Here is a 42,448-nt window from a genome sequence, read left to right as displayed (position 1 = left end):
TCCACCACCGCCACCTTCACGGTTTTGGTATCCTCCGCCTTGACCACCCTGGCCTCCGCGATATCCACCACCGCCACCTTCACGGTTTTGGTATCCGCCGCCTTGGCCACCCTGGCCTCCGCGATATCCACCACCGCCGCCTTCACGGTTTTGGTATCCGCCGCCTTGATTTCCATCAGAACGATTTCCGCGGTAATTGCCGCCACCGGACTCTCCTCCTTCCCTGTTTTGGTTGGAGTAAGTCGGTCTTTGATTAGGACGAGATACTATAATATTATTGTCTTCTCTCTGGAATGGAGGTCTACCTTCTCCCAAAATATGTTCAGGAGGAGCAGATCTTGGAACCGGAGGCTCTTGGCGAGTGCTTGGTTCCGGAAAGAGAGGTTCTTTTTTAGGAGGAGTAGAACTTTTAGGAGTGCTTGGAGAGGAAGAAGCTGCAGCAGCCGGTTTACTTGGAGCTGGATCTGTAGGGGCCTCTTTCTTTGCAGAAGTAGAAGGCGTTTTTTCGTCCGGCTTCTTTTTGATAACCAGCTTCTTCTTCTTGCTTGCGTCAGCAGAAGCAGAGCCCTGGAGCTTTTCCTTGATTGATTTATTCTTTTCTTCCATATAATGTCCTGGTCAAGTACGCGATGTACTGAAAACGGGTCCTAAGCCCAACCTCTCAAATTGAGAGATTAGCTCTCCTCCACCCACTCTACTGATTCCGCCAATATCCTAAGAATTTGTGCGGCAGTAGTCTGTCCTATGCCGGAGAGTTTTGCCAAGTCGTCCTGGCTGATCTCGATCAATGTCTCGACGTTATTGATCCCTGCGCTCCTTAATAGGCCAATCAAGCGGGTAGAAAGTCCAGGTAAATCTTCTAGAGCTGTTGCTCCATCGTCTTCGTCTTCTTCGGCAACTGGTGCAGGAGGACTGAATAGTTTATCCAATCTCTCTCTTGCTTCCGGAGAAGAGAACTCTTCGTTATACTGGGCTATTGTTTTGATATCGATCCTAAATCCGGTTAACTGTGAAGCCAACTTTACATTGGAACCGTTAATTCCGATTGCAAGAGATAATTGTTCCTCTGGAACGATTACCATTGCTTCTCTACCTACGGAATCCGCCTTTACATCGTAAGGTTTTGCCGGAGAGATCGCGTTTGCGATAAACTCTGTCGGGTCCGAAGAGTATTGAACGATATCTATTCTTTCGTTTCCTAATTCCCTAACGATGGACTGGATACGAACCCCTTTCATACCAACGCAGGCTCCCACAGGATCAATATCTCCTCTGGTAGCATAAACCACTACTTTAGTACGAATGGAAGGTTGACGAGCCACGTTTACGATCTCTACGAGTCCATCGTAGATCTCTGGGATTTCCATTTCGAAAAGTTTACGAACAAAGTCAGCAGATGCTCTAGAGAGAGTGATTACTGGGATCGGTTCTCTTGGACGAAGTTCAACTTTTTGTATGATTGCTTTTAGACGATCCCCGCTATGATATTTTTCACCAGGGTTTTGCTCACGCTTAGGCATAACTCCCTCGACCTTACCAAGATCAATGGACATAGCGTCTTTTTTCCAACGTTGGAAATATCCGTGAGTCAGTTCGCCTTCTTTTGCTTTGTATTCCTGATACAGAAGTTCTTTTTCCATATCTCTCAAACGTTGGAATACCATTTGTTTTGCTTGAGATGAAATAATCCTGGAAAGCTCCATCGGCTTTTCTCTAAAATCCAGGACTTCTCCCTCAGTTGCGTTAGGATAAACTGCCTTAGCGTCTTCTAAGGAAATTTCCAAACCGTTTGCAGGTGCAGACTCCACAACTTTGCGGGATACAATTATAACTACGTTTTCTCCCTCTCCGGAGGAAGCAAATTCTACCTTGATCGGACTTTCCTCTTCTTCAAGAGTTTCGATGCCCGACTTCTTTTTGTACGCGGTAATCAAAGAGTCACGAATGACTCCCATCACGGCTTCCCTGTCTAGGGACTTGTCGGCACAAAATTGTTGGATCGCTTCCAACAGATTGACTTCGACTTCTTTTTTCTTAACTGCCATAATCAAATACTTACGTACAAATTTCCTTTCAGTATATCCTTCAATTCCAGAATGACTTCCTTTTTTTTAGAACCTTTTGTTTTCCTTTTGGAAAACAGTTCTAAAAAGATCTTGTCTTCTTTCCTATCCAGAATCTTAAAGATTCCTTCTTTATCGCCCGAACCTTCTAACTTATAGACGAGTCGGACCGGTATTCCACGGAATCTATCCAGATCCTCGGGAATCACCAGTTTTCTTTCCGCACCAGCGGAAGAAACCTTGAGAGTATAGTTCAGATCGGCTGAGATCTGCTCCAACTCTTCATTCAGTTTTCTGGAAACTTGCTCACATTCCAGAAGGCTGACGGAACCGTACGGGTGTTCGAGGTGATCCAACTCTACCTCGATCAGCGTATGGTTTGGCCTTTGGCTAACCATGAGTGCATACAGCTTGACGGGAGTGAGAAGGATTCGATCTAAGATCGTTTCGATAACTTCTTTACTGACTGTCAATGCCGGCCTTACAGAGAGTCTCTGAACCGCTTCGTTTTGCCTCAAAAAAGAGGAAAAAACAACCTACAAAAACGGATTATCTCCGAAATTTTTAGGTTTTCCCATACATTCATTGGGTGGTTCCCGATACCTATTCAAAATATTTTTGGCTACCCCTAGTGTAAAGTAAAAAATACGCTCAGTTCCGAGCCATCCTCTTGATACGAGCGAAATTGCTTGTTTTCATATACTAAAAAGAAGGATGGTAACGAAATGTCCCGGGCAAACCAAAAATACCTTCCTTTTTTCTTATGTTTTATATTGGCGATAGGCGCTTGTTCTAAATTCCGAGTAGATGATTATAATCCCTATTTATACGGAAGAGTTAAATTAGGAAAAGATTTAAAAGAATTACAAGTTAGTATAGTCAATCGGGTTCCTACAAATGTTCCAAACCAAGTTGCAGTTGCTTCCGGAGTGATTTACGTTCCTGACTTTGAACAATCATTGATCAAAGCATTCAACTCTGACGGAGATCTTAAGTTTGTGATCGGAAACTCCAAAGAAAAACAGGACAAAGTCAAAACTTATAATATTAAATTAGGAAGAATAGGACTCGTTACCGTCTCGGACGGAGATGATATATTTGTTCAGTCCAGAATTTCCAGAGAAGATGCTAAGTCAGACAAAGTAGCTGAAAACATTTATACAAAAAAATCCGGAGAATTTCGTACGGAAGCAGAAGAAGCAGTTCCTTCTGTGATCTTAAAAATAAATGATTCCGGAAAACTTTCCCAAACAATCTACGCCGATGGTGTGGGAGGTTCCATTCCATTCGGTTATGTAGAAAGAATGGAAGCGGGGAACAACGATCTATTATTCGTTTTCCATAGACAAAATGGAGTGATGAGACTTAGCATTTTTGACGAGTCCGGAAAATTAAAACAAAAGGTAGAAGGTTCCGACTTCAAAGATTCTTTGAACCAGGGAGAAGCCTACACTTGGTATGTGGATTCTTTCATCTCTCATCCAGATGGAGAATATGTGCTCGGATCCTTTAGTTTTTACGAAACCAAATCCGGAAGATTTAAAAATAGAAAGATCTTAAAATACGAACTTAAAGATAAAAGGATCACTCCGATCAAAGAGATCCAAGATCCTTCTGAAACAATATATTGGGTCCTAAACAATGATAACTTTTTCATCTGGGAAACGGAAGTAGAAGAAGGGAATTCAATCAGACTACAGGTTCACGACGAAGATGGAAATCATGTGAATAATATCCGGCTCAACTACCCTCCTCCTCGCGGACTTTGGAGAGAAACTTGGATGGATACAAATGATGAAATCTATTCCATGAAGATCAGATCCGGCTATTTAGAGATCCATAAATGGAAATAAAATGAGCCAAGCTCCTAATTTCCAGGTTTTATTTAGCGAAGAAGAAGCAAAAACCCTAGACGAGCAAACCATCCGAGATAGAAAAATTTCGGGGACCTTACTCATGGGATTCGCTGCACTTTCTATCTTCAAAACCTGGGAAGATATTTTCAAATCTGCAAAAAAAGTAATCATACTCTGCGGTTCCGGAAATAACGGAGGCGATGGATATGCCTTAGCCCAATTTTTAAGGGCGGAAGGTACGCAGGTGGAGATATATTCCAAAGAAGGAAATTTTTCCGAAGAAACAAAATATTATAAAAATCTAACAGAAGAACTAAAGATCCTAAATTTACCTTTGGAAAAATTTAAGAGCGATCTTATAAATCCAGGAGAAGTGTTGGTAGATTCTCTTTTAGGAACTGGATTTAAAAATCCATTATCTGGAGAAATTTCAAAGGCTGTTACAGAGATCCATACAACCAAAGAAAGACTAAAAAATTCTTTATTGGTTCTGAGCATTGATGCAGTTTCAGGCTATTCCCCTGACGAAAAGATACCATTCTCTACAGATATTTTGGCAGAAATTGGATCTCCAAAGATCAAGAATGTATTCTATCCCATATCTAAAGACAGAAAATCATTTCATCCAATTGGATTTTTGCGCCAAGAATCCAAAACTTCTAAATATCTTTTACCAAGAGCAAATAAAGAAGAATTAATTTCCAAACTTACCAGAGAAAAAGATTCACATAAATACAAAAACGGTTCTGCAGTATTCGTGGGTGGATCAGAAGGAATGTCTGGTGCAATTCTATCTTCTGCACTTGCGTTCCAAGAATTAGGTGGAGGAATTTCACAAATACTCACTCCTTCCGCAAACACACTCGCGAAAGTTCTGAAAAAAGATCCTTCTTTCATGATTTCCCAATTGGAAACTTCTAAAAAATCTGCTGATTATCCTTTTTTGAAAAAGGCAAGTGTTGTATGTGTCGGACCCGGACTTGTTACCAGCGATCTTCCTTCTCTAACATTTTCTAAAGAAACAACTCTGATCTTTGATGCAGGTGCACTCAAGTATTTAGATGAAAAATATATAGGCCCCCGTACAATTCTCACTCCTCATTTAGGAGAATGGTCTTCAATCACTGGTAAAAAATATATAAGCCAATATTCCGCATTAGAAGATGCGAATATTTGGGCAAAAGAGAAACAAACATACTTACTTTTAAAAGGACCGGTTTCCATTTTATTTACCCCTGAAGGAAATTCATATTTTTGGGAATTCCAAGAACCTAAACTAGCAGTAATGGGGACAGGTGATCTACTTGTAGGAATTCTAACATTCTTCTTATCCAGAGGAGAAAATATAATAGAATCAGTCAGACTTTCTCAAAGTGTTCTTCTTTATTGTGCAGAATTATGTAAAGGATATCCTACAGCAGGTAGAATTCGAAAGAAGATCAGAACATTGATCGAATCTTATAATTTTTAGCAGAAAGATTCTCTCGCCAAGTCGCTAAGATAAGAAGATATTTGTTTTAGTTTTTGCAAACCTTCATTCTCTTCTTTGCGGCTTCTCGTGAAAAAATATCATAAAATTAAGCTTCATTAAACCACTTCTCATATGAATAATTGCCACATAACAATAGTTATATGAAATTTGAATAAAGATTTCATTCTTATAACGAGCGCTATAAGATCCAAGGCGAATCAACAAAAGCCAGGAGAAAAATTTATGGGCTCGATGAAAAGAATGGCACTTGCTCTTCTTCTTTTCTTTTTTGCATGCCAAGGAAGTAAAAAGAATGATGTTAGCGGTTATCTGGGATTTGCGGTCGCACAAGCTTTAAGCGATCATTGCGCAGAGGCCACTTACAAAAGTGATGTGAATAGATACGAAGTAACTCTTAACGGAGTTCCGAGTATTGGATGTAACCAAGCGAACCAAGAAGGAAGCACTCATGCAGAATACGCTGCTATACAAAGAGCAGATTTCGTGAGAGCTAAAGCGATCACGGATGCAGTAGGATCAGGAACTGGAGAGGCCTGCGAAAAAACATCCGCGTTATTCGCCAGTTGGATACAAGCAATAGATGATCAGAATTGGGACGCATTACCTGATGTGGACTCACCGGACGAATTCACCGCAAGAATGGCGAATACTAGATTCTATCCGATTACTAGTTTTCTTACAGAAAGCCAAACATTTCTTACGAATGGTTTAGGAGCAGGTGATCCGTTTGCCGGAGATGCTTGGGTCGTCATAGATGCACCTTTAGGTTTTGGAGGACCGGTCAAAGCAACTGTTTATAGCCAGGCTCATATTAATGCCTCCACAGTAGCAGATCTTGAGCTTTACCAAAACGGTGATCTAACTGCACATCTATTAGCAATGGGTAATGCATTTAGTCCGTTAGTTGGAGGAGGAGTGGAAAATCCTTGTGTCCAAGCAGTATTTGTTCTGATCAAACAAAAATACCCGGGAGCATTCGGCGCAATTAGAAGAAATTCTCAAACAGGGAATATACTCACTGTGAGCGCTGCTTACCAAGATCCGACCGTTTTTGATACCAGCTTAAGCGTGAATCCTTTTATGTATCTAGGCTATTGTGAATATGGCACAGATGCGGAAGCGACCCATTTATGTGCTACCTTAAACGATAGATTTGCTGAATAAGTTACTCAGTCTTAAATTTGATCTTGCGATGAGTTCCATCACAATAGGGTTTATTAGAAGAACCACCACAACGACAGAGGTAAGTTTCGGTGGTTCTATTTGTTACCTTTCCTGTCCCAGAACAAATTTCTAAATTTCCACTCACCTTCAATGGACCGTTTTTAGTAGGATCAATATTTAGAATTCCATTTCGAACAGGCAAAGCCTTAGATTCTTGGACCTGCGGTTCTCCGGTTGCGGTAAATCCAATACTTACATGGGTCGCATCACAAAACGGTTTATGTGTAGAAGCTCCACATCTACAAAGTGTAAGCCTATATTGTTTTTCTTCACCTTCTAACTCAATATCCGCATGGATCGCAAGAGGCCCATTCTCTCTCACTCTCAAAACATTTACAGGAGGAGCTTTTTCTTTAAAAGAAGGATCATTCGATTCAAAGCGGATCGCACCAGAAGGACAATTCAAAGCCAAAGATTTAATTTCTTCTACACTTGCTTTGTCAGGATAGATCCATTCTCCTTCTACATTCGGAACGAATACATCTGGTCTACTCAACACACAATTTCTGGAATGAATACACTTCTTGCCATCGAAAAGAATGGTGGCATCTTTTCCTTTTACGATTTCCATGTTATTTGCCTCGGGCCTTAAAGTATGCACGATTTTTAAAATCAATGCAACCAAATGATTTAGGAACATACTTGGATCAAAAAATTCGATCAATCCATTTACAGTGGAATGCTTGCAATCTTTTCTAAGAGAAAGTAATGTATGGAAAAAGGGCCTAGGAAAATCTATAATGAGTAAAGGTTACCATTCCCGCTCTCCGGAAGAATTCCAGGATTTCCTCCGTAAGAGCAAGGACTCAGGCAAATCAAATAACCGTTCCAAATTGATCCTGTTTTTTGATGTTATACTATTACTGTTTATCTTCTCTGTAGTGGCTAAACTTTTGAATCCTCTCGCCTTTTCAGGTCAGACTGAGTCCAAGGAAATTTCCTCTCATTTAGTGAGCTATCGCCTTTCTTCCAGCAAAGAAAATTCTAAGGATTTTCCGATCTTCTTTCTTTTTTTGAAAAATAAAGGAAACGAAAATTTGTCTTTTCCAAATGTAGAAGATAAGATCAAAGTTTTTATAAAAAGTGGAGATCTAAATTGTTTGGAGGATTCTTGGACTCTGGCTTCTAAAAATTTAGAACCAGGAAGTACAAATTTTTTCAGGTATGAAATTTCTTCAAAACTTCTTTCGAATCTTCCTCCTGAATGTAAAACTCAGGAAAAATCAATTTTAAATAATATTACCAATGTTTTCCAAGGCGGAAAAAAAAGATCATTTCATGCTGAAATTCTAAGAAAAGACGAAAACATTTCTTTAGAAATTCCTAATTTTTGAGATATTATGAACGAAGAGATCCAAGCATTAAACAAGATAGTCGCAATCGTAGACGAAAAAGCTTCCTTATTCAAAAAGGATTGGAGTCATATGCCTAAGATCAGGGCTATAACTGAGAAAAAACTGATCTTAGATCTGATTGAAAATGCTCTACAATTAGCGAAAAATATTCGCCCAGCACCGAATGATCTTTTGGGCGATTTGCAGAAACTAAAGGCTGAGTTTTCCAGACTTCCACTTTGATAAATATCGTGTTGGAATTCCTACAAAGGCATTCTTTCAGTTATAATTTTTCATAACCTTCTTCCATTTCTTTTCCGTATCTTCCAGATAATCTTCGATTTCTGTGTAGGATCTTTTTCCATCCAGATAATCCAGAAGAAATTGATCTCCCACCAAAAGTTGGATCGCAGGAAGATCTGATCTGAATTCATAAGGTCCTTGTAGGAATTCAAACTTGTCCGGATAAAATTCTCTCAATGTGCGAATAAGCAATAATCCGAATAATAAGCTATGGAATTTTTTAGGTTTATCTAATAAGATTTGATAACCTCCACAAACTTTTCCTGCATATTTATGAAAGGTTGGAATAAACTTTAACGGCCTGAGTCTAAAAATTCCTTTCTGTTTCTCTTGTAATTTTTCCAGAAGAGATTTGTCCAGATCATTGATATATGGCGCACCGAATGTTTCGAATGGTCGAGTAGTTCCTCTTCCTTCTGAAAGATTTGTTCCTTCTAAAAGACAAAGTCCGGCATATACGTAACATGTTGTTTGAGCAGGAATATTAGGAGAAGGCGGGACCCACAAAAATTCAGAGCTCTTTTTTGGATATAGATCCAATCTATAAAGCTCCAGATCCAAATTAAATTTGTCTTTATAATATTCTAAAAGTCCCGCTGCAGAGAGGCCATGTCGGTGCAGTGTACCTTCTACCCCAACGAATGATGAAAACTTTTTTTCTAAGGGAGATCCTTCTAACTTAGAGCCTGCTGGATTTTTTGCATTGGATACTAATATGCGAGGTCTTGGTTTTCCTTTTTTGGCTAATCGATCCGCGGCTTGCATCGCATATAAAGCGGTAGTCAAGAATGTATAATAACGAGCGCCTACATCTCTGATGTCTATAACCAGAGTGTCCAGGTCGGATAGAATATCTTCCGCGGGAGCGAGACTTTCTTCGTTGTCTCCATATAAATTCAGAACTTGAGTTTCTCCCAAATCGTAGATAAGTCCGCTTCCTGAGACCTGGTCTTGTAGCTCTGCAAAAAGTCCATGTTCAGGCAAAAATAGTTTTTTAAGTCCGTATTCTTTTTGGATGGTTCGGAAATGATAGTCACCTTTCCAACCGTATGCGCTCTGATTGGTAAGCATTCCGATGGATTTTGCGTTGGAGAGGATTTTACTTTTTTTCATTTTCTAAAGAGGTTATTTCCCGGAAACTGCAGGAGTCAAGCAGGACTATAGGCAGCTTAGCTTTGGAAATCTTTTGCCTTACCCACAAGGCCCTTTTTAGAGAATCCTTTAAAAAAGAGTTTCCATTCTTAGGGAAGGATAGTTTTCTTCTTAATTTGCCCCAACAGCGATCGTATGGCATTAGATACAAGCGTACCAAATCAAAAAGTAACAATCAAAGCCGGGACGGTTTTATTTCCGGAAGGAAGCGCCGCAAATTCTCTCAACGTATTACATAGCGGAGCCTTACGCTATTTAGTAGAAGCTCCCGGTGGCAGAAAATTGGAGTTATTCAAAATTTCAGGAGCTAATTTAACTCCTGGCGCATCCGCACTTTTCGGCAGCGGCCGTTATCCTTTTACGATTGTCGCAGAACAAGACTGTGTGCTCTCCACTTATGTTATGTCCCCGTCTACTGTGGGTCGTTCTCTCGCGGCCAGAAGTTCTTTAGGGATTATGGTGGGTCGTTCTCTTTTAAGAGAAATTACTGAATCTTTCAAAAAAGTAAACCAACTCAGAAAGATCGCTTCTGATATGGGAAAGACAAACGATAATCTTTCTCTTCTGTATTATCAATTCAATCCAAGTGTTTTTCCGGATATCAAACCTGGGCAACCAATTGCAGATCCAAGTTCAGAAATCGTGGATCCAGTCTTACGACTGGCTCGTGAGAATTTAAAACATTATTTCGATAACGGCGGGATCCTTCCGGAAAGACCGACCGCAAATTACGTAGAAGAAGATCATTCTCAACTTTTGGTTAAATATTACCCAGAAGAAATAGAATTCCAAGATGGAGAATTCAATTTTGTTCGTAAGGTAATCTTAGCAGATCCAAATCTTCTCGCTCAATTATTCGCTCCTGATCCAAGTATGGTTTCCTATGTCTGCGACAAACTCGGAAGAGTTCAGAACAATATTACGGAAAACGCAAAAAGTATATTAGAAGAATTAGATGAAAACTTCTCTCTTCTATTAGGCGGCGTAGAAAGTCTTACTGAAAAATACTTCCTGATCCTGGACATGGCGGCAAACGGATACGCGACTGCACCTCCAGAGTTCGTGGTTCCTATCTTACAAGTGGTTTCTCAAAAGATAGAAAGAGCACTCGCGGGACATCAAGCAATTTTTGGATCAGCGATCCCAGGCCCTTCTCCCAATATTAAACCGTTTTTGGAAAAGACAGCAGGTCTTGCTAAAAAATTCGAAGCTTCTAATCCTACAGCAAAAGCTGCATCGAATGGAAGCGGAATTTCTGTGGATGGTTCCGCAGACGCGACAGCAATTCGAAAAGAATTGGCGAATTCTGCATCTACGATCATCCAATTTTCCGGCATGGGTGGGGACCCAATCAAAGAGTTTTCCGCTATGATGGTAAAACTCAAATCATTAAAGAACCCATTAGATTCAGATAACGATACTCGTAAATTAAGAAGATCCATTACAAAAACCTACTTCGACATTTACGCTGCCTGCTTCCAAAAATACGTTAACTCAAATAAGAATGTCCCTAAACCAGTAGACCTAATGCTGAAATACGGTTTCTTTGATGAAACAATGTTGGACGATTCTCAGTTAGTGTTCATGTCCACATTCAAGGACGCGATCACTTCCGTTTCTGATATTCCAATTCATTATGGAACAGAATGGTTGGAAAAAATTTATAAAAGAGAATGCCCTACTTCTCTCGACGAGCTCGGTCAGAACTTCTTTGACAAGGTCAAGATGGACAACCGAAACGCAGTTTTCAAAAAAGAATCCGATCTTCCTCCAGATATAGATAATCCGGAAGCAAGATTAAAGTTCGAATTTGGTGCGATGTATGAGGCAAACGTTCGACTCACTACAGGTTCCTTGGCGACTTATCTTCCGATCTTAACCAAATACCATTCTCAGATCCCTCTTGGTAAGGCATATGTTACCAAAAAAATGCTCACTGATACCATCCACGATATCATGGCAGTGGACTTCTCAGTCTTCAATAGAGAGGTGATCTATAATAACCCTGAGATGGGGATCAATAAGGAATTTATCCAAAGAGCCATCATTCCTGATTTCGTAATTGTTCCTTCTATAGGCAGCAAGATCATGATGTGGCAGGAACTTTCTATCCACAGAGGTTCCGGTTCTAAAGAAAGTAGAGGTAGGATCGTTCTCCCTATTTTTGTGCAAGGAGATCTTAAATCTCTATTGATAGATGCATTTGCAGCGTTCCGTTGGGAACTTTGTAAAACAATCTTAGGACCTGAATGGAATAACGTAGGAAATCCATCCATCACTGCTGATTATATGGACTATGTTCAGTTCTATAAAAAGAACAAAGACCTTTCTATAGAGATCAAAGAAAAGTTAGCAGCTGAATTTAAACGTTTCCGGAACGAAAGAGATATTTTTGCAAACGATTACCAGCTTTGGATCAAGTACGAAGCAGAAGGTGTGCAAAGATTAAACCGAGTCGTCCGAGGAATTTTCTATCGTCATATTCCTTTCGCAAGAACGATCCGAGAGAAGGTTTCCAAAATGCCTGCTTTCGGTGAAATCAATAACAGATTTGTTAATATTCGAACTCGTAAATTTACAGAGTTGGAAAACAGATACAAAAAATATATAAACACGTTAGGAAGTCTTCCGGATCAGCTTCGGGAGAATATGGAATTCTATCGAGTATAATAATTGCTGGGCGACTCCTCGCTTTGCGAGGACCGAGCTGCTACGGGCTCGGGCATTCGCCCTCGTCACTTCGTGATTAACACCCTTCGCATCCCTGTCGCGTTTAAACTCTATATACCTAATTACGATTTCATATAATTATATTACGATTCATCAACAATCCAAAGTTTCTATTTCATAATTGGAATTAAGTCTGGAATAGACGATCCAATACAATTTTTCAATTTGGACAACGAATTGGAAAATCGAATGAGTCGAAAAATTAAAGTCTTATTAGTCTTTGTATCTTGCTCTCTTATCTTTTTATTTATAGATCGTTTCTTATTCCAAAGTTTACTCTTTTCAGTTCCGAATGAGATGGAATGGGATACTTCTCCTTGGTATAATTTTTTAAGAAAAAGAAAAGAGATCCGCTTTTCCGAAAAAGAGAATGGAATTCTACTTTTAGGAAGTAGTATCGCTCTATATTCAATATTACCCAACGTATTTTCAAATAAGGTAAACCAAACTGTCCCAGATGCGAAGAAGATCAGAACAGAATTCTATTCCCATCCCTCTCTCACTCCTTCCGACTTCTATTATTATAAGGAAGACATTGTATCTAAAAAACCAAAGGTAGTCGTTTATCTGATCAATCCTGCAGACTTCCAATTAGAATTTCTTAAAGAAACTACTAAAGGAATTGAATACGATGAAAAAGGATTTTTCGAAGAATCAGTAAGGATCAGACACCAGAACAGATTATTATATCCAGATCTTTTTTTAGAAGATCATTGGAAAGAAATCTACGACTTAGATAAATTCCAGCTGGAATCATTTGTATCTAAATTGATCTCTTATGGAGTTCGATACAGAAGTTTCTTTTATGATCCGATGATGGCATGGTATATGCATCGTTTTAGATGGGGGCGTTCTTATCATTATTATACAGGAGTTATCCCAAAAGAAGGAATTTATCTTAGAGGTTGGGCAAAACCTGAATTTGAGATAGATTGTGAAATTTCAGGAAACAAATGGAAAGATAGTATATTTATCCAAAACCCTGAAACAAATCTGAAAATATTCAAAACATCTCCCAAAGAAGAACTCTTATTCGATAAAACTTACAAGAAAAAGGGTTGGTATTATCTAGGCTTAACCTTTTCCGAAAAATTAGAAACACTAAAACTCAAATTCAAATCAGACAAACCAACATCTTCTTCGGAAGTGGATCCCAGAATCTTTGGAACAAAAGAAACTTACGGCATTCGTCTCTCTCAAAACTTCTGCAGGTCAAAGTTTAGAGAAAATATATCTTATATTCGGATACCAGGCTTAGATGATTCTAGATTAGAATCTATGTCTTCTGACCAATATGATAAAGATTATGATCTACGAATTTACAGAGAGAAAGATGAAGAAAATGTTTTGAACAGATTCAAAAAGATCAAGAACGCTAAAGTTTTACTTTCTAAACAGAAATCCTTCGTTTCTTGGTCTCAAATGAAATATCTAAACGAAGGGATCCGTTATCTATCAGAAAGGAATATTCCGGTTTTACTTATTAATTCTCCTGAAAATCCTCAGGAAAAATTAGTTTATTCAAATAGCCCATGGTATTTCGGATACGTAAAATTTTTAGAAAAGATATCAGAAACAAAGTATGGATTTTTAGATGCGAGTGATCTATTTGATCGCAAGCAACAGTTTATGGATCCTCACCATCTGACGTATTCTTCGTCAGTAAAAGCCAGCCAAAAATTTGCAGATTGGTTTATCAGTCATTACAGATCAGGATTTTTCCATAAACCTTAGATACAAATTGTTTCATCGTTCTGTAATTATACTGCGTTCTTTTTGAAATCAAAAAGAAGTAAAGATACACCTATGCTAAATGCTAAGGTCGAGACCAAATGGTTCCAACTCTTTCTTGTATTGGGAATACTGATTAGAGTTGCGACTGGAATTTTGAATAGTGGATATCTCGCTTTAGATGATTATTACATTCTGTTCTTTTCGGTTCCCGCTCAATCAGAGTCATTATCTCTGATTAGCTCAGTACAAGCAGTTCCAGAAATACGTTCTTTACTTCCAGATTCAATTATTCGTTTATTCGCTACTACAGCTTATAAATTTGGATTCGATGATCCGTTATACCAAATTAAATTTGTGTTCTCCTGCTTGGGATTACTCTCCGGGATCTCGATCTGGATCGGTTATAAATTCCTAAAATATCTTTATCCAGAAGAAACAAATCCAAAAAATAACTATCAAGCCTGGGTTCCCTTATCAGGAACATTCTTACTTTCTCTTCATTTTTTAATGCCTTTGGTTTCCACAAGGGCTCTAATCGAATCCATGTCTGCACCTTTTCTTTTAGGAGCAGTATTCTCCGCTTCTATCTATTGGAAATCAGGCGAATGGAAACAATTAGGAATATCTTTAAGTCTTTTGGCAATTGCCTCTCTTTTTAGGTTTCAAGTCGGAGTTTGTGCATTTGCTTTATTCTCATTGGTCATATATAGATCTTGGAAAAGTAAATCTTTCAAAGATATTTATGCATTTTTAATATTCTCGGCCCTTTTAGCTTTGATCACAGGATTGCCAGATCTGATCTTTAGAGGAACATTTCATTCTTCCTTAAGATCTTATATCTCTTATAATCTGCAACATTCTGCTGAATACGGGACTTCTCCATGGTTTGCATATCTACCTGCAATACTTGGAGTTTCTCTTTTTCCGTTTTTGATAGGCAAATACAAAGGATTCGATTGGAAATCTGAATATTCCAAATTTGTTCCTGTTATCATATTCTCAGTACTGTTTTTGGTAGTCCATTCTGCGATCCCTCATAAGGAAGAAAGATTTTTACTCCCTATTCTCCCCCTATTGCTGATCTTGATCTCTCCTCTTTGTGCATATTGGAGAGGAATTGAAAAAGGAAGAATGTCCATAAGAAGACTTTCATTTCTAATCGTTAATTTTCTATTATTAGATCTTCTTTGTTTTTTCACTATCCAGAATAACACAATAGAACTTGTCCGTTATCTAAACTTTCATAAAGATATTAAAGAACTTTATGTTTATAGGGACTCTATCCCTCACCTTCCAGTATCCTACGCCTATAGAGATCCATTAGAAAGATATGAATACATCGAATCTTTGGACCAGAATATGCAGCCAAAGATCCAAAACTTTGATCCATTCAAATCCTGCTCTGCAGTTCTTGCTGTTCGAAAAGATTATGTGATGAATGGAGTGGATCCAGATCCGCCTTGGATCTTAGTAGGAAATTTTAGATCTTCTCCTTTAGAAGAATTGGCCGTGTTCATGAATCCAAATAAGAATAAAAGAAGAGCAAGTTTATATCTATACCAACTCCAATTGTGCAAGGAAAAATGAGACCTAAGATATCTGTATTGTTACCAACATACAACGAAGCCGAAAATATAGAAAAATGTATTTCAGGAGTATCTAAAACCTTTAACGGTTTAGAATATGAAATAATCGTAATAGATGATAATAGCCCCGACAAAACTTGGTCCGTGGTGGAAAACCTAAAAGATCAAAATCCTAAAGTAAAGCTGATCCGAAGAATGACTGAAAAAGGACTCTCTTCTGCAATTATAACTGGGATGAGCGCCGCAGAAGGTGAAAATTTTCTGGTCATGGATTCCGACCTACAACATGACGAATCTGTCCTGCCACAAATGTTAAAAAGTCTGGAAGAGGGTGCAGATGTTGCAGTGGGCACCAGATATGCCAATGGTGGTTCCACAGGAAAATGGAATTTTATACGTAAATTTTTAAGTGTGACGGCGAATGCTTTTACAAAATTTCTTCTTCCGATCAGGATCTCTGATCCTATGAGCGGATTTTTTGCGATCAAAAGAGAAGTGTTTTTTAAATACGGGTACAAGATCAATCCAATCGGTTTCAAGATCCTACTCGAGATCTTAGGCAGAGCAGAGAAAGGCTTAAATATTGCAGAGGTCCCATTCTATTTTCGCACAAGACTTCATGGAGAAACAAAAATCAATAATTCAATCGCCAGAAGTTTTTTAATGACTGTATTAGATCTACGTTTCGGCAAATGGATCTCTTCCACATTTTTATTATACTCTCTTGTAGGAATAAGCGGAGTAATAGTGAATCTTTTAGGTTTTATCTTATTCGAAAACTTAGGTGTAAAAGACCTGGAAACAGGTATCGGGATACTACCGATCTTTCCTAGCTCTGTATTTTTCGGAATAGAACTTTCTATTATCAGTAATTTTATACTGAACAATTACTTTACATTTTACGAAACTAGATACGAAAAATGGGCGGCGATCCGGGGATTTATCATATTCTCAGGAGTAAGCGCACTTGGGATTTTTGTGCAGTTGGGAATATTCCAACTACTATTTTATAAAATTTTACCTCGTTTAGGAATGTCTCAGAATTTCGAGTTAAGACTTTTATGCGACCTGGTCGCGATCTCGATCGCAATGTTTACGAATTATTTTCTGAATTCTAATCTGACTTGGGTGGATCGGGTAAAAAAGAGGCCTTAACATTTGTAGGAGCTCCGACAAAACATTTAAGTATGTTGTTAGAGATCCTACAATTCATTCAAAATCAATTTTTAATATTACGATACCAAAGCTGATTTATTTTCTTTTAGTAATGCTGTTACATCCTGAAGAGCTTCTCCAATAAGATCTTTCAAGGATGTATTCACATCTTTCACATAACCTTCTCTGATAGATACATCAAAAGAAGCGAGAGCATCTGCCATTGGTTTTGGAACTCCCGCTCCGACCAAAACTTTAGATAGTTCTTCAGCGGGAAGATCCACATAGGAAACGGATACACCCGTTAATTCAGAAGTGAATTTTGCAAGTTCTGCGTAGGTCCAAGCCTTTGGTCCGCTAATCTCCAAAATTTTATTTCCTGATTCTTGTGAAAGTAAAGCAGCTGCTGCTGCCTTAGCACAATCCGTTCTAGAAACATAGGCGCAGGAACCTTCTCCACCGGAACCGTAAATAGAGCCGCTCGCAACTGCATGCTGAAGTTTAGGAATTAGATAATCAGAATATAGATTATTACGAAGAATTGTGTATGCAAGCCCGCTTTGTTTGATCTTTTCTTCTGTGCCTTCGTGTTCAAAAGCGAATGTAACTGGAATTTCGTCAGCTTTCGTGAGAGAAGTATAAAGAATTCGTTTTGCTCCTACTTTAACTGCCGCATCGACTGCAGCGCTATGTTCAGGGATCCGATTTCCAATATTATCAGTGCTAATAATCAAGATCCTATCTGCACCCTGGAATGCTGTGACAAGACTTGCAGGATCATCAAAACTTGCCTTTCTTATAGTGACTCCTCTTTTGGCAAAGTTCTCTAAACTTTCTGGCTTACGAGTTGTAGCGATGATCTTGTTATGGCCTTTTTTTAATAATTCTTCTAGGACGATTTTCCCTAGATGTCCGGAAGCTCCGGTCACAAGTACTGTTTCGGAAATATTACTCATTTGGATCCTTAAACCTATTTTGGTCGGTTACGTTTGATTTATATTTTTAGACTACTTGAAACAATAAAAGTTACAAGTTAATTTTCTTAACTCTGTGTGCTCCGCGATCTCGGTGCGAAATTGTTTTTCTTTTTTGGTTCGCGCAAAGAACACTGAGGTCACAGAGGCTTTTCGCTGCGGAAAGGATACGAAGGGCGGTAGTCCGGCTTGCCGGATGAGCGCGAATGCGCGAACCCGTAGTAGCCTGTTCTCGCGAAGCGAGAGCCGCCCTAAACTTCTTCTAATAGATAAGGGCGAGTATATTCTCTTACGATCTCTACAACGAAACGTCCCCAAGATTTAGGATCTTCTTGGGAAATTTCAATCTGACGGATCTTAGGAAAATAAGCCTGAGGTTTAAATGCAGTGTGAGTCAGCTCCATGGCTCTTAGATAGTTATCCACTCGTTTTACTCGAACGAAGTTCAATAACTCGCCTTGGATCTTATCTTGGGGCATGTAACCGATAATGATGAGACGAGGGAATAATGACTTTTTGAGAAGATTGATGAAGTCTCCGAAACTATCCACACGATCTATAAATCCTTCGTAAGCACCGCCACCCAAGTTCATGATCTGAGTAACGATGTCCATCGTGAAGGAAACACCCTCAGCGGAAGTCATGTCGGAGATGATTACGATACCTTCGTCAGGTTGGAAAGTTTTGAATTCGCTAGTTGGTTTAAAATGACGTCTGAGTAATTTTGCAGTGGAGATATCTATCTCTGCTGCCTTCGGAACTAAAATTTTTCCGGATGAATCGGAGATAGGTTCTCTAGTAATAAGGTATCTTTTCTTGGCAGCGTTTTGGTTCATCACCCGGAAGGCTTTCACCTTCTCTTCTAGCTCGTCCAGAGTACAATACCCTATTTTTAAAACGTTTTCTCTCGCGCGTTTTTTGAGATCTATATCTTCCATACGAGTTTTCGGTGGCCCGGAGGAACCAGCTTAAACGAGGTTCCGAATTTCGCGAGAATTTACCGAGTATCCGGGGAGAGTATATAAAAAAAATCCGAGTCTGAAAAGCCCTCTTTTGGCTATGCAAAAAAACCGCTTGTCCCCGGAATGTGCGCTCCTTGAATGGGGAGGAATGCCCATTCTCCCCATTTTAACTCGCTTTAGGACCGGAATAAATGTTCAGCTTAGGAAGGGAATCCTGGCGCTATCCTGTCTAACCTTGGTTTCCTGCTTTTCTGTGGAATTTATCCAAGAAGGAAGCCAGAAAGAAACTGTACTCATTTCTCATAAGCCTGGCTGGGAACAAATAGAGATCCTGAAACATCCGCCCAAGCGTCGAAATTACAAAACTTATGGAAGAGTGATTGTTAGGAACTTCGGAGATGGAAGAATAGAAAAGTTCTATTACGAAAAAATTAAGAAAGAACTTTTTGATAGAGGTATGGACGGAATGTATCTAGCAAACGTAGGACTCGTTCCCGTTCCTCCTACAATTTTCCAAACAGGTACTACAGAAGGTTATACTACAAGTATGGCTGAGATCGCGAAGGACGCAAAAGTTATAGAAGGAGTGGCATTCCGTTACAGAGAAAGGGAAGAAGAATAATGGCAAGACGTTTAGACAGCGAGATCAAGGTTTTGCCTAACGGAGATTGGATCTTCCGAGAAGCTAAGATCGAACAAAAAGATATTCTGGAATATTTCCGTAAAAATTTGAGAGAAGCAGAAGACGGGATCTATATAGACAATCAATACGGAGAATTTTCAGAGAACGGATATTTGGAATTATTCGGTTACCCTTTAAACCTAATAAGAGTTTGGGAGAAGGATGGAGAATTTTATTTTTTAAGCGATTCGGGAGAAGAATTACCACTCTCCTCTTTACAGATCGCAGCAGATTCTGTAGGAGAATTATTTGCCCGCAAAAAGGATCATCTTTTTCTAAAATATAAGATCGCTAGAAATGTTTCTTCTACATTAAGCGAATATTTATCTGAATCTTCGCAAGGCCTCAAACTGGTTTTTTCAAATAGAGAAATCTCAATTTTGGAAACTGGAGAAAATCCAAATGTTTCTCTTCCTAAAGAATTCCAAAAATAGATCAGACCGATTTTCCGGATAATACCAATCTTCCTAATACTTTCCCAGAAGATAGATCATTCAAAGCAGAATCCGCTTCTCTTAAATTCCTGATCTGCACAGGAACAGGACGGATCTTTTTTTCAGACACAAGGTTCAGAAGTTCTTTTAGTTCACTTGGAGAACCTGTATAACTTCCACGAATTGTTAAACTTCTGAGAGAAAGAATTGGAGTGGGGATTTTTAACTCTCCACCAAAAAGCCCAACTCCAATCAGAGTCCCATTCTTTTTCAAAAGAGAAAACCCCAGGGTAGAAGTAGCGCTATTATTCACAAAATCGATAACTGCAGAAACTCCCAATGGACCTGAGATCTTTTTTACTTCAGATGCAGGATCAGGATGAGAAGAAGGAACAGTATAAAATCCAATCTCTTTTAGTTTTTCCAAACGAGATTCATCCAGATCTAAAAAGATCACTTTTGATTCTGTAAGAAGTGGAACTAGTTGAGAAGCAAACATACCAAGTCCGCCTGCTCCAATGATCACCAAAGAATCTGTTTTTTTGAGAGGAAGCGCTTTTTTCAAGGCTCCATAAGCCGTAAGTCCTGCGCATGCGTAAGAGCAAGCGTATTCAGGAGAAAGATCATAAATATCTAAAAGCCATTTTTCATCCGGGACCAAGATACGATCCGAATAACCGCCATCTTGGTAAATCCCCAAGGATTTAGGAGCAGAACAAAGTTGAGGATTTCCCGATCCACATTCTTCGCAAGAACCGCAACCAATCCAAGGATATACTAATTTTGTTTCTCCTACGGAAACAGAACGAACCTTAGATCCTACTTTTAAAACTTTTCCTACAACTTCATGACCAGGAGTCAGTGGGAGTTTAACTCCTCTATCTTTTACAAAAAGTTTTTCTTCTCCGCCAATCTTATAATAACCATCTCTTAAATGAAGGTCCGAATGACAAACCCCACAGGAAATCACTTCTAATAATACTTCAGAATCTTTTGGTTCTGGATCTTGTTTTTCTTCCCATTGTAAAGAGGATCCGAATTCTACTAATCTAACACTTTTCACTAACGTAAAACCTCTTTTCTTTTGAAAACACGATCCATTTCTTCTGAGATCATTTTTAGTCCTTCATCCGGAGCCTTGAGAAGATTTACCTTTGTAAAAAATCCATGAGTATAACCTTTGAATTCTTTGAATAGAACAGAAACTCCTGCTTCCTTTAATTTTTCTGCATATAGTTTTCCATCGTCTCGTAAAGGATCAATGTCAGCGATAAACACAATCGCAGGAGGAAGATCCTTCCAATCTTTTTGGTATAAAGGAGAAGCTAGGCGATCAGATCTTGTATGACGATTAGGAAGATATTGGTCAATAAACCATTCCATATCCTTTTTAGTAAGACCAGGACCTAATTCGAATTCTTTATAAGAATTTGTATCACAGATTGCTTCTGTAACTGGATAAATCAGGATTTGCAGATCGATTTTAGGACCTGATGTTTCTTTAGCTCTTAGAATGGTAGAAGCAGCTAAATTTCCTCCTGCACTATCACCAGCCACAACCAAAGGAAGATTTTTCCAAATATTTTCAGTCTGAGAAGAGATCCATTCCAAAGAAGAATATGCATCTTCTAATGGCAAAGGAAATGGAAACTCAGGAGCTAATCTATAATCTACTAAAGATACAATACTTGAGGTGATCTCTGCAAGTTTGCGAGCGAATGGATCGAAATCTTTTAATCTTCCAACCACCCATCCTCCACCATGAAAATATAAAATTTTGGATTTAGGTTCCGATTTTGGAATATAATTTTTTATGAATACGTTTCCATTTTTGGAAAGGATAGAGATGTCCTGGACTTCTCTCATGAGCGGACCTTCTCCCAAAAGTTCTCCGATCGCTGAATAACCGTCCCTTCTTTCCTGGATACTTCCTTGGGTAAAACCTGTGAGTCCCTTAGAGGAAATCAGCGTTGCGTATTCCAACATCTCCGGAGCAAATTCCATTCTTTTCTCCCTTTAATCAGTAAGGAAGAAAAGTATATTATGAAACTAGCGATTTGTCGTTCCAGTTTATAGATCGGGAAAGAATAAATGAGCTTAGAAGGAGGAGCGATTTGCTTCCATATAATAGTGGTTAGGAACCAAACCTTTTGGTCCTGAAAAATTCCTGGATTCAATGATCTCGAATCCTAATTTTTTATACAGACCTTGGGCGTTTGGATTCTCTTGAGAAACATCCAAAGAAATTTTATCGTAAGCTGGGTAAGTCGAAACAGCAAATTTCATTAACTTCTCCGCTATCCCCTGTCTTCTTTCTTTGGCCGGAACAGCGATATGGCCCAGGTATAATCTTCCGGATTTAGGAGGTTGGATCATTCCTTCCATACTCAATCCGCGGACCGCAACCTTAGGTGCTTTTAGTCCATAAATCCTGAAAATATTTCCAGCAGTAGCAGCATTTTGAAAGAAGAAGTTCTCAGAACGGAATATAACAATACTTCCTACTACCTCGCCCTTCTTCTCAGCCAAATAATGATTCTTATAGCTGAATGTATTCTTGGTTCCTTGGAAAGATTTGATCAGAAAATCCTGAGCAGAAATTTTCCCTTCATTGAACACATAGTCCCAAGCAGCAGGCCCGGAACTATAGATCAAGGGAACAGCGCTGACCGCATCTTCCGGCCTGGCAGGGCGAATTGTAATTTCGTTAGACATTCTTAGATTGCCGAGTTCAGCTCTTCTCTAAGGCGTTTTGCTTCTTCAAAATCAGGCTTCATTACAATTGCCTTATGCAGATACTGCAAAGATCTTTCTGGGCGATTCCAGATCTTGTAAAGTGTAGCCAGGTTAAAAAGAGAAATATGAGGTGCGTCGTTTAAAGTACAACGAAGTGATTTTTTCAGCCAAAAAACGGATTCTCTTTCTCTTCCCATACGAAGTAAAAGGATCCCGATCTCGTTGCAAGGATTCCCGTATTCAGAATTCACTTCTACTGAACGGTAGAAATAGTACAGGCCTTTTTGCCAATTGCTTCTTTGGTTTTCGATTAGACCCAGAAAAAAGTAGGTCTCATGGCTTTCGGTATCTTCTAAAGAGGATTTTAGTAGGAATTCCGCACGATCCAAATCGCCGGTTCTATAAAAAAATTTAGATGCTTCTAGCTTGTCTTCAGGCGTCAGGTTTTCCAATTATCTACCCGTTTTTATTTTTATTTTCGGACGCCTCTTGAATTAGCTTAATTCCGTTTTCCGTGTAGGACTTCCTTCTTTACATTTTCCCGAAGAAACTTGGAGATACTCTGAGCATCCAAACCATACTCGGCGAAAATTTCCTTTCTTTCCCCGTGGTGGATTACCTCGGAAGGGAACGCGAAAGTTTTAATAAAACGTCCCAAATACTCAGGAGAGATCCTGTTCAGAAGATATCCGGATGCCCCTCCGTCTAGATAACTCTCATCCAAGATCACAAAATGGCGAACATGAGAAAGTTCCTCATCTAAAGCCTCTTTACCCAAAGGACGAAGCCATACCAAGTCGATCAATGTGACTGAATATCCGTCTTGTTCTAGTAGGCTTGCAACCTTCTTGGCTTCTTCTAACATGGAGCCAATGGAAAGAAGAGCGATATCAGTTCCTCTTTGCAATACTCTAAAACTTCCAGGTTTTAGATCCTTCCCCGCTCCAAAATCTAAACCGGAAAGTTCCACACTCGCCTTAGGGAATCGGATCGCGATCGGAGACTTATCGTAATTCTCCATATATTTAAGTGAATCCACCAGATCCTGTCCTGAAGATGGTACAAACACATCCATATTCGGCAAGGATAGAAGGTAACTTAGATCGAATAATCCTTGGTGAGTCTCCCCGTCCGGACCAACACAACCAGCTCTATCGATCACGAATCGAACAGGAAGATTCATGAGAGAAACATCTTCCACTAACTGGTCCATCCCTCTGGTTAAGAAGGTAGAATAAATACACATATAAGGGATCACATCCCCATTAGTCATTGCTCCCGCAAAAGCAACTGAGTGTTGTTCCGCGATACCCACGTCGTACACATGGTCCGGGAATTTAGAAACATATTCCCCGAGTCCGGAACCTTCTATCATTGCTGGAGTGATTGCAGCAATTCTTGGATTTTTTTCGGTTAGATTGGAAAGCACCTTACCCACTATCTTAGAGTAAGAAATTTTAGAAGAATCGCCAGAATCCATGGCTCCATCTTCCTTGCGGAATGGAGTTACTCCGTGGTATTTGATTGGGTCCTTTTCGGCTGGAACGTAACCTTTTCCTTTTTGAGTGATCGTATGGAAAAGAACAGGCCCTTTCATTGTTTTGATCTTTCTGAGCATCTTAACTAGACGGATCACATCATGGCCATCTTCAGGTCCTATATAAATAAAGCCCAAATCCTCGAAAAGTCCACCTGGAGTGAAAACGTCTTTAAATCCTTTTTCTACCCTTTTGAAAAAACTCTCCATTGCAGGTCCAACGATCGGGAGCCATTTTAGGAAAGTGTAAAATATCCTTTTCCAGTTCAGATAAAAATGAGAGCTAATGATATTATTCAAGTAGTTGGAAATAGATCCGACGTTCTTGGAGATAGACATATAATTGTCGTTTAGAACAACCAATAGATCTTTTTTAAGATGTCCTGCATGGTTCATCGCCTCCAAGGCCATTCCAGTGGCGATGGATGCATCCCCAATAATTGCAGCGACTGAGTAATCTTTTCCGGTCAGATCCCGAGCTACAGCTTCTCCTAAGCCTTGCGAGATAGAAGTTCCTGCATGACCTGTATTATATAGATCATAAACTGATTCTTCTCTTTTAGGAAATCCAGAAAGTCCTTTGAATTTACGAACTGTAGAAAGTTTTTCTTTTCTACCTGTCAGGATCTTATGTGGGTATGTTTGATGTCCTACATCCCAGATCAGTCTGTCTTTAGGAGTATCGAAAACGTAATGTAAGGCAACTGTGAGTTCTACAACTCCCAGATTACTTGCGAAATGCCCTCCGATCCCGGAGAGAGTATCGATGATATAATTTCGGATCTCGGAACAGAGTTTAGGCAGTTCCTCGAGAGGCAATTTTCTGAGATCCGCCGGAAGGCGGATCCCGTTCAATAACGAATCTTCCTGTTGCATGTATTCCGTCTTTGACGGTCATCGGGACTGCTCTACTGAATGCAAAGGTCTCCTCAGAAGTTTTAGGTCTTCTTCGTTCACTAAGTCGATCAGTTCATAGATCCGGACAGGTTTGGTTTTACCCTTTACCTTAACTAGATCCAGTTCTCTGGCAATTATGCGGTCCTTGACCTTTTCGTATGTATATTCCGAAATAATAATATTTGTGGCATATTCCTTGTTGGATCCTTCCAGACGAGATCCCAGGTTAATGGTATCTCCCATACAAGTATAGTCCATCCGGTGAGAACTTCCCATATTTCCCACGACAGCAGGTCCGGAATTTAATCCAATACCAATGTCCATCACAGGAAGATCTCTTGCTTTCCATTCTTCCTTAAGGACTGCGAGTCTTCTCATCTGAGCGAGAGAAGCCGCGCAAGCGTAGTAAGCATGGTCTTCTAGAGGAACCGGAGCCCCCCAGAAAGCCATGATCGCATCCCCCATGTATTTATCAATCGTTCCCTTGAACTCGATAATGATCTCGGTCATTTCCGAAAGGTACTGATTTAGGAATTGGACCAGTTCTTCCGGGCCCATTTTTTCGGACATAGTAGTAAATCCGCGGATATCCGAGAAGAAAATGGTGATGTCCTTCTTGGATCCTCCTAAGTTTAGATTTTCCGGATTCTTAAGAAGTTCGTCCACAACGTCTTTGGAAACGAATTTGGAGAATGTGGTGCGAATATATTTTACGTTCTCTTCTTCTGTTAAGATCTTATAAACTATGATCCCCACGAATATGAAGAGCTGTTCTATGACTATCGTTGGAAACGCATAAATAAAGCTAAATGTCTCAAAACTGAAAACAACCGCAATTGTATACGTTAGTGCCATTACAATTACGAACAAAAATCCCCAAGAAGTTTTCATTCGAGGAAGTAACAGTCCCATAACAAAGGCCATTGCTAAGAAAATTAAAAAATTCCCGCCTAATGAGAGGTTAGAAAGAAAATCCTGATTTAGAATGGTATTAATCGCATGAGCGTGGTGTTCGATCCCGGACATATCTCCGAATGGAGATAAGTGAGTATCTTTTGCGGCTCCTCTTCCTGTTGCATAGAACATCGCTACGAGGAAGATATTATTGTTCAGCTGGGTAGCGGTGTCATTATCCCAGCCTTCTGAAACTTCGAAAAATTCAGTAGTATTATAGGAATAAACTCCGCCAGGAAAGTTAATTTCCATTTGGCCAAATTCATCTATCGGAATAGTGATAGATCTTTCTTCGTTTGGTTTTGCAAGAATGTCTTCCGTAACATTCTTAAGAGTTATTCTGTCGAAATGGGTAATAGTCTTTGGGGGAATATTTTTGATCTTAATATATTTCCCCATTACAACTTCTAGGTCTTTTTTGAGATCCACTCCGTAATAATTACAAGCGATCACTAGGTCGATAGATGCGTAATATTCATTCTCATTATTAGGACCAGAGCCGATAATTTTCGCAACCAATGGCATCTTACGATTTAAACCAGATTCATCTTTTTTGATATTCGCAAACCCAAGTCCGATTGATTTTTCAGCTATCGGCTCGATTGGACCTTGAGGAAATCTAAGCCAAGCGACCACTCCAGGATCTTCAACGTTCTCTATTTTATATTTTCTAAGGATATCTGTTCTTTTGTCTAAATTTTTGATCGCTTCCCGGCTTTCTAAACGAGTCTCCATAGGGTAGTCAAACATTACCCGAGGATTATGAGTGAGTGCCTTTGACATCAGTTCGGTTTGGCCCGGCTTATAGTCCAAAAAGAAAATATCGAACATCAGGTAATTTGTAGAAGATGCAAATTTATCTATTACCTTTGCATAATATTCCCAAGGAAGGGGCCAGACTCCTCCCAACTCTTCTAAGGTTTTTGTGTTAATTCCGATGATCTGAATATCTCTGCGAGCTTTCTCTGGAGGATTCATCCTAATCTGGGAAACTCTTCCCTTATCAGATTCGATCTCTTTCAGAGCTTCTTTATCGTCACCTTTAGGTCCGCGAAGAAGATTGAATCTCCAAGAAATGGAATCTTCTTCTAAATCGGAAAGAGGAGTAAAAGTAACGTACAGATCAAACCAAACTAAGGATACAATGATCGCTAACCAAAGACTTCCTGCTACCTGAGGATTTTTGGCAACCTTGGTGATGGTTTTATAAAATAAGTAAGAGGGTGCAAATAAGAAGAGAGCACCTAATAGAAGAAGTTGAAGCGAATAATCAGCTTCTGGAAAAAACGCATAATAAAAATGTGCCAGAATTCCGAAGGCTGTGGTAGCCCCGAAAATAATATCCACAACGGTAAATTTCTGGGCTGGTTTGGACTCGCTCATTCTTTCCTCCGATCCGGAAGATTCTCTCTACCGGGACGGTTTCGTCAATTTTCTTCCCAGTTCAGGAAAGAAAATATCGACTATTTCACGCAAGAAGCGCTAAGGCACGGAGGGTTTTAGGCAAAGTAATTCCTAAATAGGATACTTATTTGAGGCTCTTCGAGCCTAACTAATGTAGCGCACTTTTTCCACGCCAAGCCGCGAAGCTAAAAAGAGTCTTTTGTTTAACTAGTTTTGAAAATCTTCTCCTCTTAGCGCCTTTGCGTGAAAATTTAGAAATTTTACGAAATCGAAAGATCAAACTACGAAAGGAAAAAAATTCAAAACACCAAACTAATCCTTATTCTCTGGCTCCATGACTTTGCGTGTGCCGATTCTAATTCTTTCCTCTCAAAGAACCGGAAATAGATTGTGCGTATTCTTCCAATTTTTTTCTGCAAAGACTAGGATTAGAACCATTCTCTTCTATGATCCTTTGCACCGCGGAACCTATGATGATCCCGTCAGCATATTGCGAAATTTCTTTCGCCTGATCTGGGGCTGAGATCCCAAATCCTGCACTCACAGGAAGAGAAAAAACTTCCTTAGTAGTTTTAATCCTGTCTTCCAGATCTGCGGAGATAGATTTTCTTTCTCCAGTTACTCCATAAGAAGTTACGTAATAGATAAATCCGGATGCGAAATCACGAATCCCTTTCATACGATTTAAAGGAGTCGCAGGAGTTACCAAATGGATCAGATCCACTCCTCTTCTTTTTAGAGATTTGAATAATTCGTCAGTCTCAGGGGTATCATATGGAAGATCAGGAATGATCATACCTTGGATACCTGCGATCTTAGCTTCTTGAGCAAACTTTTCAAAACCATAATGAAAGATCGGATTAAAGTATGTTAGATACACAAGAGGCACATGAGGATGTAAAGAATGTATCTTCTCAGTAGTTTCCAAAATTGTTTCCATAGAGAATGGATTTGCAAGAGCACGTTTGAATGCTTTTTGGATTACCGGTCCATCTGCAACTGGATCTGAGAATGGGATCCCGAGTTCTAAAATATCAGCGCCACCTCTGATAAGAGCATCTGCCCAATCTACACATAGATCGTAGTTAGGATCTCCTAATGAAATATAAGGAATGAATGCGCTTTTAGAATCTGAAAAAACGCTCTTAATTGCGCTCAAATCAAATCTCCTTGAGAAAGACCAACAAGTCTTGCTACTTCTGCCACGTCCTTGTCCCCTCTTCCGGAAAGACAGATCAGAATGTCTTTTTTCTTTCCAAGTTCTTTTGCAAGATCCTTAGCAAATCGGAAAGCATGAGCAGTTTCTAATGCAGGTATGATACCTTCTACCCTACATACTTCCATAAATGCGTCCAAGGCTCCCTGATCGGAAACAGTTTCGTATTTTACTCTTCCTGAAGAATGTAAATAAGCGTGCTCAGGTCCTACACCAGGATAATCTAATCCAGCAGAAACAGAATGTGCAGGAACTACTTGTCCACCGTCGTCTTGGATAACCAAAGTTTTGGTCCCGTGTAAAAATCCAGTCTTACCATAAAGCATTGTGGCAGAATGTTCTCCGGGAGAAGATCCCCTTCCCCCAGCCTCTACTCCATACAGTTTTACTTTTTTATCATTTAGAAATGCATAATACATTCCCATAGCGTTGGAACCGCCGCCTACGCAGGCAACCACTGCATCTGGAAGTTTATCGTTTTCTTTTCTGAACTGCTTCTTGGATTCATCTCCCACAACTTTCTGGAAATCACGAACGATCGTTGGAAATGGATGAGGTCCGATCACAGAACCTACAATATAATGAGTATTAGAAACATTTAATGCCCAATCTCTCATTGCCTCAGAAGTCGCATCTTTTAAAGTTGCAGTCCCAGAAGAAACTCCAATCACTTTTGCGCCAAGCATCTGCATACGGATCGCATTCAGTTTTTGACGGCGGAGATCTTCTTCTCCCATAAATATAGCAGTTTCAAATTCGAATAATGCACCTACGGTTGCAGTTGCCACACCATGTTGGCCTGCACCAGTTTCTGCAATGATCCTACGTTTGCCCATTGCCTTCGCAATAAGAGCTTGGCCGATCGTATTATTGATCTTATGAGCGCCTGTATGATTTAGATCTTCACGCTTTAGCCAGATCTTAGCTCCACCCCAGGCCTTGGTCAGTTTCTCTGCGTATGTCAGAGGAGAAGGTCTTCCGATATAATTCCTTCTATAAAACTCCAAATCCTTTTGGAATTTTTTATCCTTACGGAGTTTATTGTAAGTATCTTCCAACTCGATCAATGCTTCGGTCAAAATTTCAGGGGAATATCTTCCTCCAAAATCTCCGAAGTAACCTTCTTTTTCAGTGAAGCTGCGTTCTTTAGCCATGACAGTTTTTGAAGGGATTAATCTCCCAACAACTCCTGGTATAATTCCTGACGTAGATTTTCTACTCTTGTATTCAGATCATCGAAATCTGTGAATTTGAAAGTTTCATCCTTATCGAGTTTACGATTATAGATGGAAATTTCTCCAGACTCGAAAAACTTTTTGCCAACAGTAATTCTGATCGGGAAACCGATCAGTTCTGAATCTTTGAACTTAAATCCAGGTCCGAGATCTCTTTCGTCCCAAAAAACCTCGAATCCTTCGTTCTTTAGATTTTCGTAAAATTCTAATGCTTTTGCATCTTGCTCTTCTCCCTTAGTGAGAGTCACAAGTCCGATCTCAAAAGGTGCAATACTGATTGGCCAGTAAATCCCTTTATCATCATTACATTGTTCTATAACTGTTGCCATGGTGCGATTTACACCAATACCATAACAGCCCATGGTAAGAGTTTTTGCCTTACCTTGCTGGTCTAACACTTGGATCTGGAAAGATTTGGTATATTTATCTCCAAGTTTGAAGATATGACCTACTTCTATTCCCTTCTCTGCTTTTAAAGTTTTTGCACAAGTAGGACAAGGATCCCCTTCTTTTGCTAAAGCCACATCTGCAGTTTCGTATGGAATCTTGATCTCGAAAGAAGGAATATATCCTTGGATATGAAAATCTTCTTTTCCTCCACCAACAATATAGGCTTCATCTTTTTGGATAGAAGAGTCTAAAATTACTTTAAACCCGGCGCCCACATCAGAAGGACCGATAAACCCAGGAACTAAATTAGAATTTTTTAATTCAGGTTCTGGGATCATATCCAGATCGGACCATTTTAAATAAGACTTAAGTTTATGCTCATTCAGCTCCAAGTCTCCGCGCAGGAATACGAGCAGTTTCTCTTTTCCATTATGAAAAGCGACTGCCTTAATAGTATCCTGAGGGCGGACATTTAAGAAAGAAGCAACATCTTCTATAGACTTTTTGCCTGGAGTCGCTACCTCCTTTTTGTCCTTAGGACCTTTAGGAGAATCCTCTGCCTTTGCGATAAAAGGAGTTTTTTCGCTATTAGAATTATAACCACAGTCTCCACAAAGAAGAAGTGTCTCTTCTCCAATTGGAGAAACTACCATAAATTCTTCGGAAGCAGAACCGCCCATTGTTCCAGAATCTGCTTGGACAGGAATCGTTTTCAAACCACAACGTTGGAAAATTTTGCGATACGCAGTTCTCATATCCTGGTAAGTAGCATCTAAAGAAGCCTCGTCCAAATGATAAGAATATGCATCTTTCATAATAAACTCTCTAGAACGGATCACTCCGAATCTAGGGCGGATCTCATCTCTGAACTTAGTGTGGATCTGATACACATTGATAGGCAGATCTTTGTATGATTTCAGTAGAGGTTTTACTAAATAAGAAAAAGATTCCTCATGAGTTGGGCCGAGTGCATACCATTGGTCATGACGATCTTTTACTCTCATCATCTCCGGACCCATTACACTCCATCTTCCTGATTGTTCCCAAAACTCGGAAGGTGTCATGATCGGAAGCTCAAATTCCAATGCACCGGTTGCGTCCATTTCTTCACGAACTATGTTTTCTATTTTTTTAAGGATACGTAACCCTAATGGCAGAAAGAAATAAAATCCAGAGCCTGATTTTCTGACCAGACCAGCTCGTATCATCAGCCTATGGGAAGCGACTACCGCATCCGAAGGATTTTCTTTTTCTGTAGGTACTAAATATTTAGATGCTCTCATGACTCTCGATTATCTTAAGAAATCGTGATAAGTCACATAGAGGCCTAAGGATAAAAGGAAGAAGAATCCTAATCTCAAAACCTGTTCTTGAACAGCCATCGGCAAAGGTCTACCGGCGATCGCCTCGTACGTGAAAAAAACGATATGTCCACCGTCGGCCACTGGAATCGGAAGTAAATTCATTATCATTAAAGCGATCGAAATAAATGCTACGAACTGAAAGTAAGAATAAAAACCATCTTCCAAAAACATTACAGACGCCTTCGCTAATCCAACTGGACCAGAAACGCTGTCCTTGACTTTCAATCTGCCTGAAAAGATCATCCCGAGTCCTCTCAGGTTATCGCTGATCATTTTTCCAACATCTTTGCCGGATTGTAAAAATGCCTCTCCGAAGGAAAGTTTTCGGTCCATACTTTCCTCTTTCACATGCATAGTCGAAACAAATCCCAGAAGCCCTATTTTATAAAAGCCAAGCTCTGCTTCCCAAATATCCCCTTTAGTTTCCAAACGAACTCGTTTGCCAACTTTCGATTCAACTTCCTTTCGAAATTCCTGAGGGTCTGTAATAGACTTTCCGTCTATTTTCAAATTCATTAATATTAGTTTGAATTTAGGATCATGGCTTTCTAAACTTCTTGAGTATTCAGGAATTTCGGGATACTTCAGATCTTTGATATTTTTCAACTCTATAACAAAAGCAGAAAGAGGACTCATTTCAACTTCAGTGTTTTCTCGAGTCCAAGGATTCAAAAGAGGGTAAGTTTTACGATCTACCAAAATTTTTACATTCTGGTTCTCGAATTTTCCCAAAGTTCTGATCAATTCTTCACGGGAATGTATTTCTATATTATTGATAGAAAGAATTCGATCCCCATCATTTAAATAATCTAAAGCTCTAGATTCTCTATATTCTTGGGCAGCTTTAATCTCATTTGCAGCGATTGTTTCGGGAGATAGTTTAGAATCGATAGAGGCAACTCTCTCTCTTTCCTTTCTATATTTCTCAGCTTCTCCACTCGGATCTAATAGAGAAATTTTTTTAGAAAACCAATGCTTCAGTTGAGCCGGGTATTCGAAAGTAGCCTCTACATGTCTTTCGCCTGCAAAATCAAATCCAATTCCTGGATCAGTAAAATGAAATTCTAATTCCTTTCCTTCTCGCTCAACCTTAAGCCTAATATCGTTTCCCTTTGCGAGACCCAATTCAGATAATAATTCGTATTTAGATTCTGTTTTAATACCGTTTACAGAAATTATTTTATCTCCGCTCCTAAGCCCAGCTTGGTAACCAGGTGCGCTGTATCTAGAAGGGTCTATATAAATTTTTGTTCCGGTTGGAGAATAACCAATCGCGTATAAACCGAAAATAATAAAAAATCCAAGGATCAAATTGAATAATGGTCCGCCGAAAACAGGGACCATTCTTTTAAGAGGAGGAGTGGATAAAAATTCTCCTTTCTCTCCTTTTAAGGCTCCGCTCTCGTCTCCTTTGAAAAGAACATAACCGCCTAACGGAATTCCAGTGACTTGAAAAGTGGTCTCGCCAATTTTCTTTTTCCAAATTCCTCTTCCATACCCGATGGAGAAGATCCTGGCCTTCACTCCTACGACCCAGCCCATGACCAAATGACCCAACTCATGAATAAAAATACAAAGGGCCAACATGAATACGATGCCAAGAATATCTGCTAACATAAATGCACTACCTTATCTTTAGAAAAATGAAAGGCCAATTCTCTGGCCTTTCTATCCGCTTCTTCATACCCTTCTAGATCATTCGGAAATGAATTCGGGATCTTTTCCAAAACATTTCGAATGAGAGAAGGTATCTCGGTAAAAAGAATTTTACCTTGTAAGAATAATTCCACAGCTACTTCGTTAGACGCATTAAAGATAGAAGGAGAATTACCTCCTGCTCTTCCGGCCTCGTATGCCAAAGCCAAACCCGGATATCTTTCCATATCAGGTTCTAAAAATTCCAAAGTTCCCCAAGAAGTAGCAGGATGAGATCTCAAAACCGCAGGAACTATTTTAGGATAATATAATGAATGCGCCACAGGAAAGATCATGTCTGGATAAGATGTATATACAAAACTTGCTCCGTCTTTTGTTTCGACTAAACCGTGAGCAATACTTTGAGGATGAATAACAACACCTATCTTATCATAAGAGAACCCAAAAAGAAAATGAGCCTCTATAACTTCTAATCCTTTATTGATCATTCCAGCAGAATCGATAGTTATCTTAGGGCCCATATTCCAAGTAGGATGTTTGAGAGCCTGCTCAATCGTTACTTTTGGAAGATCCTCTACAGGAAGTTTACGAAAAGGTCCACCAGAAGCAGTCAGGACTATTCTTTCTAACGAGTCCTTTCTCATATTTTCCAAAAGTTGGAAGAGTGCATTATGTTCTGAGTCTACAGGAACAAGAGATGATTTAGAATTTTCTAATAAACTTTTGATATAAGGTCCGCAACTTACCAGGGTTTCCTTGTTTGCGATCCCAATCTTTTTACCTGCGCGGATTGCTGCAATAGTAGGACGGATCCCGCTTGCGCCTACAACTGCGGTGACAACGGTTTCTATCTCAGGAGCTGAAACGATCTCTTCTAAACTTTTGGGACCATATAGTATATTTGTATTTCCGATCTTATTTCCGAGTACGGTTCGATCTGCAGTCTCCGAACTAATACATAGAACATCCGGTTGGAATTCCTTCGCGATAGATTCCGCTTTTTGTAAATTGGAATGTACGCTAAAAGATATTAACCGAAACTCTTCCGGAAATTGGCGGAGTATTTTGAGAGTGGACTCTCCTACCGATCCGGAGGCACCCAGTATAGAGACGCCTCTTTTCATATTGTTAGTTAGACCGGAAATCCCAGAGCGACCTTGATCTGAAGATAAAAATAAAGAATAGGAACTGTTAAAAGTAAAGCATCTGCCCTATCCAAAATTCCACCATGGCCTGGGATCAAATTCCCAGAATCTTTTACCTTAGCGTCCCTTTTCATTGCAGATTCCAAAAGGTCTCCGATGATACCAACGAAAGATAAAATTAAAGAAGTTAAAAATACTTCTGCGCCTGAAACTAAAGGTGCTACTCCTGTACTTCTTTCCCATAGAATATTTAAAAGGAAAACAGAACCGATCGCAACTACGATCCCGGAAGCATAACCTTCCCAGGTCTTTTTAGGAGAAATTGCAAGTCCTGCAGGATTTCTTCCGAACCAACGTCCTCCGAAATATCCTCCCACATCAGTCATAAATGTGGCAACGGAAACTAAGAACACATAATAGATACCTTGGTTCATTCCCAAAAGAAGAAGTAAATGTCCAAGCGGAAGTGCCGCGTAAACCACTCCTAAAATTGTGGAACTTACTGAAAAGATCGCTCCATCCAGAGGCCTTCTCAAAATTTGAAGAAGGAAACTGAATAAGAAAAGTAATACAAAGGAGAAGGTCACCGCGTCAAAACTTGGCACAAACAGTTTAAAATGTGTTTGGAAGAATATAGGCGGCTCGAATTTATTCTGAGAAGCAACAAATCTAAAATAATAAATTAATAATATTATAATAAAGAAGAATATTCCAGTTCCTTTGAAAGGTCTTCCGTCCTGGCCTCTATCAGAAAGCCTATAAAATTCTGTCAGACCTATTACTCCTGCTACCAGAAGTATTACCAGGGTTTGTAAATAATAGAAATCCCTGTAAAAGATCATGAACAGGTAGAGGGCTACGAGCACAGCCGCGGAAAGGATCCTTTTTGTAGTTTCACCCATTCTCTAAACCTCCGAATTTTCGGGTCCTTCCCCGGAACCAATCCAGCGCTTCTCTCAGATCCTTGTCTCCGAATTCAGGCCAAAGATTTTCAGTAAAAAAAAGCTCTGCATAAGCAGATTGCCATAGAAGGAAATTGGATAATCTCCTCTCCCCAGCAGTTCTAATCAATAAATCTACTGCCGGAAGGGGGTACGTATACAAATATTTTTCGAGTTCTTTTGTGCTGATCGGTTTTTGGATGGAGATGGACTTCTTCTTTCTTTCTTCCGCTAATCTGGAAAACGCGCTTAAAATCTCTTCCTGTGACCCGTAATTTAAACAAAAGTTCACAGTTAATTTGCGGTTTTTGCGGGTGATCTCCGCCGCATGATCGATTTTAGATAAAACCAAAGAGCTTAGCTTTTTTCTAGAACCTGAATGTAATATTCTGACACCTTTAGCATTGATCTTATCCAGACGGGAATCTATAAATTCCACTAGTAGATTAAATATGGATCTGATCTCTGTGATCGGACGTTTCCAGTTTTCAGTGGAGAATGCGTATAGAGAAACTACTTCTAAACCTAAAGAAAGACTAGAGTCCATGAGACGATCAATTGCGTCTGCACCTGCTCTATGTCCTTCTGATCTGGAAAGTCCTTTAGATGTCGCCCATCTTCCGTTCCCGTCCATGATGACGGCCACGTGACGGGGGATTTTTTTTTTGGAAGAAGCCAAGCTTAGACCGTAGTGATTTCCTTCTCTTTTTCAGCGGTAATTGCGGAAACTTTATCAATATAAGAATCCGTAATTTTTTGCACCTGGTCTTGTAGAGTTTTTAATTCGTCTTGGGAAATTCCTTCGGAATGTTTTTTAAGATCTTCCATAGCATCACGGCGGATGTTTCTAACAGCGACCTTCTTCTCTTCCGATTTGGATTTTACCACTTTTGCCAATTCTTTACGTCTTTCTCCCGTAAGCTCTGGGATAATGATACGAATTACAACCCCGTCGTTCGTAGGTTGTAGTCCTAGTCCAGAAGCTTGGATTGCCTTTTCGATATCTTTCATAGTTCCCTTATCATAAGGAGAAACTACCAGAAGTCTAGGCTCAGGAGCGGAGATATTTCCCAATTGATTGATGGGAGTAGGAGTCCCGTAGTATTCCACTCTAAGATCTTCGATCAATGCAGGGTTTGCCCTGCCTGTCCGGACTCCCGCGAAATCCTTTTTCAGGAGTTCTACGGTTTTATCCATTTTGGACTTCATTGCGTTGATTACTTCTTCATTCGCCATCGATCCGAATATCCTCCGAGTTAGAGATCAGGGTACCTATTTTTTTGTCCCCGAGAACCAAATCTTTTAAATTGCCCCTCTTAAAAATGTCAAATACGATTATTGACATATTGTTTTCCATGCAGAGGCTGAGGGCTGTAGAATCCATAACTTTCAATCTACGTTTGATGGATTCCATAAAGGAGATATGAGTATATCTTTTAGCGCTTGGATCTTTTTTAGGATCCGCTTCGTAAACCCCGTCCACCTTAGTGGCTTTTAGGATCACTTCGCACCCTACTTCTACGGCTCTTAAACTTGCTGCAGTATCAGTAGTAAAATAAGGGTTACCTATTCCACCTGCAAATATTACGATCCTTTTCTTTTCCAAGTGTCGGACCGCTCTGCGGCGGATATAACTTTCTGCGATTGAATGAATATCGATTGCTGATTGAACTCTAGTATAGAGTCCTTTTTTCTCGCAGGCATCTTGAAGTGCCAATGCGTTTTGGATGGTAGCAAGCATCCCCATATAATCTGCGGTTGCTTGGTCCATTCCGACCTTAGCGAGATTTGCTCCTCGGATCAGGTTTCCCCCTCCGACTACCAGAGCAATCTCTACTCCTAAAGAATGAACTTCTTTGATCTCTTCTGCGAGTGAATGGGCTTTATTACTATCAATCCCAAACTCTCCCTCTCCGGCAAGTGCCTCACCGGAGAGTTTTATTAAGATCCGCTTATACTTAGAAGTTTCTTCCGCCAAGGTTTACGCGCCGCCTACCTGGAAACGAGCAAAACGAGCTACGATGATATTTTCACCGAATTTCGCGATGGATTCCTTAACCAGATCGTCAACGGTCTTAGTGTTATCCTTGATGAAGGCTTGGTTCAAAAGGCATACTTCGGAGTAATACTTTTTGATCTTTCCCGGAATGATCTTTTCGATCTGTTCTGGTTTTTTACCTTCTTCTTTTAATTGAGCTTCCAAAACCTTAGTTTCACGCTCGATATCTTCTGCAGGAACTTGTTCTTCGCTTACGTATAGAGGAGCCATAGCTGCGATTTGCAGACAGATCTCTTTTCCGAGAGCTTCGAAAGCCTCGTTACGTGCAACGAAGTCAGTTTCAGAGTTGAGCTCGAGTAGAACTCCGATCTTTCCGTCTCCGTGGATATAGGAAATATTTCTTCCTTCTTTAGTTACGCGTCCTGCTTTTTTAGAAGCCTTCGCGATCCCTTTTTCACGCAACCAGTCTGCAGATTTGTCTAGATCGTTATTATTCTCTGTAAGAGCTTTTTTACAATCCATCAATCCCGCACCGGTGCGGTCTCTTAATTCCTTAATAAGGTCGGTAGTAGATGCTGACATTCTTCCCTCTTACTCGGCTTTGTCGATTTCAATAGCTGCAGGAGCTTCTGGAGCTGGAGTAGCATTAGGATCTTCTTTCTTAGCTCCGACTGGATCCTCGTCCATAATGAACTTACCACTTTCGTCGTATTCACCTTGGTATTCCAGAGCAAGAGCTTCTGAATCCAGATCTTCGCTGAAGCGAGGCTGTTCAACAACTCCACCTGTTCCTTCAATCACCGCGTTAGACATGGTTTCGAGGAATAAGGAGATCGCACGGATCGCATCATCATTACCTGGGATTGGATAGTCGATCAATTCAGGATCACAGTTAGTATCAACCACTGCGAAAATTTTTAGACCAAGTTTACGAGCTTCTTTAACTGCGATCTCTTCTTTTTTAGGATCGATCACGAAAAGGACTTCAGGAATGCTATTCATGTCCTTGATCCCGCCCAGAGTTTTGCGGAGTTTATCTAATTCTCTACGAAGAGATAGAATTTCTTTTTTAGTTTTAACTTCTTTTTCGAAGCTGTTATCCGCTTCCATTCCCTCTAGTTTTTTCAAACGAGCGATGGATTTTTTAACTGTATTCCAGTTAGTTAAAAGTCCGCCCGGCCAGCGGTTATTGATGAAGAACATGCTACAACGGATTGCTTCTCTTTCGATCGCACCTCTCGCTTGTTTTTTAGTTCCAACGAATAGGACTTTTTTTCCTTCGGAAGTTACCTTCTTCAATGCGTCGTAAGCTTCTTTAGCTTTTTGAACCGTCTTTTGAAGGTCGATGATATGAATCCCGTTTCTTGCTGTGAAGACATAGGGAGCCATTTTCGGATTCCATTTTCTAGTCTGGTGACCGAAGTGAACTCCGGTTTCCAGAAGGTTTTTCATGGAAATTACTGACATGAGTTGTTTACCCCTTTTTTAGTACGAAGAACAATGTCGCCACAAGTCCCAAGAGACTTGCAGGGGTAACTTGTGCTTCGACTTTAATTACGTAAAGTTCCAGCCGAACCGGTTCTTGTAAGAGGTAGACGGAGAGGATATGGACCCCAAAAACGTTGTCGACGATTACTCCGACTACGGCTCCGGCCAAGGTTCCTAATAAGATGGCTAATGCGATTTTAGACGCTTTTCCGCCGTCCATAGGTCGTTTCGGGCTGGCAGATACCAATTTTTCAGGTCGGACCGAAGGGTCAATCCTTATTAGGAAGGATCATTTCGCAGTTGCCTTCGAAGATCACTCCATCCGCGATTTGCAGCTTTGCAGTCTTGATGTTTCCGTTTACTTTTCCGCTCGGAAGCATTTCTAACCTTTGGGTAGCAATTACATTGCCTGTGATCTCTCCACCAACGATTACAGTCCCAGCTTTAATATTAGCTCTGACCTTTGCTCCTTCGCTGACTAACAGAAATCCTTCGGATTCTATTTCTCCCTGGAATTCACCTGAGATTTCCAAGGGTTTTTTGAAGTTTAGAATACCTGAGAAATTCGTGCCTCTTCCTAAAACAGTGGAGATAGTCCCGAATTCGGTTACAGTGCGGCTTGGTTTAGATGCGGTTGCGGCTTTTTTTGACATGATACCAGATTTATTTCGTTTTCATCTCGAAAACCCCATCCCAATCTTCAGGAGGAGGATTCGCGATAAATGCTTCGCAGCGTCCTATATATTTTTTAGAAGGCCCGTCGTTCGGAGTGATCTCAACTGCTTTTTTGAATAGTTCCCAAGCTTCCTTGAACTTTCTATTCTTATACAGTGCGAGACCTTCGTCGTACAATTTAAGAGTTTGTTTAAAAGACTCGGTTACCATGGACGCTCACTCCTTATAGAGAACGACAACTGCAGTGGAATAATTTTCCGCATGGCTGATGGATACGGAAACACCGCTATAGCCTTTCTCGAGGAACAATTCTTTCGATTTTCCGTGAAGTACCAATTCTTTTTTTCCAAAATCTTTCCCGAAAAGTTCGATTTCTCTCATATCAAGAATCACCTTGTTTCCGGGCTCTATCGCCTTGATGAATGCTTCCTTTACACAGAATCTTCCGCTAAGATGAGGAACTGGATCTTTTCTGCCTGAGCAATAAGCGATCTCTGTTTCGGAAAATACTCTTTTCAGAAATCTTTCTCCATGTTTATCGAGTAAGTCTCTGATCCTGGAATTTTCTACTATATCATTCCCTATGGTGATCTTCATTCTTCCTCAGGCTCCGGTAGAGGTTCTTCCGAACCCGGATCCGAGTTTCCATCTCCCCCATCTTCACTTCCAGTTCCACCTGATCCAATGTCCGGACGGACTCTGTACAGGATGGAAATTCGATCTGGGAAAACTCCCTGGATATCTACGGATTTTAAACTAGGCGCTTTTTCCAAACGGACTTTTGCGACCACAGGCTTACCATCCGGTGAGATCTTTTTAGTTTTGGGATCATATTTATGAGAACATACTACACTTGCATTCAGACCTTTAATGATCTGGATACTTCTCAAAGGAGTTTTGGATTGCAGTTTTACGGATACTTCCTGCTCTGAAAATTCTGCCTCCAGATTTTTATCCAGGTTCTGGCATTTTACAGGAACACCTAAAACTATACTTTCTCCAGGAGTGGAAGAATCAGCTACGATATTCACTGTTACTGAAACTTCTTTAATATTATCTCTATATCTCAAACCCGCAGGAAGATCTGGGACCTTAAATTTCTGAGTGAATGTTTTGGTTTTATCTTTCAGAGAGATAGATGGTAAATTAACGATCCGCCCAACTTTATCGAATTCAGAAGGATTTCCTACAACTACTAGACTGGTAGGAGAAACAAAATGAGAAGATTTAATATAATCCTTAGGAGGATCTCCTGCAAGCTTAGGCTCAATTATTAGAGTTCTACTTACATTTGATTCAACAATGATCTTAACTTTTTCTTTTCCAGGAATTTTAGAAATTCTTAAACCTGGAGTTGTTCCACCAAATCGGACCACATTTACAGAATTTTCCCCAGGATGAAGATCCGCAGGAGAAATATACGCCTTTAAGGAAGGAGTATAGAAGTTCACGTAGTCGCGGACACCTTCTACCTTAACTGGAAAAGTAGTGTCAGATCCTTTTGCAATGATAAGTCCACCACTTAACTTAGGGTATTCTATTTTGATATTTACTTCTCTAACTAGAATTTTAGAATTTTGTAAATTGATATAGAATAGCGTGGCTAAAATAATAGAGCCAAGTTTTGCCTGCCAGTTATTCAGAAGCGCCTTAATCATGAGACTCCCCTAGTTCTTCCGATTCAAACTTTTTGTCTGAGTTCGGATTTCCGGGTCCTGCTTTTTTCTCGTGGAGGATTGTATTCAAAAGATTTTTTAATTCGATCGGCTTTACTGGATGGATCATTTCTCCATCATGACAGACTGAAATTTCTCCAGTCTCTTCTGACGTTACTACAATAACTGCATCAGATTCTTCTGCAATTCCGAGTGCAGCTCTATGTCTTGCACCCATACGAGCATCATCCAAATTTTGCGCCATTGGTAAGAATGCACCGGCACATGCGATACGGTTTTGTTCTATGATAACAGCTCCATCATGAAGCGCAGTATTCTTTTTGAATATTGTAAGAAGAAGGCTTGTTGAAAGAATTGCATCCAACTGAACCGCTTGCTCTGCGATATCTTTCAGACTATGCTCTCGGACGATCGCGATGAGTGATCCGGTTTTGTTTTTAGCCATGATCTTGGATGCTTCTACAATCTCGTCCAGGTCGGTGGCAGTTTTTAGAAGGAAAGGTCGGAATAATCTAAGCCTCGCCATATCACCCGTGATCTTACGAAGTTCCGGCTGAAGTAAAACTATGATCGCAAACACAAGAGCTGGGCGAATATTATCTATGATCCAATCCAAAAGTTCAAAATTCAAAGTTTGGGCAAAAATACCAAGTACCCAAATTAGTCCGATCCCCAAAAGAAGCTGAACCCCTCTTGTTCTACGGATGGTAGAATAGAATTGATAGATTAAAAAACTAACGATCAGAATATCCAGGATCATTACGATCCCGAACTTATCACTTTGGAATAAACTGATGTTTTTTAAAAAATCCATTCCAGGAACCTTATAACCCTAATACGGAAAACATATCGTAGAGGCCTTTTTCTCTTCCGACCAAAAATTCAGCAGCTTTTACTGAACCAACTGCGAATGTTTTTCTGTCCTGTGCCTTATGGGAAATTTCCACTCTTTCCTCTGGAGTGAAAAAATAGACAGTATGGTCTCCAATCACTTCTCCCGCTCTGAGAGTATGGATCGCTATTTCTTTAGGATCTCTTTCAGGAAGAATTCCATGGCGTCCATGTACAATATTTGACTCTGTTCTAGAAAGAGTCTCCAAAAGGATTGCTTTTAGTTTTTCTGCAGTTCCGGAAGGAGCATCTTTCTTATGACGATGATGAATATCTTGGATCTCGATATCTGCCAGATCTCCCATCACTTTTGCGGCGATCTCAGTCAGTTTAAAAAGAAGATTCACCCCGATGGACATATTAGGAGAATACACGATCGGAATATTTTTAGAAGTTTCTTTTAATAATTCTTTATGAGTTTCCACAAGACCGGTTGTTCCAACCACAACAGGTTTTTTGAATTCCTTGCAGGTAGATAGAACATCGGACAAAACTTCTCTAATAGAAAAATCGATTACAGTATCCGATTCAGAAATGGATTTAGAAAGATCGTCCGAAAACAA

General features: G+C 39.9%; 41 protein-coding genes and 1 pseudogene (1 of these 42 running past the window's edge). 11 read left to right on the top strand and 31 right to left on the bottom strand.

The window, feature by feature from the left end:
• The 3 genes and pseudogenes from EHQ52_RS15255 to rimP form a co-directional block, all read right to left on the bottom strand.
• Nucleotides 1-606 (bottom strand): annotated as a pseudogene (locus EHQ52_RS15255) (translation initiation factor IF-2); the annotation flags it as partial.
• Nucleotides 607-674: 68 nt separating this feature from the next.
• Complete coding sequence (gene nusA, locus EHQ52_RS15250) at nt 675-2,045, bottom strand: transcription termination factor NusA (protein ID WP_135616033.1); 1,371 nt, start codon at nt 2,043-2,045, stop codon at nt 675-677.
• 2 nt (nt 2,046-2,047) lie between these two features.
• Nucleotides 2,048-2,473 carry a ribosome maturation factor RimP gene (rimP, locus tag EHQ52_RS15245; RefSeq protein WP_244244922.1) on the bottom strand — a complete coding sequence of 142 codons (426 nt, stop codon included), beginning with the start codon at nt 2,471-2,473 and terminating at the stop codon, nt 2,048-2,050.
• A gap of 315 nt (nt 2,474-2,788) precedes the next feature.
• Between rimP and EHQ52_RS15240 the strand changes: the two genes are divergently transcribed.
• The 3 genes from EHQ52_RS15240 to EHQ52_RS15230 all read left to right on the top strand — a co-directional run bounded on the left by EHQ52_RS15240 (nt 2,789) and on the right by EHQ52_RS15230 (nt 6,575).
• Nucleotides 2,789-3,916 (top strand): LIC_12708 family protein, encoded by a 1,128-nt coding sequence (locus EHQ52_RS15240; RefSeq protein ID WP_135616031.1) that lies wholly within the window; start codon nt 2,789-2,791, stop codon nt 3,914-3,916.
• A 1-nt stretch (nt 3,917) separates the two neighbouring features.
• Complete coding sequence (locus EHQ52_RS15235) at nt 3,918-5,390, top strand: bifunctional ADP-dependent NAD(P)H-hydrate dehydratase/NAD(P)H-hydrate epimerase (protein ID WP_135616030.1); 1,473 nt, start codon at nt 3,918-3,920, stop codon at nt 5,388-5,390.
• A gap of 243 nt (nt 5,391-5,633) precedes the next feature.
• Nucleotides 5,634-6,575, top strand: coding sequence for a hypothetical protein (locus EHQ52_RS15230; protein ID WP_135616029.1), 942 nt, complete (start codon nt 5,634-5,636; stop codon nt 6,573-6,575).
• A gap of 1 nt (nt 6,576) precedes the next feature.
• Here EHQ52_RS15230 and EHQ52_RS15225 read toward each other — a convergent pair whose 3' ends face one another.
• Complete coding sequence (locus EHQ52_RS15225; RefSeq protein WP_135616028.1) at nt 6,577-7,206, bottom strand: CDGSH iron-sulfur domain-containing protein; 630 nt, start codon at nt 7,204-7,206, stop codon at nt 6,577-6,579.
• 169 nt (nt 7,207-7,375) lie between these two features.
• Between EHQ52_RS15225 and EHQ52_RS15220 the strand changes: the two genes are divergently transcribed.
• Complete coding sequence (locus EHQ52_RS15220; protein WP_135616027.1) at nt 7,376-7,969, top strand: hypothetical protein; 594 nt, start codon at nt 7,376-7,378, stop codon at nt 7,967-7,969.
• Nucleotides 7,970-7,975: 6 nt separating this feature from the next.
• A complete protein-coding gene (locus tag EHQ52_RS15215) occupies nt 7,976-8,212 on the top strand; it encodes a hypothetical protein (protein WP_100709420.1) in 237 nt (78 codons plus the stop codon).
• Between the two features lie 36 nt (nt 8,213-8,248).
• Here the strand turns inward: EHQ52_RS15215 and EHQ52_RS15210 are convergent, their stop codons facing one another.
• Complete coding sequence (locus tag EHQ52_RS15210; protein ID WP_135616026.1) at nt 8,249-9,385, bottom strand: DUF1343 domain-containing protein; 1,137 nt, start codon at nt 9,383-9,385, stop codon at nt 8,249-8,251.
• 174 nt (nt 9,386-9,559) lie between these two features.
• Between EHQ52_RS15210 and EHQ52_RS15205 the strand changes: the two genes are divergently transcribed.
• The 4 genes from EHQ52_RS15205 to EHQ52_RS15190 all read left to right on the top strand — a co-directional run bounded on the left by EHQ52_RS15205 (nt 9,560) and on the right by EHQ52_RS15190 (nt 16,629).
• The gene (locus EHQ52_RS15205; RefSeq protein ID WP_135616025.1) at nt 9,560-12,094 is read left to right on the top strand and encodes a Crp/Fnr family transcriptional regulator; all 2,535 of its coding nucleotides are present in this window, start codon (nt 9,560-9,562) and stop codon (nt 12,092-12,094) included.
• A 249-nt stretch (nt 12,095-12,343) separates the two neighbouring features.
• Nucleotides 12,344-13,888, top strand: coding sequence for a hypothetical protein (locus EHQ52_RS15200; protein ID WP_135616024.1), 1,545 nt, complete (start codon nt 12,344-12,346; stop codon nt 13,886-13,888).
• Between the two features lie 72 nt (nt 13,889-13,960).
• Entirely contained in the window at nt 13,961-15,475 is a 1,515-nt protein-coding gene (locus tag EHQ52_RS15195; protein WP_135616023.1) for a glycosyltransferase family protein, read from the top strand.
• Entirely contained in the window at nt 15,472-16,629 is a 1,158-nt protein-coding gene (locus EHQ52_RS15190; protein WP_135616022.1) for a glycosyltransferase, read from the top strand. Before EHQ52_RS15195 ends, EHQ52_RS15190 begins: the two co-directional genes overlap by 4 nt.
• A 77-nt stretch (nt 16,630-16,706) precedes the next feature.
• Here EHQ52_RS15190 and EHQ52_RS15185 read toward each other — a convergent pair whose 3' ends face one another.
• Both EHQ52_RS15185 and EHQ52_RS15180 read right to left on the bottom strand, forming a co-directional pair.
• Nucleotides 16,707-17,585 (bottom strand): SDR family oxidoreductase, encoded by an 879-nt coding sequence (locus tag EHQ52_RS15185; RefSeq protein ID WP_135616021.1) that lies wholly within the window; start codon nt 17,583-17,585, stop codon nt 16,707-16,709.
• Between the two features lie 269 nt (nt 17,586-17,854).
• A complete protein-coding gene (locus EHQ52_RS15180; protein ID WP_008592254.1) occupies nt 17,855-18,541 on the bottom strand; it encodes a hypothetical protein in 687 nt (228 codons plus the stop codon).
• Between the two features lie 277 nt (nt 18,542-18,818).
• Here EHQ52_RS15180 and EHQ52_RS15175 point away from each other — a divergent pair, with 277 nt between their 5' ends.
• Together EHQ52_RS15175 and EHQ52_RS15170 are read left to right on the top strand one after the other, a co-directional pair.
• Nucleotides 18,819-19,187, top strand: a complete 369-nt coding sequence (locus tag EHQ52_RS15175; protein ID WP_244244915.1) for a hypothetical protein — start codon at nt 18,819-18,821, stop codon at nt 19,185-19,187.
• The gene (locus tag EHQ52_RS15170; RefSeq protein ID WP_135616019.1) at nt 19,187-19,681 is read left to right on the top strand and encodes a hypothetical protein; all 495 of its coding nucleotides are present in this window, start codon (nt 19,187-19,189) and stop codon (nt 19,679-19,681) included. The genes EHQ52_RS15175 and EHQ52_RS15170 overlap by 1 nt, the downstream gene beginning before the upstream one ends.
• A 1-nt stretch (nt 19,682) precedes the next feature.
• Here the strand turns inward: EHQ52_RS15170 and EHQ52_RS15165 are convergent, their stop codons facing one another.
• The 24 genes from EHQ52_RS15165 to dapB all read right to left on the bottom strand — a co-directional run.
• Complete coding sequence (locus EHQ52_RS15165; protein ID WP_135616018.1) at nt 19,683-20,744, bottom strand: alcohol dehydrogenase; 1,062 nt, start codon at nt 20,742-20,744, stop codon at nt 19,683-19,685.
• Nucleotides 20,744-21,685 (bottom strand): alpha/beta hydrolase, encoded by a 942-nt coding sequence (locus EHQ52_RS15160; protein ID WP_135616017.1) that lies wholly within the window; start codon nt 21,683-21,685, stop codon nt 20,744-20,746. The genes EHQ52_RS15165 and EHQ52_RS15160 overlap by 1 nt, the downstream gene beginning before the upstream one ends.
• A gap of 93 nt (nt 21,686-21,778) precedes the next feature.
• The gene (locus EHQ52_RS15155) at nt 21,779-22,396 is read right to left on the bottom strand and encodes a GNAT family N-acetyltransferase (RefSeq protein WP_135616016.1); all 618 of its coding nucleotides are present in this window, start codon (nt 22,394-22,396) and stop codon (nt 21,779-21,781) included.
• 2 nt (nt 22,397-22,398) lie between these two features.
• Nucleotides 22,399-22,869: a tetratricopeptide repeat protein gene (locus tag EHQ52_RS15150; RefSeq protein WP_100709411.1), complete on the bottom strand. Its 471-nt coding sequence runs from the start codon at nt 22,867-22,869 to the stop codon at nt 22,399-22,401.
• A 47-nt stretch (nt 22,870-22,916) separates the two neighbouring features.
• Nucleotides 22,917-24,830 (bottom strand): 1-deoxy-D-xylulose-5-phosphate synthase, encoded by a 1,914-nt coding sequence (gene dxs, locus EHQ52_RS15145; RefSeq protein ID WP_135616015.1) that lies wholly within the window; start codon nt 24,828-24,830, stop codon nt 22,917-22,919.
• Nucleotides 24,831-24,848: 18 nt separating this feature from the next.
• A complete protein-coding gene (locus EHQ52_RS15140; RefSeq protein ID WP_135616014.1) occupies nt 24,849-27,188 on the bottom strand; it encodes an adenylate/guanylate cyclase domain-containing protein in 2,340 nt (779 codons plus the stop codon).
• Between the two features lie 376 nt (nt 27,189-27,564).
• Nucleotides 27,565-28,368, bottom strand: coding sequence for a tryptophan synthase subunit alpha (gene trpA, locus EHQ52_RS15135; protein WP_135616013.1), 804 nt, complete (start codon nt 28,366-28,368; stop codon nt 27,565-27,567).
• Nucleotides 28,365-29,579, bottom strand: a complete 1,215-nt coding sequence (trpB, locus tag EHQ52_RS15130) for a tryptophan synthase subunit beta (RefSeq protein WP_135616012.1) — start codon at nt 29,577-29,579, stop codon at nt 28,365-28,367. The genes trpA and trpB overlap by 4 nt, the downstream gene beginning before the upstream one ends.
• A gap of 17 nt (nt 29,580-29,596) precedes the next feature.
• Nucleotides 29,597-31,333, bottom strand: a complete 1,737-nt coding sequence (locus EHQ52_RS15125) for a proline--tRNA ligase (protein WP_135616011.1) — start codon at nt 31,331-31,333, stop codon at nt 29,597-29,599.
• 9 nt (nt 31,334-31,342) lie between these two features.
• The gene (locus tag EHQ52_RS15120) at nt 31,343-33,031 is read right to left on the bottom strand and encodes a site-2 protease family protein (protein WP_135616010.1); all 1,689 of its coding nucleotides are present in this window, start codon (nt 33,029-33,031) and stop codon (nt 31,343-31,345) included.
• Nucleotides 33,025-34,194 carry a 1-deoxy-D-xylulose-5-phosphate reductoisomerase gene (gene dxr / locus EHQ52_RS15115; protein WP_135616009.1) on the bottom strand — a complete coding sequence of 390 codons (1,170 nt, stop codon included), beginning with the start codon at nt 34,192-34,194 and terminating at the stop codon, nt 33,025-33,027. Before dxr ends, EHQ52_RS15120 begins: the two co-directional genes overlap by 7 nt.
• A gap of 8 nt (nt 34,195-34,202) precedes the next feature.
• Nucleotides 34,203-35,117, bottom strand: a complete 915-nt coding sequence (locus EHQ52_RS15110; protein ID WP_100709403.1) for a phosphatidate cytidylyltransferase — start codon at nt 35,115-35,117, stop codon at nt 34,203-34,205.
• Nucleotides 35,110-35,835: an isoprenyl transferase gene (locus EHQ52_RS15105; protein WP_135616008.1), complete on the bottom strand. Its 726-nt coding sequence runs from the start codon at nt 35,833-35,835 to the stop codon at nt 35,110-35,112. The genes EHQ52_RS15110 and EHQ52_RS15105 overlap by 8 nt, the downstream gene beginning before the upstream one ends.
• 2 nt (nt 35,836-35,837) lie before the next feature.
• On the bottom strand, nt 35,838-36,392 hold the full coding sequence (gene frr / locus EHQ52_RS15100) for a ribosome recycling factor (protein ID WP_100707850.1): 555 nt from the start codon (nt 36,390-36,392) through the stop codon (nt 35,838-35,840).
• Nucleotides 36,382-37,134, bottom strand: a complete 753-nt coding sequence (gene pyrH, locus EHQ52_RS15095; protein WP_008592152.1) for a UMP kinase — start codon at nt 37,132-37,134, stop codon at nt 36,382-36,384. The genes frr and pyrH overlap by 11 nt, the downstream gene beginning before the upstream one ends.
• 3 nt (nt 37,135-37,137) lie before the next feature.
• On the bottom strand, nt 37,138-37,737 hold the full coding sequence (tsf, locus tag EHQ52_RS15090; protein WP_135616007.1) for a translation elongation factor Ts: 600 nt from the start codon (nt 37,735-37,737) through the stop codon (nt 37,138-37,140).
• 9 nt (nt 37,738-37,746) lie between these two features.
• Complete coding sequence (rpsB, locus tag EHQ52_RS15085; protein WP_135616006.1) at nt 37,747-38,622, bottom strand: 30S ribosomal protein S2; 876 nt, start codon at nt 38,620-38,622, stop codon at nt 37,747-37,749.
• Between the two features lie 7 nt (nt 38,623-38,629).
• Nucleotides 38,630-38,890: a hypothetical protein gene (locus EHQ52_RS15080; RefSeq protein WP_208653514.1), complete on the bottom strand. Its 261-nt coding sequence runs from the start codon at nt 38,888-38,890 to the stop codon at nt 38,630-38,632.
• A 22-nt stretch (nt 38,891-38,912) separates the two neighbouring features.
• On the bottom strand, nt 38,913-39,296 hold the full coding sequence (locus EHQ52_RS15075; RefSeq protein ID WP_135616004.1) for a bactofilin family protein: 384 nt from the start codon (nt 39,294-39,296) through the stop codon (nt 38,913-38,915).
• Nucleotides 39,297-39,306: 10 nt separating this feature from the next.
• Nucleotides 39,307-39,528 (bottom strand): tetratricopeptide repeat protein, encoded by a 222-nt coding sequence (locus tag EHQ52_RS15070; RefSeq protein WP_008592471.1) that lies wholly within the window; start codon nt 39,526-39,528, stop codon nt 39,307-39,309.
• Nucleotides 39,529-39,534: 6 nt separating this feature from the next.
• Nucleotides 39,535-39,915: a holo-ACP synthase gene (gene acpS, locus EHQ52_RS15065; RefSeq protein WP_135616003.1), complete on the bottom strand. Its 381-nt coding sequence runs from the start codon at nt 39,913-39,915 to the stop codon at nt 39,535-39,537.
• Entirely contained in the window at nt 39,912-40,976 is a 1,065-nt protein-coding gene (locus EHQ52_RS15060) for a YbbR-like domain-containing protein (protein WP_135616002.1), read from the bottom strand. Before EHQ52_RS15060 ends, acpS begins: the two co-directional genes overlap by 4 nt.
• Nucleotides 40,969-41,808, bottom strand: coding sequence for a diadenylate cyclase CdaA (gene cdaA, locus EHQ52_RS15055; protein WP_135616001.1), 840 nt, complete (start codon nt 41,806-41,808; stop codon nt 40,969-40,971). Before cdaA ends, EHQ52_RS15060 begins: the two co-directional genes overlap by 8 nt.
• Before the next feature lie 10 nt (nt 41,809-41,818).
• A protein-coding gene (gene dapB / locus EHQ52_RS15050) for a 4-hydroxy-tetrahydrodipicolinate reductase (protein ID WP_135616000.1) crosses the window boundary here: on the bottom strand, nt 41,819-42,448 show its 3' portion. 177 nt of this gene lie beyond the right edge of the window; 630 of the gene's 807 nt are visible here — the last part of the coding sequence; its start codon lies off the right edge, out of view; the stop codon is at nt 41,819-41,821.

Origin of the sequence: Leptospira koniambonensis, from assembly GCF_004769555.1 — a bacterium.
Classification (GTDB): domain Bacteria; phylum Spirochaetota; class Leptospiria; order Leptospirales; family Leptospiraceae; genus Leptospira_B; species Leptospira_B koniambonensis.
This window is presented reverse-complemented; position numbering and strand designations above follow the sequence as displayed.

What these genes read in the sequence shown, in the direction of transcription:
- nusA (WP_135616033.1), bottom strand. Translation starts at nt 2,045, where the DNA reads ATGGCAGTTAAGAAAAAAGAAGTCGAAGTCAATCTGTTGGAAGCGATC.
- EHQ52_RS15240 (WP_135616031.1), top strand. Translation starts at nt 2,789, where the DNA reads ATGTCCCGGGCAAACCAAAAATACCTTCCTTTTTTCTTATGTTTTATA.
- EHQ52_RS15235 (WP_135616030.1), top strand. Translation starts at nt 3,918, where the DNA reads ATGAGCCAAGCTCCTAATTTCCAGGTTTTATTTAGCGAAGAAGAAGCA.
- EHQ52_RS15230 (WP_135616029.1), top strand. Translation starts at nt 5,634, where the DNA reads ATGGGCTCGATGAAAAGAATGGCACTTGCTCTTCTTCTTTTCTTTTTT.
- EHQ52_RS15225 (WP_135616028.1), bottom strand. Translation starts at nt 7,206, where the DNA reads ATGGAAATCGTAAAAGGAAAAGATGCCACCATTCTTTTCGATGGCAAG.
- EHQ52_RS15220 (WP_135616027.1), top strand. Translation starts at nt 7,376, where the DNA reads ATGAGTAAAGGTTACCATTCCCGCTCTCCGGAAGAATTCCAGGATTTC.
- EHQ52_RS15215 (WP_100709420.1), top strand. Translation starts at nt 7,976, where the DNA reads ATGAACGAAGAGATCCAAGCATTAAACAAGATAGTCGCAATCGTAGAC.
- EHQ52_RS15210 (WP_135616026.1), bottom strand. Translation starts at nt 9,385, where the DNA reads ATGAAAAAAAGTAAAATCCTCTCCAACGCAAAATCCATCGGAATGCTT.
- EHQ52_RS15205 (WP_135616025.1), top strand. Translation starts at nt 9,560, where the DNA reads ATGGCATTAGATACAAGCGTACCAAATCAAAAAGTAACAATCAAAGCC.
- EHQ52_RS15200 (WP_135616024.1), top strand. Translation starts at nt 12,344, where the DNA reads ATGAGTCGAAAAATTAAAGTCTTATTAGTCTTTGTATCTTGCTCTCTT.
- EHQ52_RS15195 (WP_135616023.1), top strand. Translation starts at nt 13,961, where the DNA reads ATGCTAAATGCTAAGGTCGAGACCAAATGGTTCCAACTCTTTCTTGTA.
- EHQ52_RS15190 (WP_135616022.1), top strand. Translation starts at nt 15,472, where the DNA reads ATGAGACCTAAGATATCTGTATTGTTACCAACATACAACGAAGCCGAA.
- EHQ52_RS15185 (WP_135616021.1), bottom strand. Translation starts at nt 17,585, where the DNA reads ATGAGTAATATTTCCGAAACAGTACTTGTGACCGGAGCTTCCGGACAT.
- EHQ52_RS15180 (WP_008592254.1), bottom strand. Translation starts at nt 18,541, where the DNA reads ATGGAAGATATAGATCTCAAAAAACGCGCGAGAGAAAACGTTTTAAAA.
- EHQ52_RS15170 (WP_135616019.1), top strand. Translation starts at nt 19,187, where the DNA reads ATGGCAAGACGTTTAGACAGCGAGATCAAGGTTTTGCCTAACGGAGAT.
- EHQ52_RS15160 (WP_135616017.1), bottom strand. Translation starts at nt 21,685, where the DNA reads ATGGAATTTGCTCCGGAGATGTTGGAATACGCAACGCTGATTTCCTCT.
- EHQ52_RS15155 (WP_135616016.1), bottom strand. Translation starts at nt 22,396, where the DNA reads ATGTCTAACGAAATTACAATTCGCCCTGCCAGGCCGGAAGATGCGGTC.
- dxs (WP_135616015.1), bottom strand. Translation starts at nt 24,830, where the DNA reads ATGCAACAGGAAGATTCGTTATTGAACGGGATCCGCCTTCCGGCGGAT.
- EHQ52_RS15140 (WP_135616014.1), bottom strand. Translation starts at nt 27,188, where the DNA reads ATGAGCGAGTCCAAACCAGCCCAGAAATTTACCGTTGTGGATATTATT.
- trpB (WP_135616012.1), bottom strand. Translation starts at nt 29,579, where the DNA reads ATGGCTAAAGAACGCAGCTTCACTGAAAAAGAAGGTTACTTCGGAGAT.
- EHQ52_RS15125 (WP_135616011.1), bottom strand. Translation starts at nt 31,333, where the DNA reads ATGAGAGCATCTAAATATTTAGTACCTACAGAAAAAGAAAATCCTTCG.
- EHQ52_RS15120 (WP_135616010.1), bottom strand. Translation starts at nt 33,031, where the DNA reads ATGTTAGCAGATATTCTTGGCATCGTATTCATGTTGGCCCTTTGTATT.
- dxr (WP_135616009.1), bottom strand. Translation starts at nt 34,194, where the DNA reads ATGAAAAGAGGCGTCTCTATACTGGGTGCCTCCGGATCGGTAGGAGAG.
- EHQ52_RS15110 (WP_100709403.1), bottom strand. Translation starts at nt 35,117, where the DNA reads ATGGGTGAAACTACAAAAAGGATCCTTTCCGCGGCTGTGCTCGTAGCC.
- frr (WP_100707850.1), bottom strand. Translation starts at nt 36,392, where the DNA reads ATGGCGAATGAAGAAGTAATCAACGCAATGAAGTCCAAAATGGATAAA.
- tsf (WP_135616007.1), bottom strand. Translation starts at nt 37,737, where the DNA reads ATGTCAGCATCTACTACCGACCTTATTAAGGAATTAAGAGACCGCACC.
- rpsB (WP_135616006.1), bottom strand. Translation starts at nt 38,622, where the DNA reads ATGTCAGTAATTTCCATGAAAAACCTTCTGGAAACCGGAGTTCACTTC.
- EHQ52_RS15075 (WP_135616004.1), bottom strand. Translation starts at nt 39,296, where the DNA reads ATGTCAAAAAAAGCCGCAACCGCATCTAAACCAAGCCGCACTGTAACC.
- EHQ52_RS15070 (WP_008592471.1), bottom strand. Translation starts at nt 39,528, where the DNA reads ATGGTAACCGAGTCTTTTAAACAAACTCTTAAATTGTACGACGAAGGT.
- acpS (WP_135616003.1), bottom strand. Translation starts at nt 39,915, where the DNA reads ATGAAGATCACCATAGGGAATGATATAGTAGAAAATTCCAGGATCAGA.
- EHQ52_RS15060 (WP_135616002.1), bottom strand. Translation starts at nt 40,976, where the DNA reads ATGATTAAGGCGCTTCTGAATAACTGGCAGGCAAAACTTGGCTCTATT.
- cdaA (WP_135616001.1), bottom strand. Translation starts at nt 41,808, where the DNA reads ATGGATTTTTTAAAAAACATCAGTTTATTCCAAAGTGATAAGTTCGGG.